47 protein-coding genes and 1 pseudogene (1 of these 48 running past the window's edge) are annotated in these 53,760 nt (G+C 71.6%); 21 read left to right on the forward strand and 27 right to left on the reverse strand.

Annotated features, from left to right (window positions below):
• Positions 1-1,487 carry the 3' portion of an aspartate kinase gene (locus BLR49_RS04000; RefSeq protein WP_092533794.1) on the forward strand. Its footprint begins 118 nt before the window's first position, so the window shows 1,487 of its 1,605 coding nt (coding positions 119-1,605); its start codon lies off the left edge, out of view; its stop codon occupies positions 1,485-1,487.
• Entirely contained in the window at positions 1,484-2,623 is a 1,140-nt protein-coding gene (locus tag BLR49_RS04005) for an aspartate-semialdehyde dehydrogenase (protein WP_092533797.1), read from the forward strand. The genes BLR49_RS04000 and BLR49_RS04005 overlap by 4 nt, the downstream gene beginning before the upstream one ends.
• Before the next feature lie 66 nt (positions 2,624-2,689).
• Here BLR49_RS04005 and BLR49_RS04010 read toward each other — a convergent pair whose 3' ends face one another.
• Positions 2,690-3,376, reverse strand: a complete 687-nt coding sequence (locus tag BLR49_RS04010; RefSeq protein ID WP_092533800.1) for a GNAT family N-acetyltransferase — start codon at positions 3,374-3,376, stop codon at positions 2,690-2,692.
• A gap of 255 nt (positions 3,377-3,631) precedes the next feature.
• Between BLR49_RS04010 and trxA the strand changes: the two genes are divergently transcribed.
• The 3 genes from trxA (at position 3,632) to BLR49_RS04025 (ending at position 5,681) form a co-directional block, all read left to right on the forward strand.
• Positions 3,632-4,006 carry a thioredoxin gene (gene trxA / locus BLR49_RS04015; RefSeq protein ID WP_092533803.1) on the forward strand — a complete coding sequence of 125 codons (375 nt, stop codon included), beginning with the start codon at positions 3,632-3,634 and terminating at the stop codon, positions 4,004-4,006.
• A gap of 218 nt (positions 4,007-4,224) precedes the next feature.
• A complete protein-coding gene (locus BLR49_RS04020) occupies positions 4,225-4,719 on the forward strand; it encodes a Dps family protein (RefSeq protein ID WP_092533805.1) in 495 nt (164 codons plus the stop codon).
• A 65-nt stretch (positions 4,720-4,784) separates the two neighbouring features.
• Positions 4,785-5,681, forward strand: coding sequence for a macro domain-containing protein (locus BLR49_RS04025; RefSeq protein ID WP_092533808.1), 897 nt, complete (start codon positions 4,785-4,787; stop codon positions 5,679-5,681).
• Here the strand turns inward: BLR49_RS04025 and BLR49_RS04030 are convergent.
• The 7 genes from BLR49_RS04030 to BLR49_RS04060 form a co-directional block, all read right to left on the reverse strand.
• Positions 5,669-5,926, reverse strand: a complete 258-nt coding sequence (locus tag BLR49_RS04030) for a PspC domain-containing protein (RefSeq protein ID WP_092533811.1) — start codon at positions 5,924-5,926, stop codon at positions 5,669-5,671. The genes BLR49_RS04025 and BLR49_RS04030 overlap by 13 nt on opposite strands.
• 95 nt (positions 5,927-6,021) lie before the next feature.
• The gene (locus BLR49_RS04035; protein ID WP_092533814.1) at positions 6,022-7,446 is read right to left on the reverse strand and encodes a glutamate-1-semialdehyde 2,1-aminomutase; all 1,425 of its coding nucleotides are present in this window, start codon (positions 7,444-7,446) and stop codon (positions 6,022-6,024) included.
• Between the two features lie 691 nt (positions 7,447-8,137).
• Positions 8,138-9,223, reverse strand: a complete 1,086-nt coding sequence (gene hemB / locus BLR49_RS04040; RefSeq protein ID WP_092533817.1) for a porphobilinogen synthase — start codon at positions 9,221-9,223, stop codon at positions 8,138-8,140.
• Complete coding sequence (locus BLR49_RS04045; RefSeq protein WP_092533820.1) at positions 9,220-10,242, reverse strand: uroporphyrinogen-III synthase; 1,023 nt, start codon at positions 10,240-10,242, stop codon at positions 9,220-9,222. The genes hemB and BLR49_RS04045 overlap by 4 nt, the downstream gene beginning before the upstream one ends.
• Positions 10,239-11,405 (reverse strand): hydroxymethylbilane synthase, encoded by a 1,167-nt coding sequence (hemC, locus tag BLR49_RS04050; protein WP_092533823.1) that lies wholly within the window; start codon positions 11,403-11,405, stop codon positions 10,239-10,241. The genes BLR49_RS04045 and hemC overlap by 4 nt, the downstream gene beginning before the upstream one ends.
• Positions 11,402-13,237 carry a protoporphyrinogen/coproporphyrinogen oxidase gene (locus BLR49_RS04055; RefSeq protein WP_092533826.1) on the reverse strand — a complete coding sequence of 612 codons (1,836 nt, stop codon included), beginning with the start codon at positions 13,235-13,237 and terminating at the stop codon, positions 11,402-11,404. The genes hemC and BLR49_RS04055 overlap by 4 nt, the downstream gene beginning before the upstream one ends.
• Positions 13,234-14,502, reverse strand: coding sequence for a uroporphyrinogen decarboxylase (locus BLR49_RS04060; protein WP_245690423.1), 1,269 nt, complete (start codon positions 14,500-14,502; stop codon positions 13,234-13,236). The genes BLR49_RS04055 and BLR49_RS04060 overlap by 4 nt, the downstream gene beginning before the upstream one ends.
• A gap of 385 nt (positions 14,503-14,887) precedes the next feature.
• On the opposite strand from BLR49_RS04060, the gene BLR49_RS04065 reads away from it, so the two are divergent.
• The 6 genes from BLR49_RS04065 to BLR49_RS04090 all read left to right on the forward strand — a co-directional run bounded on the left by BLR49_RS04065 (position 14,888) and on the right by BLR49_RS04090 (position 23,074).
• The gene (locus BLR49_RS04065) at positions 14,888-16,300 is read left to right on the forward strand and encodes a glutamyl-tRNA reductase (protein ID WP_245690410.1); all 1,413 of its coding nucleotides are present in this window, start codon (positions 14,888-14,890) and stop codon (positions 16,298-16,300) included.
• Positions 16,297-17,817, forward strand: coding sequence for a ferrochelatase (locus BLR49_RS04070; RefSeq protein WP_092533835.1), 1,521 nt, complete (start codon positions 16,297-16,299; stop codon positions 17,815-17,817). The genes BLR49_RS04065 and BLR49_RS04070 overlap by 4 nt, the downstream gene beginning before the upstream one ends.
• Positions 17,814-18,620, forward strand: a complete 807-nt coding sequence (gene hemQ / locus BLR49_RS04075; RefSeq protein ID WP_092533838.1) for a hydrogen peroxide-dependent heme synthase — start codon at positions 17,814-17,816, stop codon at positions 18,618-18,620. Before BLR49_RS04070 ends, hemQ begins: the two co-directional genes overlap by 4 nt.
• Positions 18,617-19,855 (forward strand): TIGR04053 family radical SAM/SPASM domain-containing protein, encoded by a 1,239-nt coding sequence (locus BLR49_RS04080; protein WP_245690411.1) that lies wholly within the window; start codon positions 18,617-18,619, stop codon positions 19,853-19,855. The genes hemQ and BLR49_RS04080 overlap by 4 nt, the downstream gene beginning before the upstream one ends.
• Positions 19,856-20,045: 190 nt before the next feature.
• Entirely contained in the window at positions 20,046-20,726 is a 681-nt protein-coding gene (locus BLR49_RS04085; protein ID WP_176765770.1) for an ATP-binding cassette domain-containing protein, read from the forward strand.
• A complete protein-coding gene (locus tag BLR49_RS04090) occupies positions 20,723-23,074 on the forward strand; it encodes an ABC transporter permease family protein (RefSeq protein ID WP_092533844.1) in 2,352 nt (783 codons plus the stop codon). The genes BLR49_RS04085 and BLR49_RS04090 overlap by 4 nt, the downstream gene beginning before the upstream one ends.
• Before the next feature lie 152 nt (positions 23,075-23,226).
• Here BLR49_RS04090 and BLR49_RS04095 read toward each other — a convergent pair whose 3' ends face one another.
• The 11 genes from BLR49_RS04095 to BLR49_RS04145 form a co-directional block, all read right to left on the reverse strand.
• Positions 23,227-23,772, reverse strand: coding sequence for a NifU family protein (locus tag BLR49_RS04095; RefSeq protein ID WP_092533847.1), 546 nt, complete (start codon positions 23,770-23,772; stop codon positions 23,227-23,229).
• A gap of 124 nt (positions 23,773-23,896) precedes the next feature.
• Positions 23,897-24,532 (reverse strand): Fic/DOC family protein, encoded by a 636-nt coding sequence (locus BLR49_RS04100; RefSeq protein WP_092533850.1) that lies wholly within the window; start codon positions 24,530-24,532, stop codon positions 23,897-23,899.
• Entirely contained in the window at positions 24,525-24,740 is a 216-nt protein-coding gene (locus BLR49_RS04105) for a hypothetical protein (RefSeq protein WP_092533853.1), read from the reverse strand. Before BLR49_RS04105 ends, BLR49_RS04100 begins: the two co-directional genes overlap by 8 nt.
• A gap of 187 nt (positions 24,741-24,927) precedes the next feature.
• Positions 24,928-27,066 (reverse strand): ferrous iron transporter B, encoded by a 2,139-nt coding sequence (feoB, locus tag BLR49_RS04110; RefSeq protein ID WP_092533856.1) that lies wholly within the window; start codon positions 27,064-27,066, stop codon positions 24,928-24,930.
• Complete coding sequence (locus BLR49_RS04115) at positions 27,063-27,389, reverse strand: FeoA family protein (RefSeq protein ID WP_092533859.1); 327 nt, start codon at positions 27,387-27,389, stop codon at positions 27,063-27,065. Before BLR49_RS04115 ends, feoB begins: the two co-directional genes overlap by 4 nt.
• 237 nt (positions 27,390-27,626) lie before the next feature.
• Complete coding sequence (locus BLR49_RS04120) at positions 27,627-28,118, reverse strand: NUDIX hydrolase (protein ID WP_092533862.1); 492 nt, start codon at positions 28,116-28,118, stop codon at positions 27,627-27,629.
• Between the two features lie 6 nt (positions 28,119-28,124).
• Positions 28,125-28,889, reverse strand: coding sequence for a type 1 glutamine amidotransferase (locus tag BLR49_RS04125; RefSeq protein ID WP_092533865.1), 765 nt, complete (start codon positions 28,887-28,889; stop codon positions 28,125-28,127).
• Positions 28,886-30,322 (reverse strand): Mur ligase family protein, encoded by a 1,437-nt coding sequence (locus tag BLR49_RS04130; protein WP_092533868.1) that lies wholly within the window; start codon positions 30,320-30,322, stop codon positions 28,886-28,888. The genes BLR49_RS04125 and BLR49_RS04130 overlap by 4 nt, the downstream gene beginning before the upstream one ends.
• Before the next feature lie 216 nt (positions 30,323-30,538).
• Positions 30,539-32,191 (reverse strand): bifunctional phosphatase PAP2/diacylglycerol kinase family protein, encoded by a 1,653-nt coding sequence (locus BLR49_RS04135; protein WP_342706627.1) that lies wholly within the window; start codon positions 32,189-32,191, stop codon positions 30,539-30,541.
• A 157-nt stretch (positions 32,192-32,348) separates the two neighbouring features.
• A complete protein-coding gene (locus BLR49_RS04140) occupies positions 32,349-33,656 on the reverse strand; it encodes an MFS transporter (protein ID WP_092533871.1) in 1,308 nt (435 codons plus the stop codon).
• A gap of 450 nt (positions 33,657-34,106) precedes the next feature.
• The gene (locus tag BLR49_RS04145; RefSeq protein WP_092533874.1) at positions 34,107-34,520 is read right to left on the reverse strand and encodes a serine/threonine protein phosphatase; all 414 of its coding nucleotides are present in this window, start codon (positions 34,518-34,520) and stop codon (positions 34,107-34,109) included.
• Between the two features lie 571 nt (positions 34,521-35,091).
• On the opposite strand from BLR49_RS04145, the gene dnaK reads away from it, so the two are divergent.
• From dnaK to BLR49_RS04175, 6 genes are all read left to right on the forward strand, one after another.
• Complete coding sequence (dnaK, locus tag BLR49_RS04150) at positions 35,092-36,951, forward strand: molecular chaperone DnaK (RefSeq protein WP_092533877.1); 1,860 nt, start codon at positions 35,092-35,094, stop codon at positions 36,949-36,951.
• A 101-nt stretch (positions 36,952-37,052) separates the two neighbouring features.
• Entirely contained in the window at positions 37,053-37,640 is a 588-nt protein-coding gene (locus BLR49_RS04155) for a nucleotide exchange factor GrpE (protein ID WP_092533964.1), read from the forward strand.
• A 46-nt stretch (positions 37,641-37,686) separates the two neighbouring features.
• Positions 37,687-38,718 carry a DnaJ C-terminal domain-containing protein gene (locus BLR49_RS04160; RefSeq protein WP_092533880.1) on the forward strand — a complete coding sequence of 344 codons (1,032 nt, stop codon included), beginning with the start codon at positions 37,687-37,689 and terminating at the stop codon, positions 38,716-38,718.
• Positions 38,715-39,218 carry a heat shock protein transcriptional repressor HspR gene (locus tag BLR49_RS04165; protein ID WP_092533882.1) on the forward strand — a complete coding sequence of 168 codons (504 nt, stop codon included), beginning with the start codon at positions 38,715-38,717 and terminating at the stop codon, positions 39,216-39,218. The genes BLR49_RS04160 and BLR49_RS04165 overlap by 4 nt, the downstream gene beginning before the upstream one ends.
• 73 nt (positions 39,219-39,291) lie before the next feature.
• A complete protein-coding gene (locus BLR49_RS04170; protein ID WP_092533885.1) occupies positions 39,292-39,798 on the forward strand; it encodes a hypothetical protein in 507 nt (168 codons plus the stop codon).
• 26 nt (positions 39,799-39,824) lie between these two features.
• Positions 39,825-40,508 (forward strand): hypothetical protein, encoded by a 684-nt coding sequence (locus BLR49_RS04175; protein ID WP_092533888.1) that lies wholly within the window; start codon positions 39,825-39,827, stop codon positions 40,506-40,508.
• A 590-nt stretch (positions 40,509-41,098) separates the two neighbouring features.
• Here BLR49_RS04175 and BLR49_RS12965 read toward each other — a convergent pair.
• The 8 genes from BLR49_RS12965 to BLR49_RS13840 all read right to left on the reverse strand — a co-directional run bounded on the left by BLR49_RS12965 (position 41,099) and on the right by BLR49_RS13840 (position 48,446).
• Positions 41,099-41,857, reverse strand: coding sequence for a hypothetical protein (locus BLR49_RS12965; protein WP_143013695.1), 759 nt, complete (start codon positions 41,855-41,857; stop codon positions 41,099-41,101).
• A 73-nt stretch (positions 41,858-41,930) separates the two neighbouring features.
• Positions 41,931-44,246, reverse strand: a complete 2,316-nt coding sequence (locus BLR49_RS04185; RefSeq protein WP_092533893.1) for a prolyl oligopeptidase family serine peptidase — start codon at positions 44,244-44,246, stop codon at positions 41,931-41,933.
• Between the two features lie 48 nt (positions 44,247-44,294).
• Positions 44,295-44,477 (reverse strand): Rv0909 family putative TA system antitoxin, encoded by a 183-nt coding sequence (locus tag BLR49_RS04190; RefSeq protein WP_092533895.1) that lies wholly within the window; start codon positions 44,475-44,477, stop codon positions 44,295-44,297.
• 68 nt (positions 44,478-44,545) lie between these two features.
• Positions 44,546-45,247 (reverse strand): hypothetical protein, encoded by a 702-nt coding sequence (locus BLR49_RS04195; protein WP_092533897.1) that lies wholly within the window; start codon positions 45,245-45,247, stop codon positions 44,546-44,548.
• A gap of 95 nt (positions 45,248-45,342) precedes the next feature.
• Entirely contained in the window at positions 45,343-46,014 is a 672-nt protein-coding gene (locus BLR49_RS04200) for a hypothetical protein (protein ID WP_092533900.1), read from the reverse strand.
• Positions 46,015-46,142: 128 nt separating this feature from the next.
• Complete coding sequence (locus BLR49_RS04205) at positions 46,143-46,799, reverse strand: hypothetical protein (protein WP_092533903.1); 657 nt, start codon at positions 46,797-46,799, stop codon at positions 46,143-46,145.
• Positions 46,800-46,879: 80 nt separating this feature from the next.
• Positions 46,880-47,584, reverse strand: coding sequence for a hypothetical protein (locus BLR49_RS04210; RefSeq protein ID WP_092533906.1), 705 nt, complete (start codon positions 47,582-47,584; stop codon positions 46,880-46,882).
• Positions 47,585-47,711: 127 nt separating this feature from the next.
• A complete protein-coding gene (locus BLR49_RS13840; protein WP_092533909.1) occupies positions 47,712-48,446 on the reverse strand; it encodes a hypothetical protein in 735 nt (244 codons plus the stop codon).
• A gap of 260 nt (positions 48,447-48,706) precedes the next feature.
• Between BLR49_RS13840 and clpB the strand changes: the two genes are divergently transcribed.
• From clpB to BLR49_RS12970, 4 genes and pseudogenes are all read left to right on the forward strand, one after another.
• Positions 48,707-51,409 (forward strand): ATP-dependent chaperone ClpB, encoded by a 2,703-nt coding sequence (clpB, locus tag BLR49_RS04220; RefSeq protein WP_092533912.1) that lies wholly within the window; start codon positions 48,707-48,709, stop codon positions 51,407-51,409.
• Between the two features lie 128 nt (positions 51,410-51,537).
• On the forward strand, positions 51,538-52,245 hold the full coding sequence (locus BLR49_RS04225; protein ID WP_092533915.1) for a TetR/AcrR family transcriptional regulator: 708 nt from the start codon (positions 51,538-51,540) through the stop codon (positions 52,243-52,245).
• 135 nt (positions 52,246-52,380) lie between these two features.
• Positions 52,381-52,836, forward strand: coding sequence for a GNAT family N-acetyltransferase (locus BLR49_RS04230; RefSeq protein ID WP_218121300.1), 456 nt, complete (start codon positions 52,381-52,383; stop codon positions 52,834-52,836).
• A gap of 669 nt (positions 52,837-53,505) precedes the next feature.
• Positions 53,506-53,760, forward strand: a pseudogene (locus tag BLR49_RS12970) (IS481-like element ISAar28 family transposase); the annotation flags it as partial.

Raw genomic sequence — 53,760 nt, forward strand, 5'->3', positions numbered from 1 at the left:
TCTCCGCCATGGGCGACACCACCGACGACCTACTCGACATGGCCGGCGCCATCTCCGCCCAGCCCCCCGCCCGCGAGATGGACATCCTCCTGTCCGCAGGCGAGCGCATCTCCATGGCGCTGCTGGCCATGGCCATCGGCGAGCTGGGCGTGCCCGCCCGCGCCTACACCGGCGCCCAGGCCGGCGTGCTGACCGACTCCAAGTACGGGCGCGCCAGCATCGTCGGCGTCATCCCCGAGCGGATCGCCCGCGCCATCCAGATGGGTGCGGTCGCCGTAGTCGCCGGCTTCCAGGGCATCAACGAGGTCGAGGACGTCACCACCCTGGGCCGCGGCGGCTCCGACACCACGGCCGTCGCCCTTGCCGCCGCCCTGAACGCCGACGTCTGCGAGATCTACACCGACGTCGACGGCCTGTTCACCGCCGACCCGCGCATCGTCCCCAGCGCCCGCCGCATCGAGGCCATCTCCAGCGAGGAGACCCTGGAGATGGCCGCTAATGGTGCCAAGATCCTGCACCTGCGCGCGGTGGAGTACGCCCGCCGCTTCGGCGTGCCCCTGCACGTGCGCTCCTCCTTCTCCGACAAGACCGGCACTTGGATCTACGACGGCCGCCGCGAGGGCGCCTTCGTCCCGCCCGTGCTGCCCGGCGCCGACGACGACGTCCCCTCCTCCCCGACGCCGGAGCCCGTCCCCTCCCGGACAGCCGCCGCCGCGCCGCAGCCCGTCACGCGCGATGCCGCACCCCCTGCCGGGGCCGCTGCGCCCGCCGCGTCCTCTGCCGTCCCCGCGCCCGGCACCTCTGCTACACCCACCCCAGAGCCCGCCATGGACGCCGTCACCGGCCGCGTCGTCGCCCCCGAGGGCGCGGTACCGCCCGACGTCGTATCCGTCGGCGCCGCCCACACCCGGGCCGTCAACGCCCGCGCCCAGGCCCGCCCCCACCCGTCCGCCCAGGAGGATCACGTGGAAGCCCCCGTCATTTCCGGCATCGCCCACGACCGCAGCCAGGACAAGATCACCCTGGTCGGCGTGCCGGACATCCCCGGCGCCGCCGCCCGCATCTTCGAGATCGTGGCCCGCACCGACGCCAACATCGACATGATCGTGCAGGACGTGTCCGCCGAGGGCACCGGCCTGACCAATATCTCCTTCACCTGCCCCGACGGCGACTCCGCCAAGGCGCGCGCCGCCCTGGAGGCCGCTCAGGACGAGCTCGGCTTCAAGACGCTGCACTTCAACCCCAACATCGGCAAGCTCTCCCTGGTGGGCGCGGGCATGCGCTCCCACCCGGGCGTGTCCGCCAAGCTGTTCGGCGCCCTGAGCGAGGCCGGAATCAACATCGACATGATCTCCACCTCCGAGATCCGCATCTCGGTGGTGGTGGACGACGCCGTGCTGGACGAGGCCGTACGCGCCGTCCACTCCGCCTTCGGCCTCGACGCCGAGGCCACCGAGGCGGTCGTCTACGGAGGTACCGGACGATGAGCAACCAGAACATTCAGAACGCGGATGGTTCCCGGGCCGGCCAGGCCCCGCGGGCCGCGAGCGACTACGTAGGCCCCGAGGGCGGCGTGAGCCTCGCCGTCGTCGGCGCCACCGGCCAGGTCGGCCGGGTCATGCTCGCCATGCTGGAGCAGCGCGACTTCCCCGCCCGCAGCCTGCGCCTGTTCTCCTCCGCCCGCTCCGCCGGGAGCCGCGTGGACTTCCGGGGCGCGAGCATCGAGGTGGAGGACGTGGCCGCCGCCGACCTGAGTGGCGTCGACGTGGCCATCTTCTCCGCCGGCGGGGCCGCCTCGCGCGAGTACGCCCCCCGGTTCGCCGCCGCCGGCGCCGTCGTGGTGGACAACTCCTCCGCCTGGCGCAAGGACCCGCAGGTGCCGCTCGTGGTCGCCGAGGTGAACCCCGAGGCGCTGGCCGACCGGCCCAAGGGCATTATCGCCAACCCCAACTGCACCACCATGGCGATCATGCCCGCCCTGAAGGCGCTGCACAACGAGGCCGGGCTCAGGCGCCTGGTCGCCTCCACCTACCAGGCCGTCTCCGGCTCCGGGCGCGCCGGGGTGGCCGAGCTCGCCGGGCAGGTGCGCACCGTCGTCGAGCAGGGGCAGGACATCGAGGGCCTCGCCACCGACGGGCGTGCCGTCACCTTCCCCGCGTCGGGCGTGTATGTGGACACGATCGCCTTCAACGCCGTCGCCTGGGCCGGAAACGACGCCGGCGACGGCTCCGGGGAGACCGACGAGGAGCAGAAGCTGCGCAACGAGTCCCGCAAGATCCTGGGGATCCCGGACCTGCGCGTATCCGGCACCTGCGTGCGCATTCCGGTGTTCTCCGGGCACGGCGTGAGCGTGAGCGCCGAGTTCGAGCGCCCGCTCAGCCCCGACCGGGCCATCGAGCTGCTGCGCGCTGCCCCCGGCGTCACCTACGAGGAGGTGCCCAGCCCGCTTAAGTCAGCCGGGCGCGACGGCACCTTCGTGGGCCGCGTGCGCGCCGACCAGGCCTGGGATGACGGCCACGGCATCGCGCTGTTCGCGGTGGGCGACAACCTGCGCAAGGGCGCCGCCCTCAACGCCGTCCAGCTGGCCGAGCTGGTCGTCGCCGAACTCCGCCGAGATCGGTAGAAATTACGTGCCGAGATCGGTAGAAGTGGCGGCTACGGGCGCCGTCGGGAACGCCGTGCTCGCGCTTCAGACGGTGGGCGCGAGTGCCGGGACCTCGCCGGCGTACAGGTACACACCCACCGTCTCCGGCAGACCCGGAACGTCCAGCTTCAGCTCCCGCGCGGCCACGCGCACCATGCCGCGGCGCTCGTAGAACTCGTAGGTGCACATCGAGTCGGTGTACAGGAAGAAATCTGTGCGGCCGTGGGCGCGCAGATGCTCCATGAAGCCGTCGTACAAGTGACTGCCGACGCCGTGCCCGCGGGAGGCCGCGTGGACGGCGAGGAGCGTGATCTCATCGGTCAGGGCGGCCTCGCCGGAGCCGAGCGCGTCCTGGCGCAACTGGGCGTAGCGGCGCTTAAAACCGAGGGACTGCTTGAGTGTTTCCCACTGCGGCAGCCCCGCCGTCGTCAGCCACGCCATGCTCGCTGCCCTTCGGGCGTAGGCCGCCGGCCGGCCCGGAAGCCGGGGCTCGTCCTCCACGCGTCCCATGATTACCCCCATGACCTTGCCGACGGCGCCGGGGCCGTCGTCGGCGACCGCCACCCGCGCGTAGCTGGAGGCCAGCAGGCAGTCGGCCAGCAAGACGTCGGCGGCGGAGCGCTCCAGGTAGGGGCGCGGCGCGTAGCTGCGCACGTGGAAGGCGTCATTGATGAGCGCCAGCACGCCCTCGGCGTCCCGGGGTTCATAGGGGCGGTAAGTGATCGTGGACATCGTGCCTCCTGGCGTCGTCGGAACCGGCGTTCGTCGCTGCGACGGTAGGTGGGCGGCCTGGGCGGGGCCGGGGAGATGCCTCCGGGTCTTCGACGTCGTCGGGCGCGCCCGCCACATCTACCGATCTCGACACGTAACTTCTACCGATCTCGGCGAGGGGGAGGGACACGCCGCCGGAATACCTCGGCATCTAGGACGGTTGTCCCAGGCGCCGGCGGGCAACACCGCCAGTCATCCGAGTGGGAAGGAAGCCTCATGGCCCCCAAAGACATCACCGGCGCAGAGTTCAACCAGACCGTCCGCGGCGAGGGCATCACCCTCGTCGACTTCTGGGCATCCTGGTGCGGCCCGTGCCGGCGCTTCGCGCCGATCTTCGAGAAGGCCGCGGAGAAGAACCCGGACATCACCTTCGCCAAGGTCGACACCGAGGCCGAGCAGGAGCTCGCCGGAGCGCTGGGCATCTCCTCGATCCCCACACTGATGGTCTTCCGCGACGACGTGCTCGTCTACCGCGAGGCCGGCGCCCTGCCCGCCCCCGCCCTGGAATCGCTGATCACCCAGGTGCGTGAGCTCGACATGGACGAGATCAAGCGCCAGATCGCCGAGGAGCAGGCCGCCGCCGAGAGCTGACGGCGCCCCGCGCCCGGAGCGGTCCCGCAGTGACGGGGTTCCTGCCCCAGCCGGATTGAAACCGCCTGGGCCCGGCCTGACCTGCTGCCCGACGACGCCGCCCCGAGCGGCGTCGTCGGGCGCCGTCTCGCGGTTGCGGGCACTCGGGCCCCGTTCAGGTTTCCTCATGAGCGATAAGCTCTACCCTTCAGAACTGTAGGGATTGTAAAGTTGACCCCATGAGCAATCACCACGTCAAGAACCCAGCCGTCATCCCCACCTTCACCGCCTCCGAGACCCTCGCCACCGACCTGCAGCGCGCGCTGGTGGACATCACCGCCCTCAGCCTGGTCGGCAAGCAGGTCCACTGGAACCTGGTGGGCCCGAACTTCCGCGACCTGCACCTCAACCTGGACGAGGTCGTCGACATCGCCCGCGAGGGCTCCGACGAGCTCGCCGAGCGCATGCGCGCCATCAACGTCTTCCCCGACGGCCGCCCCGGCACCATCGCCTCCCAGACCTCGGTCCCCGAGGCGCCCGAGGCCGCCGTCATCACCGCCGACGCGGTCGACTACATCGTCTCCGCCATCAACGCCGTCGTGACCACCCTGCGCGACATCCACGACGCCGTCGACGAGGCCGACCCCTCCTCCTCCGGCATCCTGGAGGACTACACCCAGCGCCTGGAGCAGCAGAGCTGGTTCCTCTCGGCCCAGAACTACTCCGCGAGCTGACCCGCGCCGCTGCGGCCCGCGCGCCCGCCGCCGCAACCGCGCGGCGCCGCGCCTAATCTGAGGGCATGCCGCACGCGCCCACCGCCGACGTCGCCCGCCTGCACCGCCTCACCCGGCACTTCGCCACCGAGGCCGTCCAGGCCGGCGACGTCGCCGCATTCCCACCACCCGCCGCCCTCGCCGAGCTCCCGCCGGTAGAGCTGCGCAGGCTGCTGGACGGGCTGCTCACCATCCGCCCGCCCCGCGAGATCCCCGACGACGACGTGCGGGCAGACCTGGACGAGATGCTCGCCGCCGAGTCCGCCCAGCGCGTGCACGACGCCGGCGCCCCCGACGCCCTGGCCCTGCCCACCCTGGAGGCCACCCACGGCACGCCCGGCCCGCTCGGCGAGCACGTCGCCCTGTGGCGCGGCGACCTGACCACCCTGCGTGCCGGCGCGATCGTCAACGCCGCCAACGCGCAGATGCTGGGCTGCTTCGTCCCCGGACACACCTGCATCGACAACGTCATCCACGCCGTCGCCGGCCCCGGGCTGCGCGCCGAGTGCGCCGCCTACATGGAGGCCCGCGGCGGCCGCCCCGAGGAGACCGGCCGCGCGCTGCTCACCGCCGGCTACCACCTGCCCGCCGCGCACGTGGTCCACACCGTCGGCTCGATCATCGAGGGCGGCCGCCCCACCGACGCCGACCGCGCCCTACTGGCCTCCAGCTACCGCAGCGTGCTGGATGCCGTCGCGGATGCCGGCCTGGACTCGGTGGGGCTGTGCTCGGTGTCCACCGGTGAATACGGCTACCCCAAGGACAAGGCGGCGCAGCTCGTGCTCGCCACGCTCGCGGACTGGCTCGGCGCCCACCCCGAGTCCGGGCTGCGCATCGTGATCTGTGCCTTCGCCGACGTAGACGTCGCCGCCTACGAGATCGCGCTCGCCGCCCGGGGCGAGAACGCTCCTCAGCGCGCGTAGGGGCCGGGCATGAGCGCCCAGGCAACGGCGTAGACGACCCACATCGGGCCCGGCAGCAGGGCCAGGGCGAGGGTTGCCAGCCGCACCAGCGTGGGGCTCACGCCCCAGTACTCGGCCAGTCCGCCGCACACGCCCGCCAGCAGGCGCCGGTGGGACCGCCGCGGCAGCCGTGCGCGCCACGACTCGGTGCGCTGGGAGAAGGACTGCCGGCGGTCGTAGGGGTTGGTGGGACGCTGCTGTGTCATGGCAACAGCCTGCCGGGTCCCGCCACGCGACGGTATCCGGGATGCCCCTGACGTCGCCCTGGTAGCGGCCGCCGCTCAGCCGCGGGGATGCCTGCCTACGCCTCGGGGCGCGCCTTTGCGGCGGCCCGGGCGGCCGCAGGTGCCGCTGCCGCAATGCGCTCGACCTCGGCGTCGCCGTGCGCGGCCGAGACGAACCAGGCCTCGAACACGCTCGGCGGCAGCGCCACCCCGGCGTCGAGGAAGGCGTGGAAGAACGGGGCGAAGCGCCAGGCCTCCTGGGCGCGGGCGGCCGCGTAGTCACGCACGCCCTCCGCGGCCGCCGCGGGGCCGAACATGATCGAGAACAGCGAGCCGGAGTACTGCACGCGGTGGGGCACCCCCTGCTCGTTCAAGGTCGCGCTCACGATCTGGCCGATCTGGGCGGCGCGGCGCGCGACCGTGGTGTAGACGGCATCGTCGGCCAGGGCGAGCGTGGCCAGGCCGGCGGCCGTGGCCAGCGGGTTCCCGGAGAGGGTGCCCGCCTGGTAGACGGGGCCGAGCGGCGCCAGCAGGTCCATCACCTCGGCGCGGCCGCCCACCGCCGCCAGCGGCATGCCGCCGCCGATCACCTTGCCGAAGGTGAACAGGTCCGGCGCCCAGGCCGCCCGCTCGCGCCAGGAGGTGTCGTGGCCGTCTGGGCCGCCCGGCCAGGAGGGGGTGGGCTGCGCATGTTTCGATTCGGCCGCCTCCGCCGCCCAGCCGTCTACCGCCTCCAGGCCCCAGAATCCCGCCGGGCCCACCCGGAACCCGGAGAGCACCTCGTCGGCGATCATCAGGGCGCCGTACGCCGCAGTGACCCGGCGGATGGCCGCGTTGAAGCCGGGCGCGGGCGGGACCACGCCCATATTCGCCGGCGCCGGCTCGGTGATGACCGCGGCGATCTCCTTCCCGCGCGCCGCGAAGCACTCTTCCAGGGCGGAGACGTCGTTGTAGGGCAGCACCAGCGTCTGTGCGGCCACCGCCTGCGGCACCCCGGCCGAGCCCGGCAGCCCGCCCGTGGCCACACCCGATCCGGCCGCCGACAGCAGGCCGTCGCTGTGCCCGTGGTAGCAGCCGGCGAACTTCACCACCAGGTCACGGCCGGTGAAGCCGCGCGCCAGCCGCACCGCCGTCATGGTCGCCTCGGTGCCGGTGGACACCAGCCGCAGGCGCTCCACCGGCGGCACCCGGCGCCGCACCGCCTCGGCCAACTCGGTCTCCGCGGCGGTGGGCGCCCCGAAGGACAGCCCCCGCGCTGCGGCCGCCTGCACCGCCACCACCACCTCCGGGTGGGCATGGCCGAGCAGCGCCGGCCCCCAGGAGCCGACCAGGTCCACGTACTCGCGCCCCTCGGCGTCCACCACGCGGGCGCCGCGAGCACCTGTGATGAAGGCCGGCACCCCGCCCACCGAGCCGAAGGCGCGCACGGGGGAGTCCACGCCGCCGGGGATCACGCTGCGGGCGGCGGCGAACAGGTCGGCATTGGTGGGGGTTGACGGCATGGGCGGGCTCCTGGGCTGATCGGCGGCGGTCTAGGCAGGTGGTCTGGCGGAAGCCTATGACGCCCCGATGTGCTCGGTTAGACAGAAGTGGCTTTTCCGGTTTGGGCGTGTGGTGGTGTGGGTCGGGGTGGTGTCTGGAGCGCATGACTGTTTGCGGCGCGGCTGACCGCCCCACGCCTGGTTGGACCGCCTGTGTGTATTTGGACCACCCTAGGCGCACTCTCAGGCGGTCCAACCGGAGGAACCCGGTCCAACCGGAGAACCGCGGTCCAAGTAGGGGGCTGGGAACTGTGCCGGGTTTGGCGGCAGGGGTGAGCACGCGGAAGGGAGCGCCGCCGGGGGCGCACAGGGAAGCATCCCGAGGGGCGCTGTGAGGGCGGGCCGCCAGGATGGGGCGTGCAGGGGCGGAGCCCTGGGGCCCGGCAAGCCGTCACACCTCGCCTAGTCACCCCCACCGGGACCGGCCCACACCCAAGGCCCCCGCCTTCCCTTCAAGCTCGCGCGCGCCCTGACCTCAACCAGCCGCTACACCTGCAAACCGGAAGAGCCGGAAAAGTGTCCATCGGTGACCAGTTTAAGCCCGCCGCCCGCAATGCCTTCTCGCAGGAATGGCTTAACACCGGGGAAAACATGGTGTCTGCCGGGGGTACGCTCGCTGCCAGATCGTCAAAGTGGTCACCGATGGACACTTTTACTGCTGCGCGCGCAGCCGCTCGGCCACCTCGCGGGCCCAGTAGGTCAGCACGCAGTCCGCGCCGGCGCGCACGATCCCCAGCAGCGACTCCATGATCACGCGCTCGCGGTCGATCCAGCCGTTGGCGGCGGCCGCCTCCACCATCGCGTACTCGCCGCTGACCTGGTAGGCCGCCACCGGCACCGGGCTGGCGGCGGCCACGTCGGCCAGTACGTCTAGGTAGGGTCCGGCCGGCTTGACCATTACCAGGTCGGCGCCCTGCTCCACGTCCAGCAGCACCTCCCGCAGGCCCTCGCGGCGGTTGGCCGGATCCTGCTGGTAGGTGCGGCGGTCGCCCTTGAGGGTGGAGCCGACGGCCTCCCGGAAGGGCCCGAAATAGGCGGAGGCGTACTTGGCGGAGTAGGCCAGGATGGTGACATCGTCATGGCCGGTGGCATCCAGGGCGGCGCGGATCGCCGCGACCTGCCCGTCCATCATGCCGGAGGGGGAGACCATGTGCGCCCCGGCCTCCGCCTGGGAGACGGCCATGGCCTGGTAGAGCGCCAGGGTGGAGTCGTTGTCGATCTCGCCCGCGCGGCGGTCACCGTCCGGGCGCACCAGGCCGCAGTGGCCGTGGGAGGTGAACTCGTCCAGGCAGGTGTCGGCGCACACGACCAGCGCGTCCCCGACCTCTGCGCGCACCGCGGCTATCGCCCGGTTGAGGATGCCGTCCTCGGCCCACGCCTGGGAGCCGGCCTGGTCTCGCGTGGCCGGGACGCCGAACAGGTCGATGGCGCCCACGCCCGCTTCGGCGCAGGCGGCGGCCTCCCGCCGAATGGACTCCAGCGTGTGCTGCACCACGCCGGGCATGGCGCCGATCGGGGCAGGCTCGGTGATGTCCTCGCGCACGAAGGCCGGCAGGATCAGCTGACCAGGGTCGATGCGGGTCTCGGCGACGAGCCCGCGCAGGGCCGGCGTGCGGCGCAGCCGACGCGGGCGCACGGTCGGCGCCGCGGGCGCGGGCACGCCCCGCGAGACGAGCAGGTCGGCGGCCGGCGAGGTGGCGGGGTCGTGCGGGTCGGGCAGGGGGAGGGCAGTGGTCATGGTTCTGGTCTCCTGAGATCGGTGGGAAGCAAGGTGAGTATGGCAGCGCGGATGTCGCCGGGTGTGGGGGAGGCGGCCACGGCATCCACGTCCAGGCCGACGGCCCGCGCTGCCGCCGCGGTCGGCCTCCCGATCGCCACCACACGCGTGGCAGGCGCGGGCGGCCCGGCCGCCTCCACCAGGGCACGCGTGGAGGAGCCCGCCACCAGCACCACCGCGTCGAAGCCGCCACTCGCCCAGTCGGCGGCAAGGCCCCCGGGCAGCTCCCCGGCGGGAACCGGCTCCATGGTGTAGGCGGCCACCGCATCCACCTCCCAGCCGACGGCGGCCAGGCCCGCGGCCAACTTCGGGGAGGCCAGCGCCGAGCCGGGCAGCAGCAGTCGGCGGCGGTCCGTAGCGGGGCCATGGGTGAGCCGGGGCAGGTCCAGCAGGGCGGCGCCGCTGCCGGCCGCCACCAGGTCGGGCTCGCGCCCCAGCCGCTCGCGCACGGCCCGCGCGGTGGCCTCGCCGACCACGGCAATTCTGGTGAGCCCCCGCGCCGCCGAGGCGGCGGTCGGAGTACCGGAGACGGCCCGCCCCGCGGCAGAACGCCCGGGGGAGCTCGGAGCATGTGCGGCGGCGCTCGCATCGCCGCACTCGGCTGCCTCTTCACCGCCCCCGAAGAAGCTGAGATCGAAGTACTCCAGGGTGCGGGCAGAGGTCAGCACCACCCACGCGTACTCGCCGGCCGCGAGGTCGCGGGCGGCGCGCTCGCGGGGCTCGACGGGCCCGGGAACGGACCGGGTCACGCCCACACGCACCACCTCGGCGCCCGCCGCGCTCAACTCGGCGGCGATGGCATCGTCCGGCTTGGCCCGCGGCAGCAGGATGCGTCGTCCGGACAACGGGCCGACCCCGGCTGCCGCGGAGGCCCCGGCGGCGGGCGGGCCCGGCTCGGGCGGCGCCGACGCGCTTCGGGCGGCGTCACCGGTCTTCGCTAGCGGCACGTCGTTGCGGGTGACGCTGCCCGGCCGGCTCATGGCGCCTCCCGGTGCCCACGGCCGGGCAGCGAGGCGCGCAGGTCCGCCAGCTCGGCGGCTCCCGCAGCCAGCAGAGCCGCGGCCACCGCCGCACCGAGCCCGGCGGCATCCGTGCGCGCCCCGGTCGCCGACTCCCGCAGCAGCCGCGCCCCGTCGGCCGCCGCCACGACGGCGTCCAGCCGCAGCCCCGCGCGCCCGTCAGCCAGCGCCGTGGGCGCCGCCACCGCCCCGACCGGTGCGGCGCAGCCCGCCTCCAAGGCCCGCATGAGGGCGCGTTCGGCGGTCACCGCCGCCCGGGTGGCCGGGTCGTCCAGTTCGGCCAGGGTGGCGGTCAATGCCGCGGACAGCCCCGGGTCTGAGGCGACCGCCTGCGCGCCGGGGGAGTCCTTTGGGGCGGCGCCGGCCGGGCACGCGCCGGCGGCGGCTCCGGCCCCGGTATCGTCCCGCGTCTCCAGGGCCAGCGCTCCCTGTGCGGGCGCCGGCACCATGACCGGCTCCGCCTCCGCACCGGGCAGCGCGAGCACCTGGCTCGCATACGCATCCAGGCCCAGCCGGCGCAGCCCCGCCAGCGCCAGCACCACGGCGTCCAGGTCGGGCTCGCGCACGGCGCCGAGCGGGCCGTCCGCGCCCACCACCGATCCGACCACCCGGGACAGCCGCGTGGGCACGTTCCCGCGCACGGGCACGACTTCGAGGTCCGGGCGCACCGCCGCCAGCTGCGCGGCGCGGCGCGGTGAGCCGGTGCCGACCCGCGCCCCGCGGGGCAGGTTCGCCAGCGTCGCCCCGCCCGCGGCGCACAGGGCGTCGCGCGGGTCCTCCCGGGTCGGCATAGCGGCGATGCGCAACCCCGGCACCGGGGCGGTGGGCAGGTCCTTGCAGGAGTGCACGGCCAGATCACAGGCGCCCTCCAGCAGCGCCTCGCGCAGGGCGGCCGCGAACACCCCCACCCCGCCGAGCCGCGTCAGTGGGGTGGCGTCGACATCTCCGCGGGTGCGGATCTCGACCAGCTCCACCTCCAGGTCCGCGCCGATCCGCCGGGAGGCCGCGGCAATCGCCCGCGCCACCTGGGTGGATTGGGCCACCGCCAGCGCCGAGCCGCGCGTGCCCAGGCGGACCGTGTGCGCCGACGACGGGCCCGATCCGATCACCTTGCCGGTGCTCATGCGCGCCCCTCCTCCTCGACGCCGCTGGCGCCGCCTGCGGGTCCGGGGCGGGGTCGGCCGCCTGGGGTTGCGGGATCGAGGTGCGCGGGTGCGCCCGCCGGCGGCGCCTCCTCGCTCCGCCCGCCTGCCAGCGCAGCCGCCTGTTCGCGCGCATGGGCGACGACGGCGGCGATCCCGCTCCCGGCCACCCACGCCCCGGTGACGGCCAGCCCCGCCAGGGGCTCGACCTCGGCCAGCAGGCGCCGGGTGCGCTCGCGGTAGGCGGGCGTGACCGGCGGCAGGGTCCCGTCCCAGCGCACCAGCATGGAGTCGATGACATCCTGCTCGCGGATGCGCACCCCCGTCAGCACCTCCACATCGGCCAGCGCATCGGCCAGCTCCACCTGCGGGCGCGGCTCGCCCGGCCGCCCGTAGGACAGCCGCAGTGCGTGCACCCGTCCCTCCCACGGGCCCGGCCCGTCCGCGGCGGTGGGTGGCCTCCCGTCGGACTCGTCGGTGGCGTGGAGCTGCCGCAGCTGCCGGCCGATCCACGGCCACTTCACCGACAGGTGCGACAGCGCCTTGGCGCGCACCGGCGCCCGCCCGGGCGCGGCCGGAGCCACCAGCAGCCCGGAGCCCACCGGCGCCCCCGACAGCGCCGGGGTACGCACAACCAGGGTGAAGCGGGCGATCGGGGAGCCGACCGGCACCTGCAGCCGGGTATCCACGCCGGGCGCCCCCTCAAGCAGTCGCAGCGCCGCCCCGGCCGAGCAGGCCAGCACCACCCGGGGCGAACGCACCACCCGCTCCGTCCCGGCCGCCACCGGCTCGGCCGACGGCGTGGCCCCGCGAGTGGTGGGGACGATCCCCACCTCCCAGCCGCCGGCGGTGTCGGTGGCCGGCCGCAGCCACCGCGCGCCGGTGCGGGTGAGTACCCGCCCGCCGGAGGCCTCGATCGCCTCCCGCAGGGCGTCGGTGAGGCGGAACAGCCCGCCGGCGACGGTCACGTCCGCGGCGCCGCCGCCGCGCTGCCGGGCCCGCCGCCGCTTCAGCAGCTCGCCGACCGCCGCCTGCAGCGACCCCAGGCGGGCGGTCGCCTCCCGCAGCCCGGGCGCCACCGTGTCGGCGGCAAGGTCGGCGGGGTCGGCGGTGTGAATACCCGCCACGATCGGCCGCACCAGCCGCTCCAGCACCGCCTCGCCCATGCGGGCGCGCACGAAGGCGGCCAGGTCGGCCGGGTCCTGCGGTCCGGTGCCCACGGCGCCGCCGAGCTCGGCGTCCCGCGCCGCGCGGGCGGCGCCTTCCGCCCCGATCACGGCGACGACGTCGTCGGCCAGCGCATCGGCGGGGATGCCCAGGAAGGCGTCGCGCAGGAAGCGGTGCGCCCGCCAGCCGCGGGCGGGGTCGGCGGCGAGGCCTTCCGTGACTCCGGGATCGACTGCGGTGCCGGAGGCATCGACGGCGTCGCCCGCCGCGCCATCCAGCGGCGGCAGGAACAGGCGCGCCCCGCCACCGGACGGGCCCACCACCTCCAGCCCCAGGGCGTCGACCATCTGCGTGACCGCCTCGCCGCGGATGACGAAGCCCTCCGCGCCCAGATCCATGCGTACCCCGCCGATGTCGCCCCCGGCCACGAGCCCGCCGGTGTAGCCGCGGGCCTCGACCAGCAGCGGCCGCAGCCCGGCCCGCGTCAGCTCCCAGGCGGCCGCCAGCCCGGCGATGCCGCCGCCGACCACCAGCGCGTCGCACCGCTCCACCGACCCGCTCGCCGATCGCGCCTCCGTGCCGCGGTCTCGCACCTCAGCACTGCTCGGCCGCACCGCGCCGACGCCGTCCGTCTGCGATTCGCTCATGCCTCACCGTCCCATCCGGCCAGCGCCGCGTCTTCCCAATCCGTTGAGCCGTGCACCCGCGCCACCACCCGGGTGAGCACGTCCGGGTCGCTCGTGGGCGGCACCCCGTGCCCGAGGTTGAACACGTGGGCGGGCGCGGCCCGACCCGCCTCCAGGCAGGCGTCCACGCCCCGGGCGAGCACCTCCCAGGGCGCCCCCAACAGCGCCGGGTTGAGGTTTCCCTGCACCGGCCGGTCGCCGAGCCACCTGCTCGCCTCGCCCAGGTCGCTGCACTCGTCCACGCCGACGACGTCGGCCCCGGTGCGGTGCAGCTCGGGCAGCAGATGCTCCGCCCGGGTGGCGAAGTGGATCGCCGCCGCGGGCCGGCCCGTGGTGGCCGAGACGGCGTCGCGGGCCAGGTCGAGGGCGAGCGCCGAATAGGGGGCGACCTTCTCGCGGTAGTCGACGGCGGGCAGCGAGCCCGCCCAGGAGTCGAACAGCTGCACGGCGGCGGCGCCCGCGCGCACCTGCGTGGCCATGAACGCGCCGGTCAGGTGCGCCGCCCAGGTCATCAGCGCGTCCCAGGCGGCCGGGTCGGCGTGCATGAGCGTGCGGGCGGCCAGGTGGTCGCGGGAGGGACGGCCCTCGGCCAGGTAGGCGACCAGGGTGAACGGCGCCCCGCCGAAGCCGAGCAGCGGCGTCCACGCAGCCTCGCCGCGCGACTGGGCCAGTCCGGCCCGCGCCCGGGGGGTCAGGGTGGACCATCCCCCCGCGTCGTCCCCGCGCGCCTCCGGATCGGCGCCCGGGCGGGCGCCGTGATCCGCGTGCCTGCCCGCGTGCCCGGGGGAGCCCAGCTCCGCCACGACCGCCCGCACAGCCGCCTCCACGGCCGCCGCCCCGGCGGCGCCGTCGAGGGCGCCGCCGTCCGCGCCGGTCCCGGCCCGCTCGGCGTCGCCGAAGCGGCGGGCCACCACGCGCGCGACCTGGGCGGCGTCGCGCACGGGGGCGTCCAGGACCGGCCCGACGCCCGGCTCGATCCGCACCTCCACTCCCGCGAGCCGCAGCGGCACCATGATGTCGGAGAAGAGCACGGCCGCGTCCACGCCGTGGCGCCGCACCGGCTGGAGGGTCGCCTGCGCGGCCGCCTGCGGCCACAGGCACACGTCCAGCATGGACGCCCCGGCCCGCTCCCGCAGCGCCCGGTACTCCGGCAGGGAGCGCCCCGCCTGCCGCATGAACCACACGGGCGTGCGCGCGGGACGCCGCCCGGCCAGGGCCTGAAGCAGCGCCGGCTCCTGGGCCCGGGGGCCGCCCGGCTCATCGTGGGCGCCCGCGGTGCCGGAGCGGTCCCGCTCGTCGGCGCGCCCCGCCCCGCAGCGTCCGCCCGGCCCCACGGGGGCCTCGGCCCCGGCAGAATTCTGCGCGGAAATGCTCACGAAATAGTCCTCGTCCTTATGGTGCCGGTGGAAATGACCTGACGCGGCGTCGTCTGGCAATGCCGTCCGGACATTGTTTCCCATCGCTCCCGAGTTGTTCACGTGATGGATGTTTTGCCTGCAATGGCGCGCTCCGCCGATTTGCTGACGCGGTGTCGGAAAGACGATGTGACGGTGCGTCGGCATGGCGGCGGGCCGCATTGCGAACAATTGTGCCCCGCCGCGCGAGCGATGCTTGACTACCCCTGCCGTGACCATTCACCTGCTCTCCGCCGACCACCGCACTCAGGGGCTGGACGCCGTCGCCCGCCTGGGTGCCACTGCCGCGCACCTGGGCCCCGACCTGCTGTCCGCCCTGCCCGACCTGCGCGGCGCCATCGTCCTGGGAACCTGCAACCGCCTCGCCCTCCTCCTCGACGCCCCCGAGGCCCGGTCCGCTGTTGAGCTGCGCCGGGAGGTGGCCGCCTTCCTCGCCCGGCGCGCGGGTTTGCTTCCCGCAGATTCACCGGCAGTGGTCGGCGACGCGGGCGGCCGCGGCGCCGGCGGCGTGGACTTGACCGCCTGGGCGGGCACCGCCGCCGTCGGCCAGCTGTTCGCCACCGCTGCCGGGCTGGAGTCCATGGTGGTGGGTGAGCGCGAGATCGCCGGGCAGCTGCGCCGCGCCATGCGGCTGGCCGCCGAGGAGGGCACCCTGTCGGCGGATATAGCCCGCGCCGTGGAGCACGCCTCCACCGCCTCCCGGCGCGTCGCCCACGAGACCGGCCTGGCCGGCAACGGCCGCTCCGTCGTGGCCGTCGGCATCGACCTGGCCGCCCCCCACCTGCCGCCCCTGGAGGACGCCTCCGTGCTCCTGGTCGGCACCGGGGCATACGCCGGCGCCACCGTCACCGCCCTGCGTCGGCACTGCGTCACCGACATCGCCGTCTACTCCCGCTCCGACCGGGCCCGGGCCTTCGCCGTCGGGCGCGGCCTGCGCCCCGTCACCGACGCCGAGCTCGCGGCGGCACTGGCCGGGGCCGACCTGGTGGTCACCTGCCGGGGCCTGGGCACGCCGGTGCTGACCCGCGAGCTCGTGGGCCCCGCCGCCGGGCGCCGGCCGGGAGCGCGTCCCCTGGTGGTGCTCGACCTTGCGCTCACCCGCGATGTGGAGGAGGCCGTCGGCTCCCTGCCCGGCGTGCGCCTGATCGACCTGCTCAGCGTGCAGCGCGCCGTCCCCGCGGCCGAGTCCGGTCAGGTTGACGCCGCCCGCCGCATCGTCGATGAGGAGACCGCCTTGTTCGCGCGGCTGCTGGCCGGGCGGCGCATGGACCCGGTGGTGTGCAGCCTGCGCGGCCACGTCGCGACGCTGGTGGAGGAGGAGATCGCCCGCCTGCGCGTAGTTGACGGTCGGGTCGACGCCGGAGACGCCGCCCGCGCCCTGCACCACCTGGCCGCCCGCATACTGCACCACCCCACCGTGGCCGCCCGCACCGCCGCCGAGGCCGGCCGCGGCCAGGACTACCTCAACGCCCTCGACCTGCTGCTGGGCGTGGATATCGCCGCCGACCTGCGCGACGCCGTCGCCGCCACCACGGCGCCCGCCCCGTCCGGCCCGGCCGTCCAGCTGAACCCCGTCCTATCCGCCTCAGCCCCGGGAGAGCCCCAATGACCCCTGCCGTGGACGGCGCGCCGACACCCCGCCCCGACTCCTCCGCCGCCGCGGACCCGCTGGCCCCCTACGACGCCGTCCTGCTGCTGTCCTACGGCGGCCCCGAGGGCCCCGACGACGTGCTGCCCTTCATGCGCAACGCCACCGCCGGGCGGGGCGTGCCCGACTCCCGACTGCGCGAGGTCTCCGGCCACTACTCCCGCTGGGGCGGCGTCTCCCCGATCAACGCCCGCAACGCCGAACTGCTGGCGGCCCTGCGTGAGGAGCTGGCCGCGCGCGGCTCCCGCGTGCCCGTGGTGATCGGCAACCGAAACTGGCACCCCTTCGTCTCCGAGGCCCTGCGCGAGCTCGCCGACGGCGGCGCCCGCCGTGTCCTGGCCATCACCACCGCCGCCTACGCCTCCTACTCCGGCTGCCGCCAGTACCGGGAGGACGTCTCCGGCGCGCTGGAGCTGCTGGGAGCCGGCGAGGACGGTTCCACCGGGCGGGGCCGGGAGGCGGACGCCGCCGCCCGCGTCGGCGGGGCCGGGGGCGCGCCGGTGGAGCTGGTGGTGGACAAGACCCGCCCCTTCTACAACACACCGGGCATGCTGGCCGCCAACACCGACGCCATCGTCGCCGCCTTCAACCAGCTGGTGGCCGACGGCGTGAGCGCCGACGGCATCCGACTGGCGCTGGTCACCCATTCCATCCCGGAGTCCATGGAGCGCCTGTCCGCGCCCACCGCCGAGGAGCGCGAATCGGGTGGGGTCGGAGAGCTCTCCTCGGGCGGGGAACGTGCTGACTCGGTTGGATTTGGGTCGCCGACCGTAACCGGAAGGGTGGGGGAGGCCCCCGAAGGCGTGGCGGGGCTGGCGGGAGCGGCGCGAGGAACGAGCGGCGCGGATGGTAGCCGAGGGGGGCTCCCCCACCCTTCCCTCCCGGAACCCGGCGTCGCCGCGGACCTGTCCACCGAGATCTCCTACATCGCCCAGCACGAGCGTCTGGCCGAGGTGCTGCTGGAGGCCGTCGCCGCCCGCCTGGGACGGCGCCCCCAGGTGGACCTGGTCTACTGCTCCCGCTCCGGCCCACCCCAGGCCCGCTGGCTGGAACCGGACGTCAACGACCACCTTCAGGCCCTGGCCGCCGGGCGCCTGACCGACGGGCGCGCCGTGGAGGTGCCGACCGGCGTCGTCGTCGCCCCCATCGGCTTTGTCGCCGACCACATGGAGGTCGTCTTCGACCTGGACACCGAGGCCCGCGAGACCGCGGCCCGCCTCGACCTGCCCTACGTGCGCGCCGCCACGGCCGGCACCCACCCCGCCTTCGTCGCCTCGCTGGCGGACGTGCTCGCCGAGCGGGCCGCCGTCGCCCGGGGCCAGGACGTGCGGCCGGAGTCCACCACCGGCACCGGCCCCTTCCACACCGTCTGCCCGCCCACCTGCTGTCGGCCCGCCACCCGGCCGCCCGCTCACGCGCCGCGCCGACCTCCCCAGATCGCCACCGCCAACAACCCCGACCGAAGGAGAACCCCATGAGCGACCACGAGAACTCCCACCCCGACGTCGACTCCGGCCAGGGCGCCCCCCGCCTGCACCGATTCGACGACGAGGAGCGCCGCCCCCACCGCGACCCGCGCGACGCCGCCGAGGTCGACTTCGACGCCGTCAACGACGCCAACCACTACGCCCTGTTCGCCGTCTACCGGCTGGCGGCGCCGCTGCCGCCGCTGGAGGACACGCGCCGTCGGCTGGTGGGGGAGTCCACCCACTTCATCGACGTCTCCGAGGTCACCACCCGCGGCTGGTACGACGTGTCCGGCTTCCGCTCCGACGCCGACCTGATGGTCTGGTGGCTCGACGACGACCCGGAGAAGCTCCAGGACGCCAACCACCGCCTGCGCGCCAGTGCCCTGGGGCGCTACCTGGAGCCGGTGTGGTCCTGCATGGGCCTGCACACGCCCGCCGAGTTCAACCGCAAGCACATCCCCGCCTGCTTCGGCGGCGTGGCGCCGCGCGACTGGTGCATGGTCTACCCCTTCGTGCGCAGCTACGAGTGGTACCTGCTGCCCGCCGAGGAGCGCTCGCGGATCATGGCCGCCCACGGCCGCAACGGCTTTGCCAAGTACCCCGACGTCAAGGGCTCCACGCTCTCCGCCTTCGGCATGAGCGACTACGAGTGGGTGCTCGGCTTCGAGGCCGACTCCCTGGACCGCCTGGAGGGTGTCATCCACCACCAGCGCCACACGGAGGCCCGCCTGCACGTGCGTGTGGACACCCCCTTCTACACCGGCTGCCGCGTCAGCCCCCACGAGTGGGCAGAACGGCAGCCCCGCGCATGAGCACCCCCGCCCGGACCCGCACCGCCCGCCCGGTGCGCATGCAGCGCCACGACCCGGCGCTTCGCCCGATGCTGGTGACCTGGGAGTCCACCCGCGCCTGCCAGCTGGCCTGCCGCCACTGCCGGGCCGTCTCCCGGCCCCTGCGCGACCCCCGCGAGCTGACCACCGCCGAGGCCAAGGCCCTGATGGACGAGGCCGCCTCCTTCGGCAAGCCGGCGGTCATCTTCATCATCACCGGCGGGGACTGCTTCGAGCGCCCCGACCTGGCCGAGCTGGCCGCCTACGGCACGAGCCTGGGCCTGCACATGGCCGTGTCCCCCTCCGGCACGGACAAGCTGAACAAGGACTCCCTCGCCCGCCTCCAGGACGCAGGCGTGGGCGTCATCTCCCTGTCGCTCGACGGCGCCACCGCCGCCACCCACGACGCCTTCCGCGGTGTGGAGCGCACCTTCGACCGCACCGTCGCCGGCTGGCAGGCGGCCCGCGAACTGGGCATGAAGGTGCAGATCAACTCCGTCGTCGCCCGCCACAACGTCCACGAGCTGCCCGACATTGCCGCGCTCGTGCGCGAGTACGGGGCGATGACCTGGTCCGGGTTCCTGCTGGTGCCCACGGGCCGCGGGGTGGACCTGGGCAGCCTGGACGCCGCCGAGATCGAGGACGTGCTCAACATCTTCTACGACATGGGCGAGGCGGTGCCCTCCAAGACCACCGAGGGGCATCACTTCCGGCGCGTCTCCCTGCAGCGCTACGCCCTGGCGCAGCGGGGCATCGAGGGCGAGGACATGATCGCCGCCATGCACCTGGGGCCGCTGTACCGCAGCCTGCGCCAGCGGATCGTGGAGCTGGGGCTGGACCACGGCGAGCGGCGGCGTCGGCCCCCGATCACCGTCTCCAGCGGCAACGGCTTCATGTTCGTCTCCCACATCGGCGACGTCACCCCCTCCGGCTTCCTGGAGAAGAGCGCCGGCAACGTGCGCGAGGCCTCGCTGACCGAGATCTACCGCAACAGCGAGGTCTTCACCGGGGTGCGGGACACCTCCCGGCTGCAGGGCAAGTGCGGGGAGTGCGAGTACAACCGCGTATGCGGCGGCTCGCGAGCGCGGGCCTTCAACAGCACCGGGGACCTGCACGCCGAGGAGCCTCTGTGCGCCTACCAGCCCGGCTCCTTCCCCTACCCCGAGGACGTGAAGGCACTGCTGAGCGCGCCCGCGCGTCCGGGACGACCGGCCTGAACACGACCCCGGGGCCGATGAGCGTGCGGCAGGTGCGGTAATCGGGGCGCCGCGCACACGACTTTCCTGTCCATTACGAGCTTTTGTGCCCTGGTGTACGGGAATTTGCCGTACACCAGGGCACAAAAGCTCGTAGTAGAGCGCAGGAAACGCTATCGTGCGATTGGCCGACCCAAGGATGGGAGGACGCATGCACCTGGAACTCGTATTTGATCGCGTGGACTTCGCTTACGGCGGCACACGCGAGCGCGTCATCTACCGGGGTGTCACCTGTCGGCTCGCGGCCGGGCGGCTGCATGCGGTGATGGGGCCCTCGGGTTCGGGCAAGACCACCCTGTTCCGCCTCATCACCGGCGAGCTCGAACCGGATACCGGGACGATCGAGCTGGCGGGCACCGGCGGTGCTCGGCGCGTGTCCCAGGTCTACCAGGACTATCGGCTGGTCCCGTATCTGACCGCGGTCGAGAACGTGAAACTGGCCCAGGAGTTCGCCTCCGCAGGCGGCGGCGTCGGCACCTTTCCCGACGTCGCCGCACTGCTGGACAAGCTCGGACTCACCGGGCAGGCCAACGCCGCAGTGGGCAGCCTCTCGGGCGGCGAGCAGCAGCGGGTGGCCATCGCCCGCGCACTGGCTACCGCCCCGGAGGTCCTGCTCGCTGACGAGCCGACCGGCGCGGTCGACGAGCAGGCCACGAGGGAGATCGCCCGGCGCTTCGCCGACCTGGCCCACGACGACGGCCTGCTGGTGCTGGTGGCCACGCACGACCCGGTGGTGGCCGAGTATGCCGACGTGGTGCTGCGTATCCGTGACCACGATCTCGTGGCTGAGCCTCCCTCGGCGGACGCCATGACGGGAGGGGCCCAGCGGTGACCCGCCTGCAGTTGAGGGTGATCACCGGTTCGGTACGTGCGCGCCCGGGACTGTTCACCGCGGCGCTGCTGCTATCCGGCGTGCTGGCGCTGTTCGGTGCTCTGCTGCTGAGCGGCAGGGCCACGTTCCTGGCCACGGCGGAGGCCGGGGCGCGCGCCGAATTCGGCGGCTACCGCTACCAGGTCAGCGGCGACAGCGACCAGCTGTCCGAGCACATGCACACGCTGGCCGGCGACGGTCAGGCGGTGGCGGTGCTGCGCGCCAGCGCGGCCCTGAGCGGGCCGCGGGGTGCCTCGGATGTGCAGGTGTCCGTGCTGAGTGGGCCCTCCCGCACCGGCCTGCTCGCACAGGGCGCCTATCCGCGCGCCGACGGCGAGGCCTCCATCTCCGCAGAGGTCGCCCGGCGCACGGGCCTGAGTGTGGGCGACCGCCTGGAATTGACTTCGGAGGATCTTCCCGAAGGCACAGCCGAGTACACGGTTACCGGCATTACCCGCAATCCCGCCGCCCCGAACGAGCTCACGGCCGTCGCGGTATCCGGCGAAGTTACGGGCGACGATGCCGGCGCGGCGATCTCCTCCTGGCTCAGTGACGCCGACCCGTGCGAACAGATCGGGGTGGGTAAGCAGTGTGGTAGCGGTGCGGTAACGGTAGCTGGGGTCGACTATGCCGTTCGGTCTGCCGTGCAGGAGGTAAGCTCCCGGCAACTGGCCGGGTTTCCGGTGCTGCTGGCGCTGCTGCTGCTGAGCGCCGGCGCCGCCTGCGGCGCAGCCCTGGCCGCGGATCGGCCCCATGCCGGGCGCGTCGCCGAGGCGCTGCGGGCCGCGGGGGCGACGCCACGTCGCGCAGCGGTGCTGGCCGGCTCGGGCATGCCGCTGACGCTGCTTGTGGGCAGTTTTCTCGGGATCATCGCCGCCCAGGTGGCCCTCGGCCTCGGGCACGCAGCGATCGGCTCCGCGCTGGGGCAGTACTGGGACGGCTACCGCCCGGCACTGTGGCAGAGCGGGGGCCTGATCCTGGCCTGGCTGCTGCTCGCCGCCGCGGTGGGGGTGTTGCCGGAACAGCTGCGCCGCTGGTCGGCCGACACCCGGGGCGCGGCCTGGCACCTGCGCCCCGCTTACGGGGTGGCGCTGGGCGCCGCTGGCGTGGTCGCGGCGGTGGCGCTCGTGTACCTGCGCGTCGCCGAGCCCCACCGCGTGCTGACCGGCCACATCCTGGGTGTGATCGTGGGGGCGCTGGCCGCCCCGGTGCTGCTGCTCAGCCTGCCGTGGCTGCGCCGCACGCCCACCGCGGGCACGGCAGTGCGTCACTGCCTCACGGTGGCACTGCCCGTGCTCATGGCCACCATGATGTTCACCGGCTTCGCCGCCTTCTACAGTGCGAGCCTCCACTTCGCTAACGGGACCGATGGGCGAGAGGATCAGACGCTGACGGTGGAGAGACTGACCATCCAGGACGTCGCCGTGCTCACCGCCGCGTACCCGCAGGCCATGGAGTCGGCCCTGGTATTCACCGAGTTGCGCGAGGACCAGCATCTGCCACGCGTGGCTCCGGCGGGAGAGTCTGGCTGCACCGACGCTATGTGCTTCACCAGCCTGGGGTCAATTGCACTAGCGCCTGAGGATGGGCCCGCCTCCGCGCTGGCCGGTACAGCGGCAGCCGAGTTGCTGGGCGGGGGTGCCGAAGACAGGGCGACGCGCGTCTTCTTCACTCCGGTCACGGGCCAGGTGGAGGAGACCGCCGAGGTGACGGGGCTGTCTGCGTCGAGCCTGCTGGACAGCCAGTGGCTGCCCGACGTGGTGCTTGCCGCCGACGACCCGCAGGTCGAGGCGCTGGGGCTGGAGCCATCGAACGTGCGCACGATCCACCTGCCGGAATTCGGCTCCCTGCCCGAGGACCAGCGCGACGCCTTCCGCAGCGACGTCATCACCCGGGCCGGCTACGCCTTTGTCATCGAGCCGGACTCCCCGGAGCGGCGTCAGCTGACGCGACAGGCCCTCGCCGTGCCGGTCGCGGCGAGCCTAGTGGCGGTGATCGGCCAGGGGTTGGCGGCGATCACCTTCCTGGGGCGGCTGCGGCCTGTGCGGCTGCAGGCGCGGGACTACGGCGTCGGCAGGCGTGGCCAGTGCGCGCTGGCGGCGCCATTGAGCCTGAGCGTGGTGGCGTGCACGACCGTGGCGGCCCTGCTCGGCCGCTTCGGGGCGCAACCGGCGCTGATAATGAACAATCCCCTGGTGACCGGCTCCTTCGGCTGGTGGTGGGCCATCCCCATCGCGGCGTCGGCGGCGGTGGCCATCGGTCTGCTGGTGGCCGCGGCCCGCACGCCCCGCAGCCAGGGCGGTGAGTAAGCGGCAAAGACGGTGAGCAAGAGGGCGCCTCACACACGCCTTCCCCATCCATTACGAGCTTTTGTACCCTGGTGCACGGCAAATACCCGTGCACCAGGGTACAAAAGCTCGTAGTGGAGCACGTTGGTGGGGTTTGGCGCGGCGTCTACTCGCTAGTTCGCAGACCTCGGTGCCTCGCGCACCTCGGCGAGCCACGCGCAGCGACGCCGCAGCAGGTGCTCGAAGCGCGCGTGCATGGTGATGACGGCGGCCGGGCAGTCCCGGCAGGCGCCCGCCAGGGCCACCTCGACGACGCCGTCGGCCACCTTCTGCACGGTGAAGGAGCCGCCGTGGGCCGCGGCGATCGCCCCGACCGTCCCGGCGGCGATCTCCCGGGCCGCCGCCTCCAGGGCCTCGTCCGGGCCCACGCCGACGGCGCCCGCCGCCGGCTTCCACGAGCCGGGCACCCCGAGCGCGTCCACCAGGGCGCTGCGCACTGCGGCGCCGTCGTCCCGCCAGCTGCGGCCCTCGCCCAGCAGCGTGAGCACCGCCCCGGGCACCACCTCGATCCCCGCCAGGGTGCCGTCGTCAAGCAGGGCCTGCAGCAGGCGCGGGGCGCGGGCCACGGTCCCGGAGAAGCCCAGCAGTCCGTCGGGGACCACCCAGCGCATGACGGCGGGGTCCGGGGTCGCCACGGGATGCGTGGGGACGACGCCCATGGTGGCTCCTTTCGGTGGGTTGGTGCGCGTGTGGGCGGATCGTCCGCTCTGGTTCGGTGTCCACACGGTCAACCACCCTCGCACAGACATTCCAACAAGTCAGAATCGAGACGCCCTCGCCTCATTACTCTGGGGTAAAGCGCAGGGTGGCGCTGCGTGATGGCGGCAAGAGCCGCATTTGGAGGTAGTTCGACAGTATCTGCTCACCACCAACGCGGAACGCTGTAGATAGACGCGCCTCGCGCAGTTCAGCGACGTTCACGTGGTGCCAGTCGATTGGGTGACCCGCACGTGTCGCGAGTCGGTCGATGTAGGCACTCTGCGAGCGGGTGTTGCCGTCGCGGAACGGATGACAGAATGTCAGCGTCCCCCAGCGATCCGCGAGCCTGTCAGCAAACTCCTTCTCTGGAAGACCCACCAGATAGTCCTCTTCCGCAAGCCGATCGAACAACGCATCAAGATACGGCTTGTAGAACTCCGATGGTGCGTACTGGAACGGCGTACCGCCCGCCCCAACCTCGTCTCCTACCTTCCGCAGTTCGCCCGCCCAATCCAGCACCGGACTCATGAAACGCCGATGAATCGAGCGAAGATAATCAAGGTCGAGCCGATCAGGGATCGGCTCAAGCTGCAAAATCGCCCACTCCGCCGACGCACTGATGTTCATCGCCCGATCGACACCGGCCTGCGTGATCAACCCAAGCTTGTTGCGGAGTACTCCTCCGCTACCAGGGATCGTGTAACGGTCGTCCTCAGCCACGACTGGTAGCACGCTCGTTCGCGCCAAGTCGCGCCAACGCATCCCGAACTTCTGCGCGCGCCGCCTCCGGCGACAGCTCGCCCGTCAGGATCCGGCGCGCGCGCCCCATGTCTTCGGCATCCGGGAAGTGACCAGCGAGCTGCTGGCCCTTCTCGATCAACGCGAGCGACTGCTCAACATCAACAATCGGAACGGTCCTTACAACCATCTCGAGGCTCCTCTCCTACACCCAGGCTACCGTCATGAGTACAAGGGGCAAAGGATGAGGCCGTGCAGTTTCGGTCAGGCAGGTTGCGGCGCGTCACGGCCTACCGTATCCCACATGAAGACCGCCCATAGACGGTGGTAATCGTGACCGCCTCGGCGCGGGACGCGGACGAGTCGGTGATGCGAGCTCAGGTCAGGGCGGCCACCACGGCGTGGGCGGCGGCACCGGCCACCCAGGCCAGCACGAACAGGTAGCCGTAGGCGATCACCGACCACTTCCAGGTGCCCGTCTCCCGGCGGATCGCCCCGGCGGTGGCCATGCACTGCATGGCGAAGACGAAGAATGCCAGCAGGGCCGCGACCGTGGCCGGGTTGAACAGGGGCTCCCCGGCTCGGGCCACCAGCGTGTCCTCGGCGTAGGTCATGGCCTCCAGCTGGGCGCCGGGGTCCTCCGGGTCGCCCGCGGCGGCGATCTGGCCGAGCGTGGCCACCGCCGTCTCCCGGGCCACCAGGGAGGACATGATCGCCACGTTGATGCGCCAGTCGAAGCCGAGCGGCTCGAACACCGGCTCGATTGTCTTGCCGATGGAGGCGGCCAGCGAGGAGTCCATGGTGTAGCTGGTGCGCTGGGCATCCAGCAGCGTCTCCAACTCCTCGGGGTCGGTTATGACGGCGCCGTCGTCGTCCAGCACCGTGGAGGAGGCGGGGTCGGCCACGGCGGCCGCGACCGCCGCGCACTCGGCGCTGGCGCCGCAGTGGGCGGTGAACTCGGCCTCCGAGCGGATGGGCACGTTCAGTAGCACCCAGACCACGATGGTGGCCGCCAGGATGATGGTGCCGGCCTTCTTCAGGAATCCCTTGCAGGCGTCCCATACCATCAGGGCCACCGTGCGGGCGCGCGGCATCCGGTAGGGCGGCATCTCCATGTAGAAGGGCAGCAGCACGCCGCCGCGGTCGGTCAGGCGCTTGACCACCCGGGCGGCCAGCATGGCCGCCACCGCCCCGGCCAGGTACAGGCCGAACATGATGGTGCCCGCGGCGCCGAAGGGGCCGATGCGCTGCCCGGGATCGACCAGCAGGGAGATCATGATGATGTAGACCGGCAGGCGCGCCGAGCAGGTCATCAGCGGCGCCGCCAGCATGGTGGCCAGGCGGTCCTTGGCGCTGGGCAGGGTGCGGGTAGCCATGATGCCGGGGATGGCGCAGGCCAGCGAGGACAGCAGCGCCACGAAGGCGCGCCCCTCCAGCCCCGCCCGGCTCATCACCCGGTCCATGAGGAAGGCGGCGCGCGACATGTATCCCACGCCCTCCATCAGGGCGATCAGCAGGAACATGATGGCGATCTGCGGCAGGAACACCAGTACCTCGCCGACGCCGCCGATCACGCCGTTGGCAAGCAGTCCCGCCAGCAGTGGTGCGGGGGCGTCGAGCCAGGTGTGGACGGCGTCTTTCAAGAGGTCGAAGCCGGTCTCGATGGCGCTCTGGAAGGGGGCGGCCCAGGTGAAGATCGCCTGGAAGAAGGTGAACATGACCGCGAAGAACACCAGGGTGCCCCACAGTGGGTGCAGCAGCACCCGGTCGACGGCGGCGGTGCGCGAGTCGGGCACGGGGGCGGTGTAGTCCGCTGCGGCGAGGATCGACTCTGCCCAGGAGGCCCGTTCCGGGCCGCTGGTCGGCGGCGTGATCGGCGCGCGCGACCAGTCGCGCCAGGAGGCGAGCGTGCGGCGTAGCTGCGGGATGCCGGTGGTGCGGTTGCCGATCACCCGCACCGCGGGCACGCCGAGCGCGGCGCCCAGGGCCTCGACGTCGAGCCTGCCGCCGCGGCGGGTGAGCTCGTCGGTCATGGTGACTGCCAGGGCGGTGGGCAGGCCCAGGTTCAGGGCCTGGGCGACGAAGCCGAGGGAGCGTGACAGGGTGGTGGCGTCGATGACGACCAGCAGGGCGTCGGGTGGGGCGACGCCGTCGCAGTGGCCGGTCAGGACGTCGTGGACGACGCGCTCGTCGGGGCTGATCGGTTCCAGCGAGTAGGCGCCTGGCAGGTCCTCCAGGGTGATGGTGGCGGGCCGGTCGCCGGTGTCGGTGGCGGAGAGCCGGCAGGTGCCCAGGGAGCGGGAGACGGTCACGCCGGGGTAGTTGCCGGTCTTGGCGCGCAGGCCGGTGAGCGTGTTGTAGATGGAGGTCTTGCCGGCGTTGGGTGCTCCCGCCAGGGCGATGCGGGCAGCGCCGGCGTCGATGGGGGCGGAGGCGCCGGGGCCATGGGCGGCGCAGTGGCAGGCGGGCATGTCGTTGCCTCCGGTGGAGGTGCCGGCGTCGACGACGGCGCTCATGCGGCGGCCTCCTCTGCCGTGGCCCCCGGCGTGGTGGGGGCGATGACTTCCACGGATACCAGGGCGGCGTCGCGGCGGCGCAGGCTGATCTCGTAGTCGGCCACGTGGTACACCGTCGGATCGCCCAGCGGGGCGCGTCGGCCCACCTCGAGCCGGCGACCGGGCTCGAAGCCGAGGTCGGCCAGGCGTCGGGCGAGCTGCTCGCCCCGGGAAGCGGATACTGCGGTGATGCGGGCGCGCGTGCCGCGGCACAGGGTGGACAGGGGAACGGTCGAGGCTGCGTGCTCTGAGGGGATGGTGCTGGCCGTGGCGGGTGCGGCCATGTCTGACTCCTTTGTTCCTGGTGACACGCGTGGTGCGGGTCGGGTGGCACGGATCGACCGGGGAGTGCCCGGAGGGTCGCGGTGCCGAGCGGGCGCGGGCGCCTGCTCGCGCAGTAAAGGATAGGCTGTGGTAAGCGTTCGGGGAAATTGTGTGACGTGGAACATATCAGCGTGCAAAGGCTCGGACCAGTGCGCAGAGGTCCGGAGCGAGGCACAGGGGCGGCGCGATGCGTCGCATCACCGGAAGCGTGCGCCCGCGGCCGGGTCGGCCAGCCAGGCCAGGGCAGCGTCGATGCGCCCCGGGGTGGAGGCCACCAGCGGGCTCGGCAACGCGTCCGGCGCGAACCAGCCCACCGCCGTCGACTCCTCGTCGGCCACGCGCGCCCGCGCCACCGCCGCGGCATCCACCCGGGCGGCGAAGGTGATGTCCATAAACACGCAGCGGTCCCCGTTGGGGAAGGTGATCGGCTGCCCCGCGCTCACCCCGGCCACCCCGACGATCTCGGGGTCTACACCGGTCTCCTCCAGGCACTCGCGCCGCGCCGCGGCGGCCGGCTGCTCGCCGGGCTCCGGGATGCCTGAGACCACCGCCCAGGCGCCGTTATCGGAGCGCCGCCCCAGCAGCAACCGCCCGTCCGGGGCCACCACCACCACGCTGACACCGGGCAGCCACAGCTGCTCATGCCCGATCTTCTCGCGCAGCTCGACGATGAACTCAGGCGTGGCCACGGTGCATCACCTCGGTCGGGCGGCAGCAACGGTGCTGGCGCGACGGGCGTCGGCGTCGTCAATGGGCAGCGGATCCCAGGACCCGCCGTGCAGCTCTACCGCCCGTTGCAGCAGCCAGTCGGCCACGGCCGGGTTCTTCGGCAGCAGCGGCCCGTGCAGGTAGGTGCCGATCACGTGCTTGAACCGGGCGCCCTCCGCGCCGTCCTTGCCGTTGTTGCCGGCGCCGGAGCGCACCGTCCCCAGGGGCTCGGCGCCGGGGCCGAGCGTGGTCAGCCCGGAGTGATTCTCGTAACCGACCACCCGGCCGAACTCGGGGGAGTCGAGCACGATGTTGCCGATCAGGCGCCCCGGACCGGCCACGGTCTGTGCGTCCAGCAGCCCGATGCCGGGGATCTGCGAGCCCTCGCCGGTGACGAAGCGGTGCCCGAACAGCTGGTACAGGCCGCAGATGACCAGCATGGGCACGCCGTCGTCGGCCCACTGCCGCAGCCGCGGGCCGATCTCGATCAGGTCGGCCTTGATGCGCTCCTGCCCGGAGTCCTGGCCGCCGCCGCCCAGAACCAGATCGGTCTCCTCCGGCAGCGCGTCACCGGGGTTGTAGGAGTGCAGCTCGACGTCGTAGCCGTGCCACTGGCCGCGGCGGGCCAGGGTCAGCAGGTTGCCCCAGTCGCCGTAGATGTTCATATCCCGCGGATACAGCTGCAGGATGCGTATGCGGCCGCGGGCGGGGCCGGCGTCGGCGTGGGCGTAGACGGTGGGCTCGGCGCTCACTTCATGACCTCCTCGACCTCGGTGAGGCGCCCGAGGCGCGCGCGCAGCGCCAGCATGGCGGTGTAGGTGGTGTACACGCGCATGGGGCGGTCCTCGGCGGCGGCGCGCTCTCGCAGTGCGTCCAGTCCGGCCTCCAGGTCCGGCTCGACGACGCCGACCGGCACCTCGTCGTAGCGCAGCCGCAGCGCCATGTCCCAGGCGCGCACGCCCGTGACGACGGCGACCCCGCTCCGCTTCAGCGAGGAGAAGTCCACGTCCCACAGCCAGGACATGTCGCGGCCGTCGGCGTACTCGTCGTTGATGGCGACCATGATCAGCTCGTCGGCCGGGGAGGGCGCGTCGGCCCCGGTGGGCGTGGGGGAGGCGGCCGGGGCCGTGGCGGCGTCTCCGGGACGGCCCCGGTCCGCGGTGCCGACCTGCGCGGTGGGGGCGGACATCAGGCTCATGCGGAAGCCGGCCGGGTTCTTCACCAGCGCCAGCTGCACCGGGCGGCCGTCCAGGGTGATGACCTCGCCACGGCCGAAGGCGGGGCGGATCTCGGACAGGGTGGCCAGCAGGCGGGGCAGGTCGGCCCGCTCGCCGAGCACCTCCAGCGCCAGGGTCAGGGCGGCGCAGGCGTTGAGCACGTTGTGAATGCCCGGGATGGCGAAGGCGACTCGGTGCTCGGCGCCGTCCACCTCAATGGTGGCCTGGTTGCCGTTCAGCGCCACCAGGCGCACGCGCGGTGGCGGGCACGGGGAGGCGGCGTCGGCGGGGGATACCCTGGAGATGGGAGCGTCGTCGTCGGGCATGGCGGCCTGCTCGGCGCGCAGATCGTCGTCGGACAGGAACACCGAGCGCAGGGCGGGGCCGACCCCGAAGGCGGCGGTGCGGGCGGTGAGTCCGTCCAGGAAGCGCCCGCCGTTCAGGCGCGGGTCGTCGGCGTTGACCACCACCACGTCGCGCGTGGCCAGGGCGGCCTTGCGCAGCAGGGAGGCCGTGTAGTCGATCTCGCCGAAGCGGTCGAGCTGGTCGCGCATGACGTTGAGCACGAGCGCCGCCCGCGGCTTCACGGCGTGGACGAAGTGGACGGCGTGCGCCTCGTCGAGCTCGAGCACGGCGACGTCGGCGTCCAGGCGGCCGACGGCGTCGACCTCGGTGAGCAGGGCCGCCAGCACGCCGCGCACGAAGTTGGAGCCGGTGCGGTTGGTGAAGACCTTCAGCCCCTGGTCGCGCAGGAGCTGGACCACCATCTTGGTGGTGGTGGTCTTGCCGTTGGTGCCGGAGACCAGCACCACCCCGTGCGGCAGCCGGTCCAGGGTGCGGGCGAGGAAGCCGGGGTCGGTGCGCTCCATGACCAGGCCGGGGAAGGCGGTGCCGCCGGAGCCGCCGCCGCGCAGGCGGGCCAGAGCGCGGGCCGTGCGGCCTAGCGCGACGGTGAGTCGTGAACGCATGGGGCTCCTGCCTGTGGTCGGTGGCGGGTCGCCTCAGTCTAGAGGAGTGTGCCCGATCGGGTAGGCGGTCGTCTGCAGGTGCGTTCCACGACCTTGGGGGCACTGCACGACCTTGGGGTACAGTGCACGACCACCCCGGGGTCGTGGAACGTACCCCAAGGTCGTGTTTTGCGGATGGACCGGTTTCGGCACGTCATTGGTGCCGGTCTCGGTGTGTTACTTGTGCCGGTCTCGGCGAGAGGCGGGGGCAGAGGCGGGCGGGACCACGACGCGCAGGGCGGCCGGCTCGACCTCGGCCACCAGCCGACGGGTTTGACCCACCGGGTCGCCGTCCAGTTCGAAGGGGACCGGCTCGGGCGTGGTCAGGGTCAGGCGGCGGGCCTGGTGGTGGCTCAGGCCGTCCACGTCCTGGCCGATCAGCAGGCCGGCCCCGACCTTCGCCCAGTCGGCGATCCGGTTCGGGCCGGTCAGCAACAGATCCACAAGCCCGTCGTCGGGAGTGGCCTGCGGGAAGATCGTCATGCCGCCGGTGATCGTGCCGACGTTGCCCAGCAGCGCCATCACCACCCGGTGCTCGCCGGCCGACCTGCCGGTCGACTCGCCGTCGTCGAGCGCCACGTCGACGGCGAAGGGACGCGGCACGGCGTTCTGCACCGCGGCCAGCACGTAGGCACCGGAGCGGATCACCTTCTTCAGGTCGTCGCTGGTGTCGGCCATGATGCGGGCGTCCAGGCCCAGGCCGGCCATCACCACGAAGCGCTCCTCGCCGCCGTCCCAGGTGCAGCGCACGAGGTCGACGGCGCGGGTGGGGCCGGACAGGGCCAGGCGCAGGGCGGCGTCGGTGTCCAGCGGAACCTGCAGGTTGCGGGCCAGCAGGTTGCCGGTGCCGGTGGGCAGCAGCGCCAGGGGCACGCCGGTGCCGGCCAGCTCATCGGAGACGGCGCGCACGGTGCCGTCCCCGCCGGCGGCCAGCACCAGGTCGACCCCGGCGGCCAGGGCGCGGCGGGTCTGCTCGTGGCCGGCGTCGTCGGGGGTGGTCTCCAGCCAGAGGGTGGGCTGCCAGCCGGCTGCCAGCACCTCGGACTCCACGCGGCGGCGCAGCAGGGACAGGTCGTCGAACTTGGTGGGGTTGTAGACCATGGCGGCGCGCTTGTCCACGGTGGTGCGCGGCAGGCCGATGTGGGCCCAGGACGCCAGGATCTCCTCAACCCCGCCCACGCTCAGGGCGAGGGTGGCGACGGCGGCCCCGAGCAGTACGCCGCCGATCAGGTCGGAGACGGACTGCAGCCCCATCGCCCACTGGCTCGCGCAGGTGATGGCGACGGCGAGGACTCCTGCCAGGCGCCACAGCTGCACCTGGGAGGTGGGGCGGCGTCGGGCCCGGGTCAGGGTGACCAGCACCCAGGCGGCCACGGTCATGGCGACGGCATGCCCGGCGGGATAGGCGAAGCCGCGGTAGGACAGCGAGTCGGAGAAGGCCGAGGAGGGGCGGGCGTGGTCGATCCAGGTGGCTATGGCGATCTGGAGCGGCAGACCGAGCAGGGAGGTGGCCAGGGCCGTGGCCAGGCGGCGCATGCGCTGCTGGTAGCTGACGACGGCGGCTACGCCGATGGCCGCGTAAATCAGCAGCGGGTGGGTCAGCAGCGAGACCGCCTCGAGGATTTGCCCCCGAGCCGTTCTCGGCGCCAGGACGGGGGCGGTCAGGGCGGAGTCGAGGCGGTCGGTCAGTCCGGCGCGCACGACCGTGGTCCACGCGGCGAAGACCAGTGCGCACAGCGGCCACAGCCCGCGGCCCGTCCCCCAGAACCGGCGCAGTCGGCCGGAGAGGCCGGAGGGCGGGTCGGGGAAGACGTCGGGACGTACGGGCACGGGGCTCCTTCATGCTGGCTGGTGGCGCGACGGCGCGTCGCAACGCCAAGTTACCAGCGCTGCATGTGGGGAGCCGTGTGTGTCCGTGCGGGAGAGAGGGAGGCCCGGCGGCGCGCCGTCCGTCAGTCGAGGGCGCACCGCCGGGCGGTGGGCGCGGCTACTTCACCTTCCTGATGAAGATGGCCAGCACGCCGCCGATGATGGCGCAGATGCCGGCGAAGTAGCACAGGGCCGGGTAGTTCATCTTCTCGGGCGAGCCGATGCCCAGGAAGAACGGGGCCATGTAGGGGGCGAGCGACTGCGGCAGGGCGTTGGCGATGTTGAACACGCCCAGGTCCTTGCCGGCGTTGTCCGGGTTGGGCAGCACGTCCACCACGAGCGCCAGGTCCACGGAGATGTACACGCCGTAGGCCAGGCCCATGACCGCCTCCACCATGTAGAACCCGGACACCGTGGTGGTGTGGGCCAGCATGAGGACGCCGACGCCGAATAGTGCTGAAGCTAGGAAGACGAAGGCCTTGCGGCGGTGGAGCCGGTCGGAGAGCTGGCCGCCGAGGAAGCTCGCGACCATGAGCGCAATCGTGTAGATGAGTACTGAAGTAGCTTGGACGCTGAGTCCTTCATCCTTCGTGAGACCGACCCGGTTGACCAGGTACATGAGCCGGTAGGTGGTGAAGGAGAAGGAGCACAGCGTGATGAGGAAGCGGCCCCACCAGGCCAGGGCGTAGTCGGGGTACTTAATGGGGCTGACCCAGAAGGTCTTGAGCAGGCCGATGAGGTCGAGCCGGGGCGGCCTGATGGTCAGCTGCTTGTCCGGCAGGACGAAGGCGAACCAGACCATGAACAGGATGGCCGGAATGGCCGGGGCGATGAACAGGACCTCGAGATTGTTCTTCAGGCCGTTAGATAGATAGGTTGCGGCCAGCACGGCCAGGTTCTGGGCGATGGAGATCATGGAGCTGATCCGGGCACGTTGGAACTCGGGCACCTGGTCCGAGAGCACCGCCACGAAGGGGGCCAGCGCCGCGTTGGCGCCGATCTGGGCCACGAGCCAGCCGATGGCGACCAGCGGGACGGTATTGGTCAGCCCCATGATCACCAGGCCGACGGTCATGCCGAGGATGCCGATCACCAGCCAGGGACGGCGCCGGCCCCAGCGCCACATGGTGCGGTCGGAGACCTGTCCGAAGATGACGTTGGCGAAGACCGCGCCCAGGGCCCCCAGGCCGGCGATCTGGGAGACGGCCGAAGCCTGGGCTGCGGTGTCGTCCGGGAACAAGGTCATGGCCTTGTTCTGGATCGACACGACCGCGGGTCCCATGAGGGCGATGAAGAAGAAGAGCTGTGCGGCCAGGTAGGAGGCGATGAATAGCGGCTTGACCTCCTGGAGCGGTGGCGCGAAGAAGGCGTCGATCTCCTCCTGGGTGGCGCGCCTGTCCTTGGAGGGTGCTGGTGGTTCTGCCATAGGGGTCTCCTCATTGAGCAGGGAAGAAGTGTGATGTGCACTACATATCGCAGCCTAAACCAGCTGGCCCGCCGCTGTCATGCGAACGTTTGACGGAGTTTTGTGCTGCGCTGTCTGGGGTGTGATTCTGGCCGGGTGAGTTCCTGCGCGGGGGCCGACCGGCGCCTTGCTGCGGGTCTTGTCGAGTCGGGCCGGCCGGATCTGTCGCATCGCACGGGCCCTCGAGTCAGTCGTCGAACGCGGCGTTCAGGCGCTGGCGAGGTACTGGCGTCCCGGATGACTGCGCTCGTGTTGGTGCCGTGTTGGCGGTGTCGGGTCTGCAGGTTGTCCAGATTCGGGACAAACGCGTCGGCAGTACCGACACCCGAATCTCGAATCATTGGAATCATGCGGATTTGTGCGTGCTCGTGACGGGGTGTCTGTGGTGTTTGTGCCGATCTCGGACATTTTTCACCGTGCCGGGCGCAGGCGCGCCGTCGGTAGCTCCAGCTCAACGGCTCCCGCCCAAGTGACCGCCTTCGCGACGCGGCCCGACAGCTCATGCGCGACTCTGGCGACGACCACGCGGTCCCGGTGAATCTCACTGATTCTTACGGGTACCCAGATGGTCCCGTCGTCGGTGCCAGCGTCTTCCGCGAGGAGCCAGTCCTGGGCCAGCAGGCGCAGGCCGATCTCGTCGAGGACGGCTTCGGCCTCGTCCAGTTCCAGGTCCGCGCCGCGCGGGGTCCAGAGCAGGTCGTAGGGCACGAAGCTGCCGTCGGGGCGCATCTCGATATAGCCGACGTGCTCGCCGTCCTCGCGGCGCCGGTGGTCGAAGACGTCAGCGGAGACGTCGGGCCGGGTGTGCGGGTGCTCGGGGCGCATGTGACCCAGACTATGCGTGTGGTCGGGGAGGGGCGTCGCGCCGTCCGGAAGGGTTCCGCACTGTCGCAAACGGTCACAAACGCGCCTGCCACGCCTGAAGGCGACTCGGTAATCGTTGGAATCACGCGGCTGCGAAAACGGGACGAGCTGCTGTGTCCGGCGTTTGTGACCGTTTCAGGCAATGCTCGCCCCTAATTTGTCGGCGGCCCGACCGCTGGCAGCGCTTAGAGGATGGCCGGCCCCGGGCGCCGAGCAGCTACTACCGATCTCGGCACGTAACTTCTACCGATCTCGGCACGTAACTTCTACCGATCTCGGCACGTAACTTCTACCGATCTCGGCGCGGTGGGGTGCTCTGGTAGCGCTCGGGTGGCGTGCGGGGTGTGTTCGGGCGGCTTCCAGGGGCGGGGCGTAATCCAGGTCATGACCGCCGCGGAATAGAACCGCCCCGCTCAAGGTTGAGTGCATCAGACTCAAGGTTGTGGCGTGTGGAATTGACAAGCCCCCGCTCAACCATGATCCTGAGTGCATACCGCTCAACTTCAACACTACGAGACATCAAGGAGCTCCCATGGCACGTGCTGTAGGCATCGACCTCGGAACCACCAACTCCGCCATCGCCGTACTCGAGGGTGGCGAGCCCACCATCATCCCGAACGCCGAGGGCGGGCGCACCACGCCGTCCGTGGTCGCCTTCTCCAAGTCCGGCGAGGTGCTGGTCGGCGAGGTCGCCAAGCGCCAGGCGGTTACCAACGTCGAGCGCACCATCTCCTCCGTCAAGCGCCACATGGGCACCGACTGGTCCGTCGAGATCGACGGTAAGAAGTACACCGCCCAGGAGATCAGCGCCCGCATCCTGGCCAAGCTGAAGGCAGACGCCGAGGCCTACCTCGGTGAGAGCGTCACCAACGCGGTCATCACCGTCCCCGCCTACTTCAACGACGCCGAGCGCCAGGCCACCAAGGAGGCCGGCACCATCGCGGGCCTCACGGTGGACCGCATCGTCAACGAGCCCACCGCCGCGGCCCTCGCCTACGGCCTGGACAAGGGCAAGGAGGACGAGCTCATCCTCGTCTTCGACCTGGGCGGCGGCACCTTCGACGTCTCCCTGCTGGAGGTCGGCAAGGACGACGACGGCTTCTCCACCATCCAGGTGCGCGCCACCAACGGCGACAACCGCCTGGGCGGCGACGACTGGGACGCCCGCATCGTCAACTGGCTGGTCAAGCAGGTCAAGGACAAGTCCGGCGTGGACCTGTCCAAGGACAAGATCGCCATGCAGCGCCTCAAGGACGCCTCCGAGCAGGCCAAGAAGGAGCTCTCCTCCGCGATGAGCACCGACATCAACCTGCAGTACCTGTCCATGAGCGAGGCCGGCCCCATCCACCTCGACGAGCGCCTGACCCGCGCCCAGTTCGAGGAGATGACCGCGGACCTGCTCGAGCGCACCAAGGTCCCCTTCCACAACGTCATCAAGGACGCGGGCGTCTCCCTGTCCGAGATCGACCACGTGGTGCTGGTCGGCGGCTCCACCCGCATGCCCGCCGTCACCGACGTCGTGCGCGAGCTGACCGGCGGCAAGGAGCCCAACAAGGGCGTCAACCCCGACGAGGTCGTCGCCGTCGGCGCCTCCCTGCAGGCCGGCGTGATCCAGGGTGACCGCAAGGACGTGCTGCTGATCGACGTCACCCCCCTCAGCCTCGGCATCGAGACCAAGGGCGGCGTCATGACCAAGCTCATCGAGCGCAACACGGCCATCCCGACGCAGCGCTCCGAGGTCTTCTCCACCGCCGAGGACAACCAGCCCTCCGTGCTCATCCAGGTCTACCAGGGCGAGCGCGAGTTCGCCCGCGACAACAAGCCCCTGGGCACCTTCGAGCTGACCGGCATCGCCCCGGCCCCCCGCGGCATCCCGCAGATCGAGGTCTCCTTCGACATCGACGCCAACGGCATCGTGCACGTGTCCGCCAAGGACCGCGGCACCGGCAAGGAGCAGTCGATGACGATCTCCGGCGGCTCCGCCCTGCCCAAGGAGGACATCGACCGCATGGTCAAGGAGGCCGAGGCCCACGCCGAGGAGGACAAGAAGCGTCGTGAGGAGGCCGAGACCCGCAACATGGCGGAGCAGCAGGCCTACTCCATCGACAAGCTCCTGAAGGAGAACAAGGACAAGCTGCCCGAGGACGTCAGCTCCGAGGTCTCCGCCGCCGTCGACGAGCTCAAGAAGGCCCTGGAGGGCACCGACATCGAGCCGGTCAAGGCCGCCCAGGAGAAGCTGAACGAGGTCTCCCAGAAGATCGGTCAGGCCCTGTACGCCTCCGAGCAGGCCGCCCAGGCCGCCGGCGGTGCCGACTCCTCCCAGACGCAGTCCTCCTCCGAGGACGACGACGTCGTGGACGCCGAGATCATCGACGACGAGGACGCCAAGTGAGCACCGACCCGGACAAGCGCCCCGACGAGGGCTCTGCATCCGGCTCGGGCCGGGACTACGGCCAGGACCGGCCCGCCGACGCCGCTGCCGGCGCCGGCGGGATCGATCCGGCGCTCGCCGACGAGATCGAGTCCGCCTTCGACGGCGTCGACCTGGGCGCCTCCGCTCAGGCCGACGCCCCACAGGGTGAGGCGGGGCCCGAAGGCGCGGAGACCACCGAGCTCGAGGCTCCCTCGGAGCTGGAGCAGGCCCGGGCCCAGGCCGCCCAGGCGGCCGACGACCTGGCCCGCGCCCGTGCGGACCTGTACAACCTGCAGCAGGAGTACCAGGGCTTCGTGCGCCGCTCGCGCGAGAGCGCGGCCGGGCACCGCGAGGCGGGGCAGGCGAGCGTCGTCGAGACCCTGATCCCGGTGCTCGACGAGATCGAGCTGGCCCGCCAGCACGGCGACCTGACCGGCACCTTCGCCACGATTGCGGGCAAGCTGGAGCAGATCCTGGCCGACAAGTTCGGCCTGGAGCGCTTCGGCACGGCCGGGGACGTGTTCGACCCCAAGCTCCACGAGGCCCTCATGGCCACCGAGTCGGACGAGGTGACCGAGCCGAGCATCGCGCTGGTGCTCCAGCCCGGCTACCGGCTCGGCGACCGGGTGGTCCGCGCGGCCCGGGTGCAGGTCGCCAACCCGGCCTGAGGCGGATCCCGAAACGGAAGCAGGAACAGAAAGGAGGCGGTGAGCCATGGCCAGTCAGGACTGGATGACCAAGGACTTCTACGCGGTCCTAGGCGTCGCCAAGGACGCCGACTCCGCCGCGATCAAGAAGGCCTACCGCGCGCTCGCCAAGAAGTACCACCCCGACCGCAATCCCGGTGACGCCGCGGCGGCGGAGAAGTTCAAGGAGATCGGCGAGGCCTACGCCGTGCTGTCGGACGCCAAGGAGCGCCAGCAGTACGACGCCATCCGCTCCATGGCGGGCGGCGGCGCACGCTTCACCTCCGGCACCGGGGGCGCCGGCGCCGGCTTCGAGGACATCTTCTCCTCGATGTTCGGCAGCGGCGGCCCGAACGTGCGCTACTCCACCTCCGGCGGCGCCTCCCAGGAGGACCTCGAGGATCTGCTGCGCATGTTCGGCGGCGCGGCCCCGGGAGGCGCCGGGGGCGGGCGGCGCGGACGCGGCCCCTTCGGCTTCGGCGGGTTCTCCTCCCAGCCGCAGCCGGTCAAGGGGCCGGATGTGCTCACCAATGCCACGCTCTCGCTGCGCGACGCCGTATCCGGCACCCTCGCCGAGCTCACCGCCGACGGGCGCACCATCACCGTGCGCATCCCCGCCGGCGTGCACGACGGGCAGAAGATCCGCCTGCGCGGCAAGGGGCGGCCGGGTACGAACGGCGGGGAGAACGGCGACATGGTGGTGACCATCTCGGTGGCCAAGCACCCGGTGTACTCCATCGATCCGGTCAACCCCGCCAACCTGCGCATGGACCTGCCGGTCACCCTCAAGGAGGCGGCACTCGGCGCCACCGTCGAGGTGCCGCTCCTGGACGGCAAGACCAGCCGGGTGCGCATCAAGCCCGGCACCTCCTCCGGCACGGTGTTGCGGCTGCGCGGCAAGGGAGTGGCCACGGCCAAGAAGACCGGCGATCTGCTGGTCACCGTCCAGGTGGCCGTGCCGAAGAAGCTCTCCAAGGAGGCCAAGGCCGCCCTGGAGGCCTTCGACAAGGCGATGGAGTCCGATCCGCGCGCGAGCCTCGCCCGGGAGGCGGCACGGTGACCACCCGGCGGCTGACGGGCCAGGGCGTCGACTTCCTCGCCGAGGACGCCGACGAGCGGGCCGTCTACGTCATCTCCGTGGCCGCGGAGCTGGCCGGCATGCACCCCCAGACCCTCAGGCAGTACGACCGCCTGGGCCTGGTCACCCCCGCCCGCGCGTCCGGGCGGGGGCGGCGCTACTCGCACCGCGACGTCGAGCGGCTGCGGCGCGTGCAGGCGCTGAGCCAGGAGGGCATCAACCTGGAGGGCATCCGCCGCATCCTCGACCTGGAGCGGCGGCTGGAGCGGCTGGAGGAGGAGAACCGCTCCCTGCGCGCCCGCCAGGCCGCCGTCGAACGGGTCTTCGCCGCGGCCGCCGACGGCGAGGTGCAGGTCGTCCCGGTCGCCCCCGGTCGGCGCGCCCGCACGCGGCCGGACGCCCAGGCCGCCGCCGGGAACGGGGCCGTCGGCGGCTCCTCCGGTCGGCCCGGCACCGCCATTGTGGTGCGCCGCTCGTGGTGAGGCGAGTGAGGTTGCGGACCACGGGCGGTAGGCTGATCGCGTTACTGCAACACGAAGCGAAGGAACACGCGCAATGACTCAGTCGCCCAACCCCGGGCAGCCGTACATCCCGCCGTCGGCCGGTTCCGCCGCGGGCAGCTACAACCCGCAGCAGTATCCCCAGCAGGCGCAGCAGCCGCCCCAGTACCAGCCGGCTCAGGCCGCACAGCCCGGCCAGGCCGCCCCCGGCCAGTTCCAGCAGGCCGCCTACGCCGGCGGCCAGTACGCTCAGGGCTCCGCGCCCAAGGCCGATTCCTTCATGACCAACCTGTTCGACGGCGCCCGCGACTTCGCCTCCAAGTACGGCAAGACGATCTTCACCGTGGGCCTGGTCCTGTACCTGGTGGCCTGGGTCTTCGGCGCATTCGACGCGACCTACTACCACTCCAGCTACGACGGCAGCGTCTACTTCAGCTTCGGCGACTTCCTGCTGAATCTCTTCGTGGACATCCCGAAGGTCGTGGTCAACGTCCTGATCCTGCGACTCATCATTGAGATCGCGGCGAAGGTCGGCGCCCCCAAGGCCGACGCCTCGGCCTGACGGCGCAAGCGAACCACGGAGCACCGGTGGCGGCGTACGAGACCGAGGACGGCGAGCCCCGCTACGGCAAGCGCCTGAGCCCCGAGGAACTCGCCGCCTACCTGCGCGAGCAGGGCATAGAACCGCCGGGCGCACCCGCCCCGGCATCGCGGCGGGTCTCTGCGGCCTCGGCCGACGACGCCTTCCGGCGGCGCACCGGTGTGGCGCCCAGCGGGCGCTGGGGCGGCGGATCCGGCGGTCCCACCCCGCGCCGTCCGCACCGGTGGCGCATCCTCGGCGTCGGCCTGGTGCTCATGCTGGTGCTGCCGCCCCTGCTGCTGGTGGCCGGCGTCATGGCGGCAGTGGACGGCTCCCTCACCCAGGGCACACCGCTCGGCGAGGGCGGCGCGGTCTACCTGGAGGCTGGCACGGCGGCCGGGCTGTACGGCACCTCCGCCACGGCCACCACCGGCTGCGCGGTCAGTGACCCCGACGGGGTATCGGTCATTCTCGACACCCCCGAGGCGGGGGTGCCCTACGCCACCTTCACGGCGCGACAGAGCGGCGCCTACAGCGTCTCCTGCCCCGCCGGCACCAGCGGCCTGGTGGTGGGGCCGCCCATGAACTTCGACCGCATCCCGCTGGCCGCCGTGCTGATACTGGGCGCCGGCGCCTGTGGCGTCGCCGGCCTGGTCACCACCGTGGTCGGCGCCGCCCGCGCCCGCCGCTAAGACGTTTGCGCCGTCCTCCTGACTACCGAGCGTCTTGCGGGCATTCATGCCGGGTGGGTCGTCGCTGGCGCGGAATCCGTTGTGCGGCGGTCCAAAATGTCCGAGATCGGCACAAACGGCTCCAGTGCTGTCGGCAGCCGCAGACAGAACATTGGAATCATGCGGTTTCTATGCCCGCCCTCGGGGCTGTCGGCGGCCTTTGTGCCGAACTCGGACACCCCGCCCCCGGGGGCCTGGGCGTACACCGCCCACCCCACCACACCCACAAGCCGAACTCGATATACCTGTATACCTGTGCCCGGAACCGGGTCCGTCTGCTACGCAACTTCACCGTCTGCAACGCCACTTAGGGGTTAACAACGCCTGTTAACCGTCTGCTGAAGGGCTCCGAGGTATACAGCAGAACGTTAAGTAGCGTTGTTAACGCCCAACCGGCGTAGCAGACGTCCCAGTACGCTCGCGCTCACGGCTGGCTCCACTTGCCTGCGTGCACGCAGGAACGCCCCGGCCCGCGGGTACCAACCGTCCACTCCGCCGGCCATCCGGCGAGCGCCCAGGCCAAGCGCCGCACCCGCGAACCGGACAGCCGCTTATGCGGACTCGGTGGGGAGGTTGTTCTCAAACACTATGGACTCGCCGAACTCGTCCGGGAATCCGGCAACCTTGATGATGCCACGATAGGTGTGGTCGTCGTTTTCGATCCTGCCCACATCCACCGGTCCACAAACGGTGCCCCAGGATACGGTGGACACGGCGTTCGCCCAGGTTTCGTGGCTGTCAGTCTTGGAACTGGTGGGCTGCAGTGCGAGCTTCAGGAGTTGGTCGACCTGTTTCAGGTCGGCGCCCTCCTTGCCCATCCGCTGCTGCTCCGCGAACATCATGACCGTCTGCCACGCCCACGCTGGGAGGAGCACGGCGTCCTTCCCGGAATCGAGGAAAACTCCCACATGGTCGTTCAAGGGATCTCTTGTCCTATCGCTGGTTTTACATTCAGCATCGTCCGCATAAAAGCGTTTAACAACAATGCTGGGTCGACTGTCGTTGTCGACGTATACTCTAAGCGGGCTGCACCAGCCTACATCATCGCTTTCGTGCCACTCGCCCCATTTTGCGTCAATACTGTCCTCCCAGTCGCTCAGGGGTTCGGTGTCGCCACGGATCCAGTCCAGTGCGAGTTCGGCGCCAATTGTGGCAGCGAGTTGAATGAGGAAGCTCTGCACGGCGGGGTTGGAGAGTGCCGCTCCGGCGGCCTCTGTGGCGGTGCCAAGTGCAGCACATGATGACGTCGCGCCCGCGGCGGTAGTCACGGCCGTGGCGGTGAGTAGAGACCGTCGGGAAACAGGGATCATGGTGCCCTCCTGTGCAGGAACCTATGGCGAGTCTCCTATTGTAATGGCATACACTTAGCTTGTCAGCAGTTCGTCAGCGGCGTGTCAGCGCCCGCCAGGCGAATTCGTGCTCCAGGGCGTACATGTAGGCCCGCTGCGCGCTGGTGGCGGCGCGCCCGTGCCCGCCCTCGCCGTTCTCGAAGTAGGTCACGTCCTGCCCCAGCGCCAGCATGCGATAGGCCATGGTGCGCGCGTGGGCCGGGTGCACCCGGTCATCCCGCGTGGAGGTCACCAGCAGCACCGGCGGGTAGGTGCGCCCCGGCTGCAGCAGGTGGAACGGTGAGAACTCGCGGATGAACTCCCACTGCTCCGGGTCGTCCGGGTTCCCGTACTCCGCCTCCCAGGAGGCGCCCGCCAGCAGTCGGTGGTAGCGGCGCATGTCCAGCAGCGGCACCTCGCACACCACCGCGCCCACCAGCTGCGGGTAGCGGGTGAGCATGACTCCCACCAGCAGCCCGCCATTGGAGCCGCCGTGCACCGCCAACTGCTTCGGGGCGGTCACCCCGCGCTCGACCAGCGCCCGCGCCACGGCCGCGAAGTCCTCGTAGACCCGGTGCCGGTGCTGCTTCAGTCCCGTCCGGTGCCAGGCCGGCCCGTACTCGCCGCCGCCGCGGATGTTGGCCACCACGTAGGTGCCGCCGCGCTCCAGCCAGGCGCGGCCGGTGATCGGCAGATAGTTGATACCGAGCGAGACCTCGAAGCCGCCGTAGCCGTACAGGAGCGTCGGCGACGGCAGCGGACTGCCCGCGTCGTCGAGCCGGGGCCGACCGATCTGGAAGTACGGCACCCGCGTGCCGTCGTCCGAGACGGCCACGTGCTGAGTAACGACCACTCCGCGCGCGTCGAAGCGCGCGGGCGCGGCCCGCAGCACCTCGACGCCGTCCAGCTCGCCGTCCGCATCCAGAGCGCCCACGGCCAGGGTGCTGGGCCGGGTGAAGGAGGAGACGGTCAGCCACAGCCGGTCGTCCTCCAGGGAATCGACGGCGCTCGCGGAGACGTTCAGCAGGGCTCGCCCGGGCCGCAGCAGGGTCGGGTCTGCGGCCGCGGGACTCGGAGACCCGGCCGCGGCCGTGAGGGTCCCGGGTGCCGCTGCCGGTGCCGAGGGGGCCTGCGGGGCCACGGGCGCGGCGGCGTCGCCGAGGAGAGCTCCCAGCCGGGGGCGGTGCCGCGACCAGGGGCCGACGCCGTCCGGGTCGGCGGGGGTGAGCACCTCCAGCGTGGTGACGCAGTCGTCCAGGAGCGTGAGCACCAGGTGATGGGCGGTGACGGTGAAGCCGCTCAGTGAGGTGGTCGGCGTCGGGGTGAACAGCACCTGGAGCTCGCGGGAGCCGTCGAGGAAGGCGTCGATGGGGGCGGTCAGGAGCGACCCGGCAGGATAGGAACGATCGGCGGCCTCCCAGTCATCGCGCAGCTCGATCAGCAGCAGGTCCCAGGCGGGGGTGACCGCCGCCGAGGCAGGCACGTCCACGTGCAGGGCGCCCGGCGCCACCGCCACGCCCGTGCCGGCCAGGCACCGGTCGGCGTCGGCCGCCGGGAGGGTAGGGGCGCCGTCGGGCAGCAGCCACAGCTCCTCGGTGTGGAAGTCAGGATGGGTCAGCAGCCAGGTGCGGCCCCAACGGTCGCGGTAGGCCCAGGCGCCGTCGTCGTCTGCGGCCGCGGTGAGTAGCACCTCGCCCTCGCTGGGGTCCTGCCCGCGGCGCAGTCGGCGCACCTGCCGGGGGTAGCCCGCGGGGGAGAGGGAGCCGGGGCCGAAGTCGGTGGCCAGCAGCGCCGCCTCGCCGGCGTCATCGGCCCAGGCCAGGAAGCCCTTGGACGCCTCCCGGTGGAAGCCCGCTGCGGCCGTGGGGGAGGCGGGCAGGAAGCTGCGCGCATCGAGGTCGAACTCGCGGGTGACATCCGTGTCCGCGCCGCCGTCGGACAGCGTGACCAGGGCGCGGCGGCCCGCCAGCGGTCCGGTGCGCAGCACGGCGGCGCCGTGCCACACCCAGCTGGTGCGCTCCTGCGCGCCCAGCGCGTCGAGGTCGAGCAGCACCTCCCAGTCGGTAGTAGGACCAGTCCGGTAGGAGTCCCAGGTGGTGCGCCGCCACAGGCCGCGCGGGTGGCCGGCGTCGGTCCAGAAGTTGTACAGCGCGCCGACCGCCTGGCCGACCCGGGGAATCCGATCCGGGGCGTCGAGAATCGTCTCGATGTCGGCGCGCAGCTCGGCGAACCCGGGGGCGTCGTCGAAGGCGGCGCGGGTGGCGGCATTGCGCCGCGCCACCCATGCCAGCGCCCGCTCCCCCTCGATGTCGTCGAGCCAGTCGGGGACGGGCTCCAGAGCGGACGAAGGGGGAACGGGCGCGGTGGTCACCTGACCGACTCTACGGCCGGTCGGCGCCGGACGGTGCCGCAGTGGGCATCACTCGTTGCCGATGGCCTTGTCGGCGGCGTCGCGGGCGGAGTCGACCTGGGAGTCGAACTTGCCGCCGGTTGCCTTCTTGGCGGCCTCTGCGGCCTTGTCGAGGACCTTGTCGGAGACCTCCTCGACCTTGTCGGAGCTGACGACGCCCTCGGCCTTCTTCTTCAGGTCATCGAGTCCCATAGCGATTCCTTTCGTCGACTGACGGGAAGCCGGCCGGCGTCCCATTCGTGCAGTATGACACGTGCGCTTCAGAGGGAGGCGAGCACGGCGTCGGAGATCTCCTTAACCTGGTGCTCTGAATGGGTGATGATCACCGTCGCGTAGTAGGAGTCATCGCCGTTGGTTACGGAGACGACGGAGAGGTAGTACTGCGTGCCGTCCTCCAAGGCGCGCACCGCGAAGACGGCGGCGTCGGCGCCGCTGCCGGAGGTGGTCGGCTCGTAGTCGGTGGAGTCGACGTCGTTGGTCTCCGCCAGCTGCTTTAGGCGGTCCTCGGACGGCAGGGCGCCGTCCCCATCGACCCGGCCCAAGACGAGGCTCGGCGGGATGTCGCTGTCTGAGGCGGTGTCAACGCTGGTCAGGGGCGTGTCCTCAAGGTCGGCATTGACCTCGTCCTCGGAGTGGCCGAGTGCCTGCGCGATGCGACCGACCAGCTCGCCGTCGGAGGCGTTGGCGGAGGTCAGGGTGTCCCAGTCGGAGGGAACGGCCACGGAGATGCCGTACTCCGGCACCTCGACCAGCGTGAAGCCCTCGGGAACGGCCGCGGTGGAGTCTTCGGCATCGGCGTCCGCCTCCGTGCCGGTGGTTTCGACGGCGACCACCGGGTCGGAGGCGGAGCTCGCGTCACTTGAGTTCGACGAGCAGGCGGACATGGACGCGGTCAGGACGACGGCGGCCAGGCCGGTGGCGGCCAGAGTCAGCGGGCGGGGCAGGTGGGTAGAGCGGGTCATGGGTGGTTCCTTTGTGGTCGTAATGGTTTGTGATGGTTCGTAGTGGCTTGTAATGGCAGGGCGGCTTGGTCGCCGAGCGTGTGGGTGCCCGACGGCTATAAGAGCGGGACCGCTTCCTCGACCAGTTCTTGCGCCCGCTCGGCGGACGCGTTGGTGGAGGCCGTCACGGTGACCGTGGCGTTCTCCTCCGAAGTCTGCGTGTGGACGACGGCGACGTACTGCGGGGTCCCGCCCTGATTCAGGGTATAGCTCACGGTTGTGTACGTACTAAACGTCGAGTACAGCGTCGTCCCATCGAAGTCGGTGTACTCGGTGCCGCTTTCGTTCAGCTCCTGCATGAAGTCGTCCTTCATGCGCAACTCGGCGGAGTCGTGGTTGACCTGAGCGGTGATCTCCGCCGTCTCGCCCGAGTCCGCGTGGCTGGCGCTGATCACCTGGTAGGTCCCGAGCCTCTGCCGTGCCGCATCCGCGTCCTGGCCCGTGGCCTGGGCGTAGGCGTTCACGAGTTCGTCGTCGTCGGCATCGTCACTGGTGAGTACCGCCCAGTCGGACGGGATCCAGATTGCGTAGCTGCCGTCGGGGAACTCGACCATGGTGTTGGCGGGGGTTGGGCTCGGGCTCGGCGAAGGCGTGGCCGGTGCCGTCTCCTGCGCGGTTGCGGTGGCGGTGCTTTCCGCGTTGTTGGAGCCGGAGCAGGCGACGAGCGAGGCCGCCAGCGCGGCGGTGAAGGTGGCGGTCAGGGCGGTTCTGCGGGGCAGGCGGGTCATGGGAATCCTTTGGGTTGGCTGCTGCGGGTGCTGCTGAAGGTTCCGGTATGAGCTGTTGGCGGTGGGCGCGAGCCGGATTCCCGCATCCCACCCCAGCGGGAACCAGCCGGGTGTCAATCGGGGCCCGGTCAGACGGAGCCGAGGACGACATCGGCCAGTTCCTGGGCGCGATCTGCCGAGGCGGCCCTGATCATGACGAAGGTCGCCGTGCTCGGGGCGGTGGCGGCGTCGGCGCTCGCGGTGGCCCCGGCGTCCATCGACACGGCCATGAAGGCGATGTGGAAGGCCTCGCCGGAGCCGCTCAGCGTTCCGCTGGCGGTGTAGAGGACGGCGTCGGCGCCGGATCCGGTGGTCCGTTGCGCATGGTCGCTGGAGCTGACCTGGTCGTCGTCGGTGACCTCCGCGAGTTCCTCCGCGGGCGGCAGGCCGTCCTCGAGCTCGTACTGGGAGACCGCCAGGTTCTCCGCATAGCCGGTGGTATCGGCGTCAACGCTGATCAGGTGGAAGGTATCGGCGGTATCACGCAGCGAGTCCGCGTCCTGTCCGAGCGCCTCGGCGACAGTGGCCACCAGCTCGTCGTCGTCCAGGTCGTCGTGGGTGAGCGTGGTCCAGTCGGTGGGTACGGCCAGGGAGAAGTCGAAGTCCGGCACCTCGGTGAGGGTGTAGCCGTCGGGCGTGGTGGGGCCGTCGGATGAGTTCGTGTCCGCGGAGCATGCCGCCGCGGACAGCGACGCGGCCAGGGTGAGGCCGGCGGCAAGTACGGTCCGGCGGGGCAGGCGGTGCATGGAAGTCCGTTTCGATTGAGTTCCGGCGGGTGAGGCTTCGACCCCTGTCGTGGGGCGGGGGCGTCGGTGTGCGGTCGGGGTCAGATGGAACTTAGGATCGCCTCGGCCAGCTCCTGCGCCCGCTCGGCGGATGCGGTGCTGGTGATTGAGAAGAGGACGATGCCATTCCCATCCGGGTTTAGCGTGTTGATCATGGTGGTGTACTGCATCTTGCCCAACAGGTCGATGGAGTAGCTCATCGTCCTGGCCTCGGCGCCGGTGCCCGTCGTCGTGGTGCTGACGCTGAGGTCAACGGCCCCGAGGCCGTTCTCCTTGTTGTCCGCGGAGATCTCCTCCTCCGTGCGCAGCTCGTTCACGGTGGCGTCGACCCGGACATCGATCTCCTCGGTGGTGTCGGACTGCGCAACGGCGGCGCAGAGCATCGAGTACGTCTCGAGCTTCAACTGGACGGAGTCCGCATCCAGGCCCGTCGCCTGAGTGAATGCGCTCACGCGCTCGGCGTCAGCCGCGTCGGTGGAGGTGAGGGTCTCCCAGCCGGAGGGGACCGCGAAGGACATGTTGATGTCTGGGAGCTTGACGGCCGTGTAGCCGTCGGGAACGGTGGCGGCCGAGTCCGATCCGTTGTCCGCCGAGCCGTTCGCCTCCGTCGCGGTCTGTGAGTTCTCCTGCTCGGTGGCGGTGCTGGTGCTGTCCGCGCTGTTGGAGCCGGAGCAGGCGACCAGCGAGGTCGCCAGCGCGGCGGCGAAGGCGGTGGTCAGGGCGGTTCTGCGGGATGGGTGAGCCATGGGATTCCTTGTCGAGTGACTGACGACGGCGAGTGCTGCCTTGAGGGTCGTCAGGGAGCCGTTGGGGCGAGAACACGACTGCGTTCTCGCCCCAACGATAACGAATCGAGTAACAGTGTGTCTCGGATCAGACCGAGCTGAGGATCACATCGGCCAGCTCCTGCGTCCGCTCGGCGGAGGTGGTGCTGATCGCCACGTAAGCGGTCTGGCTGCCATCGGCGGTCGGCAGGACGAGGTAGGCGCTGGGGATTGAGCTGCCGTCAGCGTAGACAAGGTCGTAGACCTGCATGATGGCGTCGGCGCCGGAGCCGGTGGTCACGGTGGAGTAGTCGCCGGCATCCAGTGTGACCTCGGTGGTGCTTTGCGCCTCGATCATCCCGGTGAGCTGGTCCTCGCTGGGCAGATTGGGCTCGGCGAGCATCTGTACGTTGAGGGTCTCGCCGTAGCCGCTGCTGTCCTCGTTCATGTCGATGCTGTACAGGGACAGCATCTCCAGCCTGCTCCTGGCGTCGTCCTCGGTGGTGTTGAGGGCGGTGGCCATGGCGGCCACGCGTTCTGCGTCGGCGACGTCGTCGCCGGTGAGCGTGGTCCAGTCGGAGGGAATGGCGATAGCCAGGTCGGCGTCGGGCACCTCGGTGAGGGAGTAGCCGTCGGGGACGGTGGGTGCGGAACTCGCCTCGGCGTCGCCCGCGTCCGTGTCTTCAGCGGTGGCGTCCGTGCCGGCGTCGGCGGTGACCCCCTGGTCGGAGCCCTGGTCCGCGGCGTCGTCGGAACCGGAGGAGCAGGCGGACATGGACACCGTCAGGGCGACAGCGGTGAGGGTGGTGGTGGCGATGGTTGCCAGGCGGGGCGTGCGTTTCATGGGATCTCCAAATCTCAGGAATGTTCGGGCAGGTGTGTGCCGCCAGGCTATGGAACGGGATCCGATAACGAAATGGGCAGGACTCCCCATGCGGGGTTCTTCGCGGTCGATGCGGAGTGACGGTTGTGACCAGGTAGCCGCCCCTCACCCAGGCTCTCTTAAAGTTGAGCGGAATAGACTCAAGGTTGCGTCGGTTGAGGCGTGCAGAACTCCGGGCCGCATGAGCATGAGTCCGGGCACCCACGTCAAGGAGGTCCCACATGGACACGAACTTCACCACCCGCTCGCAGGAGGCGATCTCCGGAGCCATGCAGGCGGCCGCCGCCGCCGGCAACCCGCAGGTCGACACCGCGCATCTGCTCTCGGAGCTGCTGGCTCAGACGGACGGCGTCGCCGCCGGCCTGCTCGCCGCCGTCGTCGCCGACCCCGGTGCGCGCCAGACGGTCGGGGCGGCCACGCGCCGCATCCTGACCGGCCTGCCCGCCAGCTCCGGCTCCTCCGTCGCTCAGCCGCAGCCCTCGCGCGCCTTCCTGGCCGCCCTGGAGGCCGCCGGCAACGAGGCCAAGCGCCTCGGGGACGAGTACGTATCCACCGAGCACCTGCTCATCGGCCTGGCCGCCGGCAACGCCTCCGCCGACCCCGTCGCCAAGCTGCTGGCCGACGCCGGCGCCACCGCCCCGAGGCTGCGCGAGGCCCTGCCGCAGGTGCGCGGCTCCGCCCGCGTCACCTCGCCCAACCCCGAGGGCACCTACAAGTCCCTGGAGAAGTACGGCACCGACCTGACGGAGGCGGCCCGCGAGGGAAAGCTGGATCCGGTGATCGGCCGTGACGCCGAGATCCGCAGGGTGGTGCAGGTGCTGTCCCGCCGCACCAAGAACAACCCCGTCCTCATCGGCGAGCCCGGTGTCGGCAAGACCGCCGTCGTCGAGGGGCTGGCCCAGCGCATCGTGGCTGGTGACGTCCCCGACTCCCTGCGCGGCAAGCGCATCGTGGCCCTGGACCTGGCCGGCATGGTCGCCGGCGCCAAGTACCGCGGCGAGTTCGAGGAGCGCCTGAAGGCCGTGCTGAAGGAGATCAAGGACTCCGACGGCGAGATCATCACCTTCATTGACGAGCTGCACACCGTCGTCGGCGCGGGCGCCGGTTCCGAGGGCGCCATGGACGCCGGCAACATGCTCAAGCCCATGCTGGCCCGCGGCGAGCTGCGCCTGGTTGGCGCCACCACCCTGGACGAGTACCGCGAGCACGTGGAGAAGGACCCCGCCCTGGAGCGCCGCTTCCAGCAGGTGTACGTGGGCGAGCCCTCCGTGGATGACACGGTAGCCATCCTGCGCGGCGTCGCCCCCAAGTACGAGGCCCACCACCAGGTCACCATCTCCGACGGCGCGCTCGTGGCCGCGGCCACCCTCTCCGACCGCTACATCTCCGGCCGCCAGCTGCCCGACAAGGCCATCGACCTGATCGACGAGGCCGCCTCCCGGCTGCGCATGGAGCTGGACTCCTCGCCCGTGGAGATCGACGAGCTGCGCCGCCGGGTGGACCGCATGCGCATGGAGGAGTCCTACCTGGCCGACTCGCTGGAAGAGGGTGGGGACCGCGCCGACCCCGCCGCCGTGGACCGCCTGGAGCGGCTGCGCGCCGAACTGGCCGACGCCGCCGAGCGCCTGGCCTCCCTCAACGCCCGCTGGGAGGCGGAGAAGGCCGGACACAACAAGGTCGGTGAGCTGCGCGCGCAGCTGGACGAGCTGCGCACCAAGGCGGACCTGGCCGAGCGCGAGGGCCGCTTCGAGGAGGCCGGCCGCCTGCGCTACGGCGAGATGCCCGCCCTGGAGAAGCAGATCCGCGACGTCGAGGCCACCGACACCACCGTCGTCGGCCCGGACGGCGTCGAGCGCGAGGGCGGTGCCCCGGAGCCGATGATCGCGGAGAAGGTCGGTCCCACCGAGATCGCCGAGGTGATCTCCGCCTGGACCGGCATCCCGGTCGGCAAGCTCATGCAGGGCGAGCAGGCCAAGCTGCTGCGCATGGAGGAGGTCATCGGTGAGCGGCTGATCGGCCAGAAGGCCGCCGTAACCGCCGTGTCCGACGCCGTGCGCCGCTCCCGCGCGGGCGTGTCCGACCCCGACCGGCCCACCGGCTCCTTCCTGTTCCTCGGACCCACGGGTGTGGGCAAGACCGAGCTGGCCAAGGCCCTGGCCGACTTCCTGTTCGACGACGAGCGCGCCATCGTGCGCATCGACATGTCCGAGTACTCCGAGAAGCACTCGGTCGCGCGCCTGGTCGGCGCCCCTCCGGGGTACGTCGGCTACGAGGAGGGCGGTCAGCTCACCGAGGCCGTGCGGCGCCGCCCCTACTCGGTGGTGCTGCTGGACGAGGTGGAGAAGGCCCACCCGGAGGTCTTCGACATCCTGCTGCAGGTGCTCGACGACGGTCGCCTGACCGACGGCCAGGGCCGCACCGTCGACTTCCGCAACACCATCCTGGTGCTCACCTCGAACCTTGGCAGCCAGTTCCTCATCGACCCGATGCTGTCCCCGGACGAGAAGCGCGATTCGGTGATGACCGCGGTGCGCGGCGCCTTCAAGCCGGAGTTCCTCAACCGGCTGGATGACACGCTGATCTTCGACGCGCTGACCAAGGAGGAGCTCGGCAGGATCGTCGACATCCAGCTCGCCCGCATGTCCGAGCGGCTGCAGGACCGCCGACTCACCCTCACCGTCACCGACGCCGCCCGCGAGTGGCTGGCCGACGAGGGCTACGACCCCTCCTTCGGCGCCCGGCCGCTGCGCCGTCTGGTGCAGCGCGAGATCGGTGACCGGCTGGCCCGGATGCTGCTGGCGGGCGACGTGCTCGACGGCCAGGAGGTCGTCGTCGACGTCAGTCCCGAGGGCGTGCTCGCCGGCCTGGCGCTGACGGCCCGCGGGGAGGCCTGGGCGCCGTCGGCGGCGACCCCGGTCGCCTGAATCGGACCAGCCGCGGGAGGGCCGCCGACGACGGCTCCGCTCCTTCCCCGGCGGACCGACTCCGGCGGGCCCGGACGGCATGGACACGCCGCCCGGGCCCGCCGGCGCATCGGTGCCAGAATATGGGCATGTCTTCTACCTCGGCTCATGACCCGGCCGCCTCCGACACGGCCGCCCCCGCCTCCACGGGCGGGCGCTGGCGCGGCCCCGGTCGGCCGCCGGCAGGCAGCGAGGACAAGCGCGAACGCATCCTCAACGAGGCCGTCGCCCTGTTCGGCGCCCACGGCTACGCGGGTACCTCGCTGGCGGACATCGCCGCCGCCGCCGAGATCTCCAAGGCCGGGCTGCTGCACCACTTCGCCTCCAAGGAGGCGCTGTTCGCCCAGGTGCTGGAGCGGCGCGACCGCGAGGACCGGGCGAACCTGCTGGGTGACGAGGAGTTCAGGGACGATCCCTGGCGGCTGTTGGACGCCTTCACCGCCCTGGTGGAGCACAACACGCGGCATCGTGAACTGGTGGCGATCTACACGGCGACGACGCCCGCCGTCCTGGCGGTTGAGCACCCGGCGCACGCCTGGCTCGCAGGTCACCTGGCCGATTCCATCGCCCAGATCGAGGAGAGCCTGGAACGGGGCAAGGCCGCCGGAACGGTGCGCCCCGAGGCTCCTTCGCGTCTGATCGCCCGCTCGGTGGTGGCGCTGAGCGATGGGCTGCAGATCCAGTGGCTGTGCGCCACCACGCCCGACACGGCTGCGGCGCGCAACGTCGGCACCGGAATGGTCGACGAGATGCGCCTGTACGTGGAGGACCTGAAGCAGCGCTGGCGGATCGGCTGAGTTCCCCCGAGATCGGTAGAAGTCACATGCCGAGATCGGTAGATATGGCGGCCGTGGTTGGCCGCTGGAGTGGCGCGGGTATCTCGGTGTGGCAGCAGACTGCGGTCCGTTCGATCGATCCTTACCATCGGCTGTGTGACCGAGCGCCGACCAGACAAGCCGCTTCTGCCGACCCTGTCCATCTGTGGCTCCATAGATGATGCCGAGTTGGAGCGTCTCCACGCAGAGGCCTTCGGGTTGGAACCCGCCAGCCCGCCACCTGCATGGGTGGAGCGGCTCAGGGGCCACAGTCTGTTCTGGGTCACGGCGCGTTTGGAGACCGAGCTCGTCGGTTTCGTCAATGTGCTTGGCGACGGCGGGCTCCATGCGATCCTCATGGACACCTGCGTCAGCCCGAGGCGTCAGGGGTTGGGAACCGGTACTCGCCTGGTAGACACCGCCGCTCAGGAGGCGCGCCGCCGTGGGTGCCGGTGGCTGCACGTGGACTACGACCCGCCCCTGGCGGCCTTCTATGAGAATGGCTGCGGGATGTCGCCGACGGCGGCAGCGCTGCTTGACCTGCGGCCGGCCAACAGGCACGTTCAGGCTTAGCCACCCGGCAGGACTGGGCCGATCCGCCATCTTCAGATGCGCACTCAGACCGAACGAACCCGGTAGCCCGTAATGAGTTACTCCGGTTTGGGACACTGCGCCCCCGGGGTTCCTGGTGTGTGCGCCGCTGTGGTGGTGAACGCCCGAACCGTCACGCCTGAACCGCACACACATTCGCGGGTTGTCGGCGCGATGGTGGTGCTTAAGATCGGGGTCGTGGTTGCTGTGGTGCGGGAAGGTCGGTGAGGGTTATGGTCTGGGGGGTTAATCCGGGCCGGTGCCTGGCATCCGCGGGCAGATGTGCGGGCCGTGGGAACACGGTCCCTGCGGGCAAGGGCTCTGCCCGATCCGCCAGGCCCCTATGAAGGAGTCCGGCCGCCGCCGCAGCTGGATCACGGCGCCGGAGGTGCACCGCCTGCCGGGCCCCGGCCGCCACGCCGCCTGGTGCTGGTCCGCCCGGTCAGGGGTGCTCCCAGGTGTACACCGACCGTGCATCGACGGTGAACCGCCCCGAGTTTGGACCCCCTTGCGCCGGTTCGGACCCCTTACGTCGCTTTGGACCGCCCACGCCGCACTGTTATGTCTCAGGACATCGGTGACAGTTCTGCCTCAGGACATCGGTGACAGTTCTGGGGTGTTTGGTGGTGACACTTCGGGTCGGATTGGGGCATGAGCTCAACGAACCGTCGTGTTGATCCGCGTGTGCGTCTGGCGATCGTCCGGTGGCCGGATGACGCCCCGCGCGGGGCGGTGACCACCTTCTGCGCCGAGCAGTCCATCTCCCGTAAGACCTTCTATGCGATCCGCGCCCGCGCTCGTACCGAGGGCGAGGCCGCGGCTCTTGAGCCTGGCTCCACCAGGCCGCGTAGGAGTCCGTCGGCTATCAGTGCTGATCAGCGCACCCAGGCGCTGCGGGTGCGGGCG

It is taken from the genome of Actinomyces ruminicola (assembly GCF_900103885.1).
GTDB classification, from domain to species: Bacteria; Actinomycetota; Actinomycetes; order Actinomycetales; family Actinomycetaceae; genus Actinomyces; species Actinomyces ruminicola.

Excerpts from the sequence above, each read along its gene's own strand:
- BLR49_RS04005 (WP_092533797.1), top strand. The coding sequence starts at position 1,484 with ATGAGCAACCAGAACATTCAGAACGCGGATGGTTCCCGGGCCGGCCAG.
- BLR49_RS04010 (WP_092533800.1), bottom strand. The coding sequence starts at position 3,376 with ATGTCCACGATCACTTACCGCCCCTATGAACCCCGGGACGCCGAGGGC.
- trxA (WP_092533803.1), top strand. The coding sequence starts at position 3,632 with ATGGCCCCCAAAGACATCACCGGCGCAGAGTTCAACCAGACCGTCCGC.
- BLR49_RS04020 (WP_092533805.1), top strand. The coding sequence starts at position 4,225 with ATGAGCAATCACCACGTCAAGAACCCAGCCGTCATCCCCACCTTCACC.
- BLR49_RS04025 (WP_092533808.1), top strand. The coding sequence starts at position 4,785 with ATGCCGCACGCGCCCACCGCCGACGTCGCCCGCCTGCACCGCCTCACC.
- BLR49_RS04030 (WP_092533811.1), bottom strand. The coding sequence starts at position 5,926 with ATGACACAGCAGCGTCCCACCAACCCCTACGACCGCCGGCAGTCCTTC.
- BLR49_RS04035 (WP_092533814.1), bottom strand. The coding sequence starts at position 7,446 with ATGCCGTCAACCCCCACCAATGCCGACCTGTTCGCCGCCGCCCGCAGC.
- hemB (WP_092533817.1), bottom strand. The coding sequence starts at position 9,223 with ATGACCACTGCCCTCCCCCTGCCCGACCCGCACGACCCCGCCACCTCG.
- BLR49_RS04045 (WP_092533820.1), bottom strand. The coding sequence starts at position 10,242 with ATGAGCCGGCCGGGCAGCGTCACCCGCAACGACGTGCCGCTAGCGAAG.
- hemC (WP_092533823.1), bottom strand. The coding sequence starts at position 11,405 with ATGAGCACCGGCAAGGTGATCGGATCGGGCCCGTCGTCGGCGCACACG.
- BLR49_RS04055 (WP_092533826.1), bottom strand. The coding sequence starts at position 13,237 with ATGAGCGAATCGCAGACGGACGGCGTCGGCGCGGTGCGGCCGAGCAGT.
- BLR49_RS04070 (WP_092533835.1), top strand. The coding sequence starts at position 16,297 with ATGACCCCTGCCGTGGACGGCGCGCCGACACCCCGCCCCGACTCCTCC.
- hemQ (WP_092533838.1), top strand. The coding sequence starts at position 17,814 with ATGAGCGACCACGAGAACTCCCACCCCGACGTCGACTCCGGCCAGGGC.
- BLR49_RS04080 (WP_245690411.1), top strand. The coding sequence starts at position 18,617 with ATGAGCACCCCCGCCCGGACCCGCACCGCCCGCCCGGTGCGCATGCAG.
- BLR49_RS04085 (WP_176765770.1), top strand. The coding sequence starts at position 20,046 with ATGCACCTGGAACTCGTATTTGATCGCGTGGACTTCGCTTACGGCGGC.
- BLR49_RS04095 (WP_092533847.1), bottom strand. The coding sequence starts at position 23,772 with ATGGGCGTCGTCCCCACGCATCCCGTGGCGACCCCGGACCCCGCCGTC.
- BLR49_RS04105 (WP_092533853.1), bottom strand. The coding sequence starts at position 24,740 with ATGGTTGTAAGGACCGTTCCGATTGTTGATGTTGAGCAGTCGCTCGCG.
- feoB (WP_092533856.1), bottom strand. The coding sequence starts at position 27,066 with ATGAGCGCCGTCGTCGACGCCGGCACCTCCACCGGAGGCAACGACATG.
- BLR49_RS04115 (WP_092533859.1), bottom strand. The coding sequence starts at position 27,389 with ATGGCCGCACCCGCCACGGCCAGCACCATCCCCTCAGAGCACGCAGCC.
- BLR49_RS04130 (WP_092533868.1), bottom strand. The coding sequence starts at position 30,322 with ATGCGTTCACGACTCACCGTCGCGCTAGGCCGCACGGCCCGCGCTCTG.
- BLR49_RS04140 (WP_092533871.1), bottom strand. The coding sequence starts at position 33,656 with ATGGCAGAACCACCAGCACCCTCCAAGGACAGGCGCGCCACCCAGGAG.
- BLR49_RS04145 (WP_092533874.1), bottom strand. The coding sequence starts at position 34,520 with ATGCGCCCCGAGCACCCGCACACCCGGCCCGACGTCTCCGCTGACGTC.
- dnaK (WP_092533877.1), top strand. The coding sequence starts at position 35,092 with ATGGCACGTGCTGTAGGCATCGACCTCGGAACCACCAACTCCGCCATC.
- BLR49_RS04160 (WP_092533880.1), top strand. The coding sequence starts at position 37,687 with ATGGCCAGTCAGGACTGGATGACCAAGGACTTCTACGCGGTCCTAGGC.
- BLR49_RS04170 (WP_092533885.1), top strand. The coding sequence starts at position 39,292 with ATGACTCAGTCGCCCAACCCCGGGCAGCCGTACATCCCGCCGTCGGCC.
- BLR49_RS12965 (WP_143013695.1), bottom strand. The coding sequence starts at position 41,857 with ATGATCCCTGTTTCCCGACGGTCTCTACTCACCGCCACGGCCGTGACT.
- BLR49_RS04190 (WP_092533895.1), bottom strand. The coding sequence starts at position 44,477 with ATGGGACTCGATGACCTGAAGAAGAAGGCCGAGGGCGTCGTCAGCTCC.
- BLR49_RS04195 (WP_092533897.1), bottom strand. The coding sequence starts at position 45,247 with ATGACCCGCTCTACCCACCTGCCCCGCCCGCTGACTCTGGCCGCCACC.
- BLR49_RS04200 (WP_092533900.1), bottom strand. The coding sequence starts at position 46,014 with ATGACCCGCCTGCCCCGCAGAACCGCCCTGACCGCCACCTTCACCGCC.
- BLR49_RS04205 (WP_092533903.1), bottom strand. The coding sequence starts at position 46,799 with ATGCACCGCCTGCCCCGCCGGACCGTACTTGCCGCCGGCCTCACCCTG.
- BLR49_RS04210 (WP_092533906.1), bottom strand. The coding sequence starts at position 47,584 with ATGGCTCACCCATCCCGCAGAACCGCCCTGACCACCGCCTTCGCCGCC.
- BLR49_RS13840 (WP_092533909.1), bottom strand. The coding sequence starts at position 48,446 with ATGAAACGCACGCCCCGCCTGGCAACCATCGCCACCACCACCCTCACC.
- clpB (WP_092533912.1), top strand. The coding sequence starts at position 48,707 with ATGGACACGAACTTCACCACCCGCTCGCAGGAGGCGATCTCCGGAGCC.
- BLR49_RS04225 (WP_092533915.1), top strand. The coding sequence starts at position 51,538 with ATGTCTTCTACCTCGGCTCATGACCCGGCCGCCTCCGACACGGCCGCC.